The following is a 54,275-nucleotide window of genomic DNA, read 5'->3' on the forward strand; positions in this document are numbered from 1 at the left end:
GGGCAGGGGTGGGCGTGGCAGGGGTCTGCGCTCGGCTGTCTTGCGCCGCAAGACCTCCCGCTGCTGCCGCGATCAGCACGGCAGCAAGAGGCAGACAGGCGGTTCGGCGGATGGAGGGCGCGGCCATTCTCGCCAAACGGCCCGTGCGCGGCGGTGTTCCTATTGCTGGCGCTGCCGCTTGCGTTCAGCCATCTCGCGGTCGCGCTTGAGGGTGACGACGTCAACGATTTTCGCGCGCGGTATCATCCACCACAGACCGGCGATGAGCCACGCGAGAACCCCCGCACAGAAAAGAAAGACACCGAAATAGAAATCGGCGCCTGCCGGTTTCGCTTCGACATGGCGAGCGAACCACACCACCAGCGGTCCAAGAACCGCCAGCCCAACGGCGAACTGCGACCATCCCGCTATGCCCCGCGGCACGATGGTGAAACTGCCCGATCCACGCCGGTACATGACAAAGGGCTTTTCCTTGTCACGCATCTCTTTGTCCTGCGACCATGCCTCTTGATTGACACTACCGTTACAGAATCTTGCGCTGTTAAGCAACAAGGGCAGGGCGCGAGGGCGTGCGCAACTTGCGAAATATAAAAGGTTTTCCTTCGCTACGTAGTTTCCCCAGGGGCGGAGGCCGAGGGCGGGCGCCCACGCCGCGCAGGCTGGGCGCGGGCCACCTTGATCCCGCGCCGTGCCAGCGCCTCGCGCAGCAGCACCTCGATCTCGGCGTTCACGCTGCGCAGCTCGGCATCGGCGAGCCGCTGGACCGCATCGTGAAGCGCCGGATCGAGGCGCAGGGGAAAGGCTTTCTTCTCGGCCATGACCCGGTCAGTAGAGCGACCCTGCATTGACCACCGGCGTGGTGTCGCGTTCGGAGCACAGCACCACCATCAGGTTCGAGACCATCGCCGCCTTGCGCTCGTCATCGAGCTGGACGACATCCTTCTCCGAAAGCTGGGTGAGCGCCAGCTCGACCATCGTCACCGCGCCCTCGACCAGCTTGGCGCGCGCGGCGATCACCGCTTCGGCCTGCTGGCGGCGCAGCATCGCGCCGGCGATCTCGGGAGCATAGGCGAGGTGGGTGAGCCCGCATTCATCGACCGTGATCCCGGCCACCTGGAGCCGCTCGATCAGCGCCATGCGCAGCTCGGCGCCGACTTCCTCGTGATTGCCGCGCAGCGTGATCTCGAGATGCTCGATATCGTCGTAAGGGTAGCGCGAGCCGATCGCGCGGACCGCCGCTTCCATCTGCGCGGTGACGAATTCGCGATAGTCGTCGACATCGAACAGCGCCTGCGCGGTGTCGGTGACGCGCCACACGACCTGAGCGGCCATCTCGATCGGGTTGCCGCGCGCGTCGTTGACCTTGATCTTCTCGCTGATGACATTGTTGGCGCGCACCGCGATCTTCTTGCGCGCGAGCCACGGCAGCACCCAGCGCAGGCCCTCGTTGCGGTCGGTGCCCTTGTAGGCGCCGAACAGCTGGATCGCGGCGGCCTCGTTGGGGTTGATCATGTAGAAGCCGGTCAGGCAGAACAGGCTGAAGAAGCCCGCCACGCCTGCGCCGATCAGGTACATGCCGTGCGGCGGGCCTTCACCGCCCACTGCGGTGAGGAACAACCAAACGGCCACCGCGGCGAGTGCGAGGCTGAGCAGCAGCATCGCATAGCCGCTCTGGGTCGCGGCCGGATATTCGCGGCTGCGGTTCAAGGCGGGGGTATCAGCAGAGGACATGACGAATCTCCATTTCCCGATATAATTGTGATATCACTTTTATATCGTGGATCAGATTCGTCAAGCCGATTTCGTGCGCTCCCTCACCAGCGGGCCTTGCATCGCCGCTTGGCGCGCGGGGCGGTTTGGCTGTAGCACGTGCATCGGGCAGGCCTGGCGCGCGAAAGGGGGGTGCGATGGATAGCGGCGACAACACGGCTCCGGGCACGCACCCGCTGCTGTTCGTCAGCTATTCGCGCAAGGATCTGGAGCGCGCGCGACCGGTGATCGACCTGCTCGAAGGATCCGGGTTCGAGGTGTGGTGGGACGGACGGCTGGAGGGCGGCGAGAACTATCTCCAGACCACCGAAGCCGCGCTCGAGAATGCCGCCTGCGTGGTGGTGCTGTGGTCGGCCACGTCGGTGGCCTCGCACTGGGTGCGCGACGAGGCCCAGCGCGGGCGCGAGCGCGGATGCCTGGTGCCGCTGACCATCGACGGAACAATGGCACCGCTCGGTTTCCGCCAGTTCCAGCTGCTCGACATCAGCGGCTGGGATGGCCGCGCCGAGAGTGCCGAGGCAGCGCGCATACTCGTGGCGGTGCGCGCGCGGCTGGGCGGCGAACCGGGCGCGCCGGCCATCCCAGCCGGACAGCCGCCGGCCCCGCTGCCTCCTGCGGCTCCCACGGCGCCGAGCCCCGCGCTCTCTCGCCGCACGCTGGTGCTGGGCGGGATCGGCCTTGCGGCGGTCGGGGGCGGGATCGGCGCGTGGCAAACCGGCCTGTTCGGCAGCCCCGCCTCGGCGGCGATCTCGATGGTGGTGCTCCCCTTCGCCAACGAAACGGGCGACCCGGACAAGAAGTTCTTCTCCGACGGCCTCGCGCGCGAGCTGCGCACCATCCTGTCGCGCAACCCGCGCCTCAAGGTCGCAGCGCCCACCTCCTCGAGCGCGATCGCGGGGGCGGACGATTTCGAGATCGGGCGCAAGCTCGGGGTCGGCAGCATCCTGCGCGGCAGCGTCCAGCGCGACACGGCGCGGGTGCGCGTGACCGCCGAACTGGTCGCGGTCGAGGGCGGCCTCGTGCGCTGGGCGGAAACCTATGACCGCGCGCTCGAGGATGTCTTCGCGGTGCAATCGGAAATCGCCGAGACGGTCGCCCTGTCGCTAGTCGCCGAGATCGCCACCAACCGCGAGGCGGCGCAGGCCGCTGCCGCACAGAAGGACATTGGCGGCACCCAGTCGGTCGCCGCCTACGAGGCCTTCCTGCGCGGCTTTGCGCTCTATGACCTCGGAGCAGGCGAAGAGACCGACCGCGCGGCGCTTGCACAATTCGACGCCGCGATCGCGCTCGATGCCAGGTATGCCGCCGCCCATGCGATGCGGGCGACGATGCTGTCGGGCATTGCCAATGCGGCGACCGATCAGGCCGAGGTGCGCGCGCTCTATGACCAGGCGACCGGCGCTGCCGAGCAGGCCATCGCGCTCGAGCCCCGGCTGGCGCAGGGGCACATCGCGCTCGGCTTCGTCCTCAGCAACGGGCAGTTGAACCGCCGCGCCGCCTTGCCGCATTACCAGGCCGCCGAGAAGCTGGCCGCGGGCGATGCCGACGGCCTGCGGGCCGTTGCGACCTTCTATTCCTACGGGACCGGGCAGGCGGCCGAGCGCGAGCGGGCCCGGCAGATGATCGGCGAGGTGCTGGAGCGCGACCCGCTCAATGCCCGCGCTTTCCGCTCGGCCGGCAATATCGCGCTGTTCGGGCGCGATTATGCGGCGGTGATCGAGCACATGGAGCGGGCCCTCGCGCTCAATCCGAGCCTTGCGAGCGCGCAGTTCGCCATCGCCATCGCCCGGCTGATGCAAGGCGATGCGGCGGCCGCGCTGCTTGCCGCAAAGGTCGAGCGGGTGCCGATCTTCCAGCTGACGGCGCGCGCGATTGCGCACGCCCGGCTCGGCGATGCGGCGGCGGCCGATGCCGCGTTCGCCCGGCTAGTCGCCGATTACGGCGATGCCGGTCTCTACCAGCAGGCGCAGGTGCAGGCCCAGCGCGCCGCACCGCCGGTTGCGCTCGCGCTGCTCGAGAAGGCCTATGCCGCGCGCGATCCGGGATTGCTGTGGACCGGCAACGATCCCATGCTCGATCCGCTGCGCGCCGAGGCCCGGTTCAAGGATTTGCTTTCGCGGCTCGGGTCGTGATAGCAAATCTTCGCCCGGAACAGGGGGCTTGATGAGGGGAAAAGCGAAATGAAGAAGATCATGACGTTCGCGGTTGCCGCCGGGGCGGCGCTGGCGCTGTCGGCCTGCGGTGGCCAGAAGGAAGAGGCCCCCGCGGCCGAGCCGACCGCCGAGGAAATGATGATGCCTGAAGTCACCGAGACCCCGGCCGCCGAAGCGACCGACGAAGCGGCCGCTGCCGCCGAAGGTCAGGAAGGCACCGGCAACCCGATCGGTCCGGGCAAGTCCGCGCCGGGCGCGACGGCCGAATAACCTAGCGTGAATTGAAGCCCCGTGCGGGCGGGCGGCCTGAGGGCTGCCTTCCCGCGCGGGGCTTTTCCTGTGGCGGTCACCGCGACCGGTTCGCCGCGGCGCCGGCCTTGAAGCCCGGCAGATTGTCCTCCAGCCACTGCTGCACCCGCGGGTGCCCGATGCGGATGTAACGGCTGGGAACTCCGGTCGTACTGCACTTCTCCCCGCTGCTCACCACGCCGATCAGGGTCGGCACGCCGCGCTGGTCCTCGTAGGTGACGAGCGGCCCGCCGCTGTCGCCGGTGCAGGCCTGTTCGCGGTTCGCGCCCATCGCACACAGCACCGAATCCCTGCGCCAGTCGCGATAGGCCGTGCGCGCGGTGCAGGCCGCGGCATCCTCCAGCTGCAGCTTGACCCCCTGGAGGACCTTGGCCGGGGTCGGATCACTGAGCGACTGGCGTCCCCAGCCGAAGGCGAAGACCGGCGCGGCCGGGCGGACCGGCCGCTGCTCCAGCGTGCGCGTATCGACCGCGATGCGCCGCGCGCCGAAGGCGAAATCGCCCTTGGTGCCGCGCTTGGGATCGTATTGGACCAGCGCGACGTCGAACTGATACGTCGCGGGCGAGAAGTCCGGGTGCCGGATCACCCTGACGATCGGATAGGTGTTGCCTTCGTTCGCGGCGGGCTCGATCACGCCGAGGCGGATGCGGTAATCGTGTTCCTCGATCCTGAAGCCCTGATCGAAGGTGCAATGCGCGGCGGTCATGATCCAGCCGGTCGCGACCACCGATCCCCCGCACGCCTCCCGGATGCCGACCTGCTGGCGGCCCAGCACCGCCGGACGCCACAGCAGCGCCTGGAACGGGGCCAGCTCGACCCGGTTGACCGTGAACCCGCCGATCGAGCGCAGAACGGGTCGGCACAGGCGATCCTCATAGGTGATGCCTTCCCAGATCACCGCATTGGAAGAGCATTGCCGCACCGGGGCGGCGCGCGCCGCGCTGGCGCGCTCCTCGGCGGCGAGACGCGCGGCTTCGGCGATCTCCTCGTCGGTCATGTCCGGCGGGGTCATGCCCACGGCGGGCGGGAGCGGGGCCGCGGGATGGTTCTGCCTGACGAGCCATTCGCACGCGGCCTGCCGGTCCGCATCGCACAGGTCGACATAGAGACCGGCGGCGCGGCCCGTGTCCTGCGGGAGGACATAGCCTGTGGCCAACTGGTCGGCGAGCGTCTCGCACGAGGCCGCCTCGCCGGCCTTGCAGCCGCGCGCCAGCAGTCCATCGGCCCGCGCCGCGGCCACGCCGCGATCGGGCTCGCCGCGGCCGTAGAGGAAGACCTCGCCCGCCGGATGGCAGGCACCAGGCGTCCCCGCCTCGCAGGCGGTGGCCAGCAGCGCCGCGCCGCGCGCTTCGTCGCGCAAATCGGTATTGCTGCGCGCAAGAATCAGGCCGAGACCGAGGCACCCGACCTGATCGCCGCTCCCGCAGCGCGCCGCGAGGGCGGGTTCATTACGGACATCCTCGGCGCTTGCGCAGGCGGATGCGTCGCGCCGGCATGCCTTCTCGAACCAGGCGAGGGCGGCGGGGCGTGCCGCAGCCCCTTGGCCGAGTGCCGCATTGCCGAGTCGGGTGCAGTCCTCGGAGCCGCCCGCCTCGCAGCCGAGCGCGGCGTATTCGCGGGCGCGCTGCCCGGCGTCACCCGTGGCTTGCTTCCTCCAATAGGTCTCAGCATTGTTGCACGAGGCAGGATCGCCCGCGCGGCACAGCCGGTCGAGCAGGGCGAGTGCTTCGCTGCGATCACGCGCACTGCGGGTCTCGGCCGTCAGCAGCCCGGCGAGCGCGCGGCAGGCCGGGGTGCCGCCGGTGTCGCATGCGGCGCGGTAGCGGGCCTCGAACGCCGCGGGTTCCGCGGGTGCGGCGCCCTCGCACGCGGCGGCAAGTCCCAGCGTGCAGGCGCGTGCGAACAGCGCCGGCGCTTCGGCCCGGCGGGCGGAATCATTGTGGGTGCCGAGCAAGTCGCCCAGCACCGCGCAGCCCCTCGCATCGGACGCATTGCACGCCTTGCGCAGGATCACCTCGGCGACCGGGCGATTGCGCTCCACCCGCGCCTCGCCCCAGCGATAGGAGACCGCAAGGTCGGTGCACGCGGCGATCACGCCGGTCTTGCACGCAGCCTCGGCGGAGGGCGGATCGTAGTCGGGTTCGGCCAGTGCCGCCCCGTAGCGGCCGACGAACCGGGGGTAATCCGCCCTCCCGTCATCGCCGGGATAGGATTGCCGGAGGTCGGCCGGGGCAGCGTTGACCCCGTCCTGTGCGGCAAGCGGCAGATCTGCCACCATCGCTGCGAGCATGACCGCGAGCCGGACCACCACCTTGCCGCGCATCGTTCCGCTCTCCCCCTCGCGCAACCTCGTGTGATTTATGCGCTTCCCGCTGTCCCGCGTCAAACCGTCAGCGCCCTTGCGCTTCGCGCTTGTAAGCGGACGCGGGGTGCGATTAAGCACGGGAGGACGCCCCGGAGCTTTGCGGCGGGGCGAGGGGGAGCATGTTCGTCTCGATGCCAGCCACCAGCCTGCCTGACCCGGTCCGTGCCAGCTGGCAGCCGCACCTCGCGCTCGGCATAACCGGCCACCGCGCCACCAACCCCGCCTATTCCGCCCACGCCGCCGCGATCGCCACCGCGCTCGAGGCGCTGTTCGACCGGATCGATGCGATCTGCGCCAGCCTTCCGGGAACGCGCGGGCAGGTGCGGCTGCACAGCCTGCTGGTCGACGGCACCGATCAGGTCGCAGGCGAGCTTGCCCTGGCGCGCGGCTGGGACCTTGCGGTGCCGCTGCCTTTCGGGCCTGCGCTCAACGGCGCGATCAATGCCCACCCCGAAACCCTCGCCGATGTCGACGCGCTGCTCGGAGGGCGGCCCGCGGCCGATCCCGCAGTCGAAGCCAAGGCCGCCGCGATCCGCGCGATCACCGCCCGCGCAAGGCTGTTTGCGCTCGCCGACCGCGACGCCGAGATCGAGGCGCTGTGGCGCGCACACCTTGCCGCCCCCGAGGATCGCGCTGCCGCGCGCGCCTTCGAGGCACTGGCATCGGACAATGTCGCGCTGGCCGGGCGGGTGATGATCGAGCACACCGATCTTGTCATCGCCGTGTGGGACGGCAAGGTCCCCAACCTCCCCGGCGGCACCGGCCACACGGTTGCCGAGGCCCTGAAGCTCGGCGCGCCGGTGTTGCTGATCGATCCCGCGCGGCCCGACACCTGGCGCATCCTCAGCCGTCCCGAGGAATTGGGCCTGAGCGCTCCGGCCGATGCCGCGCCGGACCAGGACCGTCTCGAGGCGATCATCCGCGCTGCCGTGGTGGTGGAGGGCTGGAGCCCCGATCTGCTGGCACGCGAACGCTGGCGTCCGCGATCGAGCCGCGCTTTCGGCCTCTACCGCCGGATCGAGCGGGTGTTCGGCGGCGGCGGCGGGTGGTTCGGCTCGCTGAAGGCCACCTATGAAGCGCCCGACGCCATCGCCGCCGGCAGCGGGGCGGGCATGATCGCGGCGGCCCGCGCGATGCCGGGGGCAGATCCCGCCGTCACCCGGCAACTCGCCGAGGACGTGATGCCGATGTTCGCCTGGGCGGACGGTGTCGCCAATCGGCTCGCCGATGCCTATCGCAGCGGCATGTGCGTGAACTTCGTGCTGGCGACGCTCGCGGTTATGGTCGGCATCCTGTTCCTGCCTTCGGGTATGGCCGATTACAAATGGGTGTTCGCCCTTGTCGAACTGCTGCTCTTGGGCGGCATTCTGGCGATGACCGCGGCAGGATCGCGGTTCGGCTGGCACCGGCGCTGGTTCGCGACTCGGCGCGTGGCGGAATATCTGCGCCATGCGCCCGCGCTGCTGCTGCTCGGCGTGGTGCGGCCGACCGGGCGCTGGCCGAGAGGCGGCGGCGCGGCGCGCTGGCCCGAGCATTTCTCCCGCCACGCACTGCGCGCCGTCGGCCTGCCGCAGGTCGCGGTGACGCGCGGCTATCTGCGCAGCGGCCTTGCTGGCGCAGTGCTGCCGCACGTGACCGGGCAGCGGACCTACCACATCGCCAAGGCGCACAAGCTGGAGACCGTCCACCACCGGCTCGACAAGGCGGCCGAGACCTGCTTCGCCCTCGCGGTCGCCTCGGTGCTGGCCTATCTCGTGCTCAAGGGCGCGGGCGTCGCGGGCTGGGTGCCCAAGCACCTTGCAAGCGATCTGTCGCCGTTCTTCACCTTCGCGGGCGTGGCTTTCCCGACCTTGGGCGCGAACCTTTCGGGCATCCGCTATTTCGGCGATTTCGAACGCTTCGGCGCAATCTCCCGGGTGGCGGCGGAAAAGCTCGGCGCGATCGAGGAGCGGATCGGCCTGCTGCTGTCAGGGGCGGACAGCCGCATCACCTATGCGGCGGTCGCCGACCTGATTCATACGCTCGATGAGGCCGTGGTCGAGGAGATCGCGAGCTGGCAGGCGGTGTTCGGCGCCAAGCACCTCGCGCTGCCCGCCTAGGCGCGGCTGGCGCGCATCGCCCTTGCGAACAGCCCGCGGCGGGCCCGGCCGCCGATGGCGATGGCGAAGGAGGCAACCTCGCGTGCGGCGGGCCACAGGATGTCGGCGCCGGGATTGCAACCCGCGCCCACATCGAAGCGGGTCAGGCCTTCGAGCGCGGCAAGCTCGGTCACCCGGCGCACCAGCAGGCGGTGCGGGGCAAAGGCGGCAAGGCGGGCATCATGCGCGCTCGCCAGGCCATAGCCGCGCCGCTCGGCGACCAGCCAGGCGGACATGGCGACGATGGTCTCGCCCGCGCTGAGGCTCACCAGCCGCACGGCCCCGCGGCGGTGGCCTTCGCGGATCGCGGCGCGCAGGAGTTCGGGGGCGGGCCGCACGATCCCGGCCCCGCGTTCGAGCGCGAGAAAGGCCGCAAGCCACGGTTCGCAATCGCCCGCCCGGCTGTGCAGCGCCAGGCGCACCGGCCCGCTATGCTCGGCGAGCCGCGCCTCGAGGCTTGCGAGCCGCTTCTCGAACACGGCCACCGCGCGCGGATCGCCCGGCTGGCCGGCAATCCGCGCGCGGCGGATGATGCTGGTGCCGGGCGCGAGGAAGCGGCCCTGCTCGGCGCATAGGCTGGCGAGCGCGAAGGTCGCGGGATCGTCGAGCGGCAGGTCCTGCAGGATCAGCCCCGCGGCAAGGCCTGGCCGGCGATCGAGCCGGGCGAGCAGCGCCGCCCAGAAGGCCCGCTCGGCGCCGGGCCGCAGCAGCGGGGTGCCGATCCCCGCCGCGGGGTTCTGCCAGCTGCGCAGCACCGGCAAGGCGCCGCGCCGGCCGAGGCCGAGCGGCAGCACGCCGAGCCACGCGCCCGCCGCATCGCAGGCGGTCGCCAGCCGCAGACCCTCGCCGGCGAGCGCCAGCGCGGGGGCCATCAGCCAGTCGGCGGCGAAGATGTTGCCGGGTGCGGCCTTGGCGCTCAGCTCCGCCCAGCATTGATGCTCGGACAAGGTGAGCTGGCCCGCGTGGAGGAGCTCCGCGCACAGCCGGTCGTCCCCCGCCAAGGGGGTGAAATCAGGGTGCCCGCCCGCTGCCACGCGCCCAGCGCGCAGCCCTTCGGGCGGCACCGAGATGGGGTCGATCAGCGACATGATTGCGGCCCTGTGCGAGAAACCCTGCTCGATATTTCAGGGCTTTACAGAGAAGCGGGTGAAAGGCCGGTTAACGCTGGGCCTTAGCCATGCTGGCATGCGGGCGAGGGGTCAATAGCCGCTCGCCTGCCCGTCCTTGCGCATTTCGGTCGCGCCCGTGTAGACGCCCGTCGCCGGATCGCGGGTGATCGCCTGATAGCCGCCGAAGGGGATGCCGGTGTTTTCGACCTCGACCTTGTGACCCATCGCCCGCAGCGCCTCGACCGTGGCGGCGGGGATGCCGGGTTCGACCTGCAACACGCCGAGCATGTCGATGGGCGCGGTATCGGCGAGGCTTCCTGCCAGCGCATCGGTCGGCTGGCGCCCACCGTCGTGGTGGAGCCGCGCTGCGTCGCCCGCTTCCTGCAGGTTCATGCCGTAGTCGATGAGGTTGACCAGCACCTGCACATGCCCCTGCGGCTGCATCCCGCCTCCCATCAGCCCGAAGCTCGCCCAGGGCTTGCCGTCCTTCCTGATGAAGGCCGGGATTATCGTCTGGAACGGGCGCTTGGCCGGGGCATAGGCATTGGGGTGCGCGGGATCGAGGCTGTAGAGCTCGCCGCGGTCCTGGAACATGAAGCCGAGCCCGTCTGGCACCAGCCCCGCACCCATGCCGCGATAGTTGCTCTGGATCAGGCTGACCATCATCCCGTTCCTGTCGGCGACGGTCATGTAGGTGGTGTCGCCTTCGCCCTCCAGCTTGGGAGCGATCAGCGCGCCGGGGGTGAAGGCCGGGGTGGCCTTGGCCGGGTCGATCAGGGCGAAGCGCTGCTTGCCGTATTCATCGGTGAGCAGCTCCGCCGGGGTCTTCGCGAAGGCCGGGTCGGCATAATAGCGCGCCGCATCCTCGAAGGCGAGGCGCTTGGCTTCGGTGATGTAGTGCAGCACCTCGGCGCTCCCGCGCTCCCACTGGGCGAGGTCGACGTTCTTCAGGATGTTGACCATCTGGAGCGCCGCGAACCCTTGCGAATTGGGCGGCAGCTCGCACAGCTCGTAACCCTTGCGATAGGTCACGCAGGCGACATCCACCCATTCGCTGCGATGCGCGGCAAAATCGGCGAGAGTGAAGGCGCTGCCCTGGCGCTGGAGGTAGTCGACCATCACCTTGGCGAGCGCGCCCTCGTAGAATGCATCGCGCCCGCCGGCAGCGATGGCTTCGAGCGTGCGCGCCAGATCGGGGTTGCGGAACATCTCGCCCGCCTTGGGCGCACGGCCATTCTTGAAGTACGTCGCCCGAGCGTTGGCGAGATCGAACGGAACGAGCTTCTGCAACCGCTCGAAGGTATTGAGATTGCGATCGAAATACATCGCGATCACCGGCGCGACGGGGTGGCCCTCGCGGGCATAGCGGATCGCGGGGGCGAGCACCTGCTCCATCGGCAGCCTGCCGTAGCGCGCGTGCATTTCGAACCATGCATCGACCGTGCCGGGGACGGTGACGGGGAGCGGGCCGACCGGCGGAATGCCGGGCGCACCATCCGGGAGCTTGGCCTTGAGTTGTTCCAGCGTCTGACCAGCGGGCGAGCGGCCTGAGCCGTTGAGTCCCACGAAATCGCCGCTCGAGGGATCCCAGATGATCGCGAAGAGATCGCCGCCGATGCCGTTGCCGGTCGGCTCCATCAGTCCGAGGGCCGCGTTGGCGGCGATGGCGGCATCGACCGCGCTGCCGCCTGCCTTGAGAATATCGAGCGCGATCTGGGTTGCCAGCGGATGGGCGGTCGCGGCCATGCCGTGCGGGGCGACCACCGGGCTGCGGCTCCACGCCGCCCCCACCGGCCGCGTGCCGGGACCGATGCCCTTGGTCGCCTCGGGCGTGGTGCCGGTGTGGGCGGGCGCCTGCTGCGCGGCCAGCGGCGCGGCGATGAGGGCAGAGGCGGCGAGGAGCAGTGGGCCAAGTTTGCGCATGGGCACACCCTAGGCGGGTCGTCCCGCCGATCAAGCATCAAGCGAGAACCCACGAAAAAGGCCCCCGGTTTCGCCACCGGAGGCCCCTTTCTGCATCAGCGGTTCAACGCTCAGGCGTGATACTTGGCCCAAGTCACATCGAAGCGGTCCGCGTTCATCACCTTGGTCCAGGCCGAGATGAAGTCGCACACGAACTTGCCCTCGTTCCCGCTCTCGGCATAGACCTCGGCCTGCGCGCGCAGGATCGAGTTCGAGCCGAAGACGAGATCGGTGCGGGTCGCGCGCCACTTTTCCTCGCCGGTCGCGCGGTCGACGCCGACATATTCCTCGTCGCCGCTGTCATCGACCGGCGACCACTTGGTCCCCATGTCGAGCAGGTTGCGGAAGAAGTCGGGCGTGAGCTTGCCGGGGGTTTCTGTCAGCACGCCGATGCGGTGGCCGTGGTGCGCGTGATCGCTCACCGCGCCCAGCGCCCGCATCCCGCCGACCAGCACGGTCATCTCGGGCACCGACAGGCCGAGCAGATGCGCCCGGTCGATCAGCATCTCCTCGGTGCGGACCTGCGCCTTGGTCTTGAGGTAGTTGCGGAAGCCATCGGCGAAGGGCTCGAGCGGTTCGAAGCTCGCCGCGTCGGTGTGCTCTTCGGTCGCATCGCCGCGCCCGCCCATGAAGGGCACGGTCACGTCGAAGCCTGCGTCCTTCGCCGCCTTCTCGACCGCCGCCGAGCCCGCCAGCACGATCGCGTCGGCCATGCTGAGGCTGCCGCGATGCGCTTCGATGGTGTCCAGCACCTTGGCGAGTTCCGCCGGGTCATTGACCGCCCACGAACGCTGCGGCTCGAGCCGGATGCGCGCGCCGTTGGCCCCGCCGCGGTGGTCGGAGTTGCGGTAGGTCGAGGCCGAGGCCCAGGCCGCCTTGACCAGTTCGCGGACCGAAAGGCCGGAGTTCAGGATCGCGTCCTTGAAGCGCGCGACTTCGGCGTCCGAAGGCGTCGTGCCGGCCGGAACCGGGTCCTGCCAGATCAGCGTCTCTTCCGGCACTTCCGGCCCGAGGTAGCGGATCTTGGGCCCCATGTCGCGGTGGCACAGTTTGAACCATGCGCGGGCGAAGGCATCGTCGAGCGCCGCCTGATCGTTCAGGAACCGCTCGGAAATCTTGCGATATTCCGGGTCGTTCTTGAGCGCCATGTCGGCGGTGGTCATCATCGTCGGCACCTTCTTCGACGGGTCGCGCGCGTCGGGGGCCATGTCCTCGGGATCGGGGTTGATCGGCTGCCACTGGTGGGCACCGGCGGGCGACTTCACCAGCTCGAAGTCATACTTGAACAGCAGCCGAAAGTAGTCGTTGCCCCACTGGGTCGGGTTGGGCGTCCAGGCGCCCTCGATCCCCGAGGTGGTGATGTTGCCCGCAGCGATCTCGTCGGCATCGTTGAGCCAGCCGAAGCCCATCAGGTGCAGGTCCTCGCTCTCGGGCGCGCCGCCGAAGGTGTCGGCGGGGTGCGCGCCGTGTGCCTTGCCGAAAGCGTGCCCGCCTGCGGTGAGGGCGACGGTTTCCTCGTCGTTCATCGCCATCCGCGCGAAGGTCTCGCGCATGTCGCGGGCCATGCCCTCGGGGTCATGCGGGTTGCCCTGCGGCCCTTCGGGGTTGACGTAGATGAGACCCATCTGGATCGCGGCGAGCGGGTTTTCGAGCGCGCGGCCTTCCTTGGGGTGGATGCGGGTGGGGACGCCCTCGTTGACCCACTGCTCCTCGGTGCCCCAGTAGACAGACTCGGGCTCGAACACGTCGGCGCGGCCGCCGCCGAAGCCGAACACCGGGCCGCCCATCGATTCGATCGCGACATTGCCGGTGAGGATGAAGAGGTCCGCCCAGCTGATGTTCTTGCCGTATTTCTGCTTGATCGGCCACAACAGGCGGCGGGCCTTGTCGAGATTGCCGTTGTCGGGCCAGGAATTGAGCGGAGCAAAGCGCTGCTGGCCGCTGTTCGCGCCGCCGCGCCCGTCACCGGTGCGGTAGGTGCCCGCCGCGTGCCACGCCATGCGGATGAAGAAGGGGCCGTAGTGGCCATAGTCCGCCGGCCACCAGGGCTGGCTGTCGGTCATCAGCGCGGTCAGATCGGCCTTGAGGGCGTTGTAGTCGAGCGCGTTGAAGGCTTCGGCATAGTCGAAGTCCTCGCCATAGGGATTGGCGCTCTTGCCCTGTTCGGTCAGGATATCGACCTGCAAGGCCTGCGGCCACCAGTCGCGGTTGGTGCGGCCCAGCAGGTTGCGCATCTCCATGCTGCCGTGGAACGGGCAACCCCCGCTCATTTCTCCGGTTTTTGCGTCCATGATAGTCTCTCCTCTGACATGGCGAAATGCAGACTCGCGTTGCTGCCGCGTAGCCTATGGGGAGAGAATGACGCTTTCAGGATATTGCGTCCAATCGATTAATGCGGAGGGTTTGATTGATTGGAGCGATCAGTAGGCGCTCGCGTGACCGGTGCGTCCACGCCCTGCCAGACCGGCGGCTAGTACTGCCGATCGTCCTGGCAGCGCTCGCACAGGCGGTGGTTCTCGCAATCCCGCACCCCATAGGGACAGCGATGCGGTCTCACGATCAGTGCAAACAGATATTCAAGCAGGCGACCCACCATGGATCGACTGCTTGGATCATTGAACTAGCAGCACATTAACCGAAGATATTTTAATGACTAACGCGGGCCGACGCCGCCTAGGCCGCCTGCGCCACCTCCTCGACCGGCTCGTTGCGGATCAGGAAGTCGAATGCGCCGAGGCCCGCCTTCGCGCCCTCGCCCATCGCCACCACGATCTGCTTGTGCGGCACGGTGGTACAGTCGCCCGCGGCGTAGATGCCGGGGATGGAGGTCGCGCCGTGATCGTCGATCACGATCTCGCCGAACTTGCTGAGTTCGAGGCCGGTCTCGCGCAGCCATTCGGTGTTGGGGACGAGGCCGATCTGGACGAACACGCCTTCGAGCGCGATGCGGCGCTCGTCGCCATTGGCGCGGTTCTTGACCACGAGGCCGCTCACCTTGCCGTCTTCCCCGAGAATCTCGGTGGTCTGGCCGTTGGTGATGATCTCGACGTTCGGCATAGAGCGCAGCTTGCGCTGGAGCACCTCGTCGGCGCGCAGCTTCACGTCGAACTCGATCAGGGTGACGTGGCCGACGATCCCGGCAAGGTCGATCGCCGCCTCGACGCCCGAATTGCCGCCGCCGATCACCGCGATGCGCTTGCCCTTGAACAGCGGACCATCGCAGTGCGGGCAATAGGCGACGCCCTTGTTGCGATACTCCGCCTCACCCGGAACGCCGAGGTTGCGCCAGCGCGCGCCGGTGGAGAGGATCAGCGAGCGGGCGCGCAGGGTGGCGCCATTGGCCATTACGACTTCATGATAGCCGCCGACGTCCTTGGCCGCGCGCAGCTCGACCGCGCGGGCGAGGTCCATCAGATCGATCTCGTATTCGCCGACATGCTTCTTCAGGCTGTCGGTCAGCTTGGGGCCTTCGGTGTAGGGCGTGCCGGGGAGGTTCTCGATCCCGAGCGTGTCCATCAGCTGCCCGCCGAAGCGCTCCGCGGCGATGCCCGTCCGAAAACCCTTGCGCGCGGTGTAGACCGCTGCCGCCGCGCCCGCTGGGCCGCCGCCCACCACCAGCACCTCGAACGGCGCCTTGGCAGCGAGCTTTTCTGCCTGCTTCGCGTCGGCGTTCTTGTCGAGCTTGGCGAGGATCTCGGCCAATTCCATCTTGCCGTTGTAGAACGGCTCGCCGTTGAGGAAGGTCGCAGGGACCGCCATGATGTCGCGGCGTTCGACCTCCTCCTGGAAGGTGCCGCCTTCGATCAGGGTCGCGGTGATGCGTGGGTTTTCGAGCGCCATCAGCGTCAGCGCCTGCACCACGTCGGGGCAGTTGTGGCACGAGAGTGAGAAGAACATCTCGAAATTGTAGTCGCCCTCGAGCGCGCGGACCTGTTCGATCAGGTCGGCATCGACCTTCGGGGGATGCCCGCCGGCCCACAGCAGCGCGAGCACCAGCGACGTGAATTCGTGCCCCATCGGCAGGCCCGCAAAGCGGACCCACTTCTCGGCGTCGGAGGCGCGGCGGATGACGAAGCTCGGCTTGCGGGCGTCGGTGCCGTCGAAGCGCGCGGTGACGAGGTCATGCAGCGACGCGATCTGCTCGATCAATGCACGGGTCTGGCGCGACTTCTCGCTGTCATCGAGCGAGGCGATCAGTTCGATGCCTTCGCGAAGATTGCCGAGATAGGTCTTGAGCTGGGCCTGCATGGCGGCGTCGAGCATGATGTCCTCCGGGCGCGGGACGGTCCGCGCGAGAATTGTGTGATCCGTGTGTCAGGGTAACGCGGGACCGGATGCCGCCGCCGCCCGCAAAGGGGGGAGGTGGGGCGGGGGACATCCGGTCCCGGCTACGACCCGAGGGCTCTTTGAATGGCCATCGGGATTTTACGACCGGCGCGGGGCCGAGGGGGGAGGGGAGAAGCCCCGCGCGGCCGGTCTCGTCAGGTCAGATCTTGCCCACGAGGTCGAGCGAGGGAGCCAGCGTATCGCTGCCTTCTTCCCACGCCGCCGGGCAGACCTGACCGGGGTTGGCGCGCACATACTGCGCGGCCTTGATCTTGCGGGTCAGTTCGTTGGCATTGCGGCCCACGCCCTCGCAGGTGATTTCCATGATCTGGATCACGCCGTCCGGATCGACCACAAAGGTCGCGCGGTCGGCAAGGCCGGCGCCTTCACGCAGCACGCCGAAGTTGTTCGACAGCACGTGGTTCTGGTCGCCGAGGAACGGGAAGGTCAGCTTGCCGATCTTGTCCGAGGTGTCGCTCCACGCCTTGTGGCTGAAGTGCGTGTCGGTCGAGACGGCATAGACTTCGACGCCCATCGCCTGAAGCGTGGCGTACTTTTCGCCCATGTCTTCCAGTTCGGTCGGGCACACGAAGGTGAAGTCGGCCGGGTAGAAGAAGAACACCGACCACTTGCCCGCGAGATCCGCGTCGGTGACGGTGAAGAAGTCCTTGCCCTTCTGGAAGGCGGTGGCGGTGAACGGCTTGATGGTCGAACCGATGATACCCATGGGAGTCTGTCCTTATGCGGGGGTTGAGAGGGAAGAAACTGACGGTGCCCAGATAGGAAATTTTGCGCTGCACAAAAGCGGATTGTTGCGATTGCGAAGATCGGTTTTTTCAATGAGTGCGACGGGAACCAATCGGATTTGCCGTTCATTGATGCCCTTGCCCCGGACGCGCGCGATGGTAGGCGTGCGCCATGCGGGTTCTCCTTACCGGATCGTCAGGCTGGCTCGGGCGCTTCCTTGCGCCGATGCTGGCAAGCGCGGGGCACTCGGTGACCGGGCTCGACATCGCGCCGGGGCTGCATACCGATGTGCTGGGAAGCGTCGCCGACGCCGGCCTGATCGAACGGCTGTTCGCCGAACGCGGCTTCGAGGCGGTGGTCCACGCGGGCGCGCTGCACAAACCCGACATCGTCCGCTACCCGGCGCAGGCCTTCGTCGACGTGAATGTCGCAAGCACGCTCCATCTGCTCGAGGCGGCGGTGCGGCACGGGGCGGGCCGTTTCGTCTTCACCTCCACCACCTCGCTGATGATCACCCGCGTGATCCGCAACGAGGCGGGCGATGCGGCGGTGTGGCTCGATGAGGGCTCAGGCCCGCTCGCACCGCGCAACATCTATGGGGTGACCAAGCGCTCGGCCGAGGAACTGTGCCGGCTGTACCACGATCTCCACGGGTTGCCGGTGATCGTGTTGCGCACCGCGCGCTTCTTTCCCGAGGACGACGACACGCTCGCGGTCCCCTCGGGCGAGAACCTCAAGGCCAACGAGTTCCTGAACCGCCGCCTGACCGTGGAGGATTGCGCTGCCGCGCACCTCGCCGCGCTCGACGCCGCGCCGCGGGTGGGTTGGGGCATCTATGTCGTCAGCGCCCCGCCGCCCTTCACCCGCGCCGACACCGCGCGGCTGAAAACGGACGCGGCCGCGCTGATCGCCGAACGCTTCCCCGAGGCGCCCGCGCTCTATGCCGCGCGTGGCTGGGTGCTGCCGCAGAGCATCGGGCGGGTCTACGACCCTTCCGCCATCGAGCGCGACCTCGGCTTCCGCTGCCAGACCGACTTCGCGGCGGTGCTGGCGGCTTTGCGCGAGGGGCGCGCCATGCCCTTCACTCACGATCCCGGCTACGTGCCGCCCAAGGAATTGGAGCGTTAGGCGTCATCTTGGAGGTATGCGCTGGATCGGCCGCGCAGCCGCCGCAAGGCCGACCGGCCGCCCGCAGCGACGCTGGCGAAGCCAGCATGAGCGAGGAATTGGCAGCCCGGAGGGGCTGCCTCAACCAATCTGTCCTCTGTGAAGCAGCTTGTGATCCGCCAGCACCAGCGCCATCATCGCCTCCACCACGGGCGTGCCGCGGATGCCGACGCAGGGGTCGTGGCGGCCCTTGGTGACCACCTCGACCGCCTCGCCCGCAGAATTGATCGATTCCACCGGGGTAAGGATCGATGAGGTCGGTTTGAAGGCCACCCGGCACACCACCGGCTGCCCGGTCGAGATGCCCCCCGCGGTGCCGCCTGCATGATTGGCGAGGAATTCCGGCTTGCCGTCGGCACCGGGGCGCATCCGGTCGGCGTTTTCCTCGCCCGTCAGGCGCGCGGCTTCGAAGCCGTCGCCGATCTCGACGCCCTTGACCGCGTTGATGCTCATCATCGCCGCGGCGAGGTCGCTGTCGAGCTTGGCATAGATCGGCGCGCCCCAGCCTGCCGGAACCCCGGTCGCGACGCATTCGACAATCGCGCCGAGCGATGACCCGGCCTTGCGCGCGGCGTCGACCTTTTCCTCCCAGCGCGCAGCGGCGGCAGGGTCGGGGCAGAAGAAGGGGTTATTGGCGATCTCGGCGTAATCGATGGCCGCGGGGTCGATCCGGTCGCCGCCCAGCTCGCAGACATAGGCGGTGATGGTGACCTCCGGGATCACCAGCCGCGCCACCGCGCCCGCCGCCACCCGCGCCGCCGTCTCGCGCGCGCTCGACCGCCCGCCGCCGCGGTAATCGCGGATGCCGTATTTGGCGTCATAGGCGTAGTCGGCATGGCCCGGGCGATATTGCCGGGCGATCTCGGAATAGTCCTTGCTCCGCTGATCGGTGTTTTCGATCATCAGCGAGATGGGCGTGCCGGTGGTCTTGCCCTCGAACACGCCTGAGAGAATCCGCACCAGATCATCCTCGCGCCGCTGGGTGGTGAAGCGGCTCGTCCCCGGCTTGCGGGCATCGAGGAAGGGCTGGATGAACTCCTCCGAGATCGCGAGCCCCGGCGGGCACCCGTCGACAACCGCGCCCAGCGCAGGCCCGTGGCTCTCTCCCCAGGTGGTGAAGCGCAAGACGCGCCCGAAGGTGTTCCAACTCATGGGAGTGCCATCTGGCGCAAGTGTGGGCATCTGTCCATAAAGGCTGGACGCCGTTTGCGGCTTGGGGCAGGAACAAACCATGATCGCCAAACTCTCAGGCAGACTGGACGCGACCGGCGAGGACTGGGCGATCGTCGATGTTGGCGGGGTGGGCTACCTCGTCCACTGCTCGAGCCGCACGCTCGCCGCGCTGGGCGAGGTAGGCGAGGCCTGCACCGTCCACACCGAATTGCAGGTGAGCGAGAATGACATGCGCCTTCTCGGGTTCGCCGAGCAGGCGGAGCGCGACTGGTTCCGGCTGCTGACGGGCGTGCAGGGCGTGGGCAGCAAGGTCGGCCTCGCAATCCTCTCCGCGCTCTCGACCGGAGAACTGCGCGACGCCTGCGGGCGAGGCGACGCGGCGATGGTCGCCCGCGCGCAGGGCGTGGGGCCGAAGCTGGCGGGCCGGATCGTCAACGAGCTGAAGGACAAGGCGGGCGCGATGCCGGGCGGATCGGGCGGGTTCGCGGTCTCGGCCGCCGCCGCCCCCGCAGGCAGCAAGGGCGCGGACGCGGCGAGCGCCTTGGAGAACCTCGGGTTCAAGCCCGCCGTGGCCGCGCAGGCGGTGGCGCGGGCTTTGGAAGAGCTGGGCGAGGGCGCGAGCGAGGGCGACCTCATCCGCGTGGCGCTGAAGAAGGCGGCGGGGTGATGGTGCGCGACTGGCGACTGGCTTTGCTCGGGGTCTATGTCCTTGCATGCACCACTACGCTGCTTGGCGGCGGATTTGCATACGATCTGGATTCGCTTGCAGCTGGGATGCTTGCTTTGGCTCTATTGACCGCGCCGATTGTCCCGCTTTGCATCTGGCGAGGTCAGGCGATGGTCAAGGGTGTCGCAACCATAGTAATCGGCGGCGTCGGACTGTTTCTTGTCGTTGATACGCTCTATCTCCAGCCTCCTGATGCTCAAGGGGCACTGGTCTTTCTATTCGTGCCGGTATTGCAGATATTGGCTGTGGCTGCCTTTGCGATCGCGCTGACGGTTTTTTCTGCCTTGTCACGAAGGGTGGAGTGACGCTTCGCAATGACTGACCCCCTCCACACCCCCACTCGACAGCCGGGCGACCCGGACGCAGCCCTGCGCCCGCGCAGGCTCGCCGAGTTCGTCGGGCAGGAGGCGGCCAAGGGTAACCTCGCCGTCTTCATCGCCGCCGCGCGCGCGCGGGGGGAGGCGATGGATCATACCTTGTTCTTCGGCCCCCCGGGTCTCGGCAAAACCACGTTGGCGCAGATCATCGCGGGCGAATTGGGCGTGGGCTTCCGCGCCACCTCCGGCCCCGTCATCGCCAAGGCGGGGGACTTGGCCGCGCTGCTGACGAACCTTGAACCGCATGACGTGCTGTTCATCGACGAGATCCACCGCCTCTCGCCTGTCGTGGAGGAAGTGCTCTACCCCGCGATGGAGGACCGCGCGCTCGATCTGATCATCGGGGAGGGGCCGTCGGCGCGCTCGGTGCGGATCGACCTGCCGCCCTTCACCCTGATCGGCGCGACCACGCGGCAGGGCCTGCTGACCACGCCGCTGCGCGACCGCTTCGGCATCCCGGTCAGGCTCAACTTCTACACCCACGAGGAGCTCGAGCGCGTCGTCACCCGCGCGGCGGGGCTGATGGGCCTCGCCATTGCGCCCGACGGGGCGCACGAGATCGCCCGCCGCTCGCGCGGGACGCCGCGTGTGGCGGGGCGGCTGCTCAGGCGGGTGCGCGACTTCGCCGATGTCGCGGGGAGCGCGACCGTCACCCGCGCGGTGGCCGACGAGGCGCTCACCCGGCTCGAGATCGACCGCCTCGGATTGGACCTGATGGACCGCCGCTACCTCACCATGATTGCGACCACCTACAAGGGTGGCCCAGTGGGGATCGAGACGCTGGCGGCGGGCCTTGCCGAGCCGCGCGATACGGTGGAGGAGGTGGTCGAGCCCTATCTCATCCAATTGGGCCTCGTCGCCCGCACCGCGCGCGGGCGGATGCTCAACGATGCCGGATGGGCGCATCTGGAGCTTCAGCCGCCCAGAGAATCACCGCCAAGTCAGGCCGGACTGTTCGAAGACTGAGTCGCGCCCCCCATCCGGGGGCCCGCGTTAACCATTGGCCTAACGCGCCCCCCGTTTTCGGTGCCAGTTCGGGACAGGCCCGCCGAAATCAGGCGTTTCCGGCGCGATTCCGGCGCTTCGAGAGCCCGATGCTTGGTTAACCCGATTGCCCCTTCGGCGCTTCTGCCACCAAAAGAAGGCTGGATTTGGAGGAATTGCGGCAGTCCCGCACCCCTCCCGTGCAAACAGGGTAAACGACCATGTCGCTCAAACTGGCCATCGCGAAACTCTCCGCCGCTGCGGCAGGCGTCGCATTGCTGCAAGGTGGTGCGGTGCGCATGGCCGAGCCGATGAACACCGACACGCCCGACTTCTCGACCAATATCGACGGGAAGCTGATCCAGGTCGATCCGGTCACCGGCGCCCGCTACATCAAGACGCGCCAGCGCGTGATCGAGGTGCCCGAAGAGCGCCGCCGCCGCATCGTCGAGCGCACGGTCGAGTGCCAGCCGGTCGGTCGGGCAGGCAGCGCGGCGAGCATGCCGGCCGGCGCGGTGCAGGCCTATTATGACGCTGCGCAGTGCCCGCCGATCGCTGAGGTCGCCTACATGCCCGCGCCGCTCCCCCCGCTTCCGCCGATTTCGGGCGGCGGCGGCCCGGGCGGCGGCTGGGGTGGTGGTTTCGGCGGCGGCTTCGGCGGCGGCGTCGGCTTCGGGGGCGGCTTCTTCGGCGGCTTCTTCGGCGGCGGCGGTTCTTCTTCGGGCGATGTCTCGGTCTCGACCACCACCTCGACCTCGACCTCGGGCAGCAGCGGCAGCTCGGGTTCGAGCAGCGGCTCTTCGAGCGGTTCGAGCGGCATCGTGATCGATATCGACATCGACAATTCGACCTCGACGACCTCGTCCTCGGGCCAGCTGTCCTCGACCACCACTTCGTCCTCGGGCGTGGTGACCTCGTCTACGGGTCAGGTGTCGAGCAGCACCGGGCAGGTCTCCAGCAGCACCGGCCAAGTCTCGAGCAGCACTGGTGCGGTGTCGAGCACCAGCAGCACCGGCGCGGTCACGAGCAGCACGGGTGCCGTCTCGAGCACCAGCACCTCGGGCAATGTGTCGTCCTCGACCGGTGCGGTGTCGTCCTCGGGCAATGTCTCCTCGTCTACCGGCGCGGTGTCGAGCTCTTCGGGCAATGTCAGCTCTTCGGGCAATGTTTCCAGTTCGTCAGGGAACGTCAGTTCGTCGACCGGCGCGGTGACCAGCTCGGGTTCGTCGTCTTCCTCGTCGTCGTCCTCGTCCTCGTCGAGCTCTTCGTCCTCCTCGTCCTCCTCGTCGTCGGGCGGGGCGACCAGCGGCGGATCTTCGGGCGACATGACCAGCAGCTCCAGCAGCAGCTCGGGCTCGTCGTCCTCGTCCTCCTCCTCTAGCAGCAGCTCGTCGGGTTCATCGGGTTCGTCGGGCAGCAGCGGCTCTTCGGGGTCGAGCTCGTCGTCGTCCTCGTCGAGCAGCAGCAGCAGCTCCTCGTCCTCGTCTTCCTCCTCGTCGGGCAGCACCAGCTCGAGCGGCGGCACGCCGCCCAACGACGTGCCCGCGCCGCCGATGACGATCCTGTTCGGCCTCGCCGCCGCGGCGATCCTCGGACGCCGCAAGTTCCTCGGCTGAGGCCACCGGCACTTCGCAAAGAAAAAGGGCGGCCTCGCGGGGCCGCCCTTTTTCGTTGTGACAGAGGCGCTTACTGCCCTTGGGGCGGTTCGACCGGTTGACCTGCTGCTTCCCAGGCGAGCATCCCGCCTTCGAGATGCTCGGCGGGCTGGCCGGTGACCGCCGCCAGCCTCTCCCCCGCGATCGCCGAGCGGCGGCCCGAGCGGCAGTAGAGCACCACCTCGCGCCCGTCCGAAAGATCGAGCTTGGCGGGATCGAAACGGTCGAGCGCGATGTGCTCGGCGCCCGGGATCATCCCCTCTGCCACTTCTTCATCGGTGCGCACGTCGATCAGGCGGACATTGCCCGCCGCGATCTTCGCTGCCAACTGCTCCGGCGAGAGCGGAACCAGCGCGGCAGGCGCGGGCGCCGCTTCGGCTTCGCCCGCGGTCCCGGCGAAGGCCAACTCGAAGCCCAGCGGGATCGAGGGCGCGTCGCGCTTGCCCTTCGATTCGCCCCCGTCACCGCCGCAGGCAGACAGTGCCAGCAGAAGGGCGGGAGCGATGAAGAGGGCGGCGCGACCGGGTCTCATGCCTCTCCTTATGCCGCAAGCTTGCGCAGAACGTAATGGAGAATCCCGCCGTGGCGGTAATATTCCATTTCGTTTGCGGTATCTATGCGACACAGGGCGGTGAAGCTGAACTGTGCGCCGTCCGCGCGGGTGACCTCGACGGTGACGTCCTGGCCGGGGGTGAGGTCGGCCAGACCGCGGATCGAGAAGGTGTCGGTCGCGGTGAGGCCAAGGGTCTGGCGGGTGTCGCCTTCCTTGAACTGCAGCGGCAGCACGCCCATCCCGACGAGGTTCGAGCGGTGGATACGCTCGAAGCTCTCGACGATCACCATCCGCACGCCGAGCAGGATCGTGCCCTTCGCCGCCCAGTCGCGCGAGGAACCGGTGCCGTATTCCTTGCCGCCGATGACCACCAGCGGGGTGCCGTCTTCCTTGTGCTTCATCGCCGCGTCGTAGATCGGCATGGTCTCGCCCTTGTAGGTCGAGAAGCCGCCCTCGACCCCCGGGACCATCTCGTTCTTGATGCGGATGTTGGCGAAGGTGCCGCGCATCATCACTTCGTGGTGGCCGCGGCGCGAGCCGTAAGAGTTGAAGTCCTTCTTGGTGACCTGATTGCCCATCAGGAACTTGCCCGCCGGACTGTCTTCCTTGATCGAGCCGGCGGGGCTGATGTGGTCGGTCGTCACTGAGTCCCCGAGGATCGCCAGCGGTTTGGCGTCGACGATGTCCATCACCGGCGCCGGGGTCATGGTCATGCCCTCGAAATAGGGCGGGTTGGCGACGTAGGTGCTGCCCGCGCGCCACTGGTAGGTGTCCGAGGGCTCAACAGTGATCGCCTGCCAGTGCTCGTCACCGTCATAGACGTTGGCGTAGCGGCTTTCGAACATCGAGCGGTCGATATTGGCGGCGCGGTGCGCGGCGACTTCGGCGTTGGTCGGCCAGAGGTCGGCGAGCATCACGTCATTGCCGTTCTGGTCCTGCCCGATGGGGGTGGTGGTGATGTCCTCGGTGACGGTGCCCTTCAGCGCATAGGCGACCACCAGCGGCGGCGAGGCGAGGAAGTTGGCGCGCACGTCGGGCGAGACACGGCCTTCGAAGTTGCGGTTGCCCGAAAGGACCGAGGCAGCGACGATGTCGTTGCCGTTGATCGCGGCGCTGATCGGCGCAGCCAGAGGCCCCGAGTTGCCGATGCAGGTGGTGCAGCCATAGCCGACGAGATCGAAGCCGACCGCATCGAGGTGCTCTTGCAGGCCCGACTTCACGAGGTAGTCGGTGACCACCTGCGATCCGGGCGCGAGCGAGGTCTTGACCCACGGCTTGGGCTTGAGGCCACGCTCGTTGGCCTTCTTGGCAACCAGACCCGCGGCGATCAGCACATCGGGGTTCGAGGTGTTGGTGCAGGAGGTGATCGCGGCGATCACCACGTCGCCGTCACCGATGTCGTGGTCCTTGCCTTCGACCGCCACGCGCGTGGGCGCGGCCTTGCCATAGGCCTTGGTGAGGTCGGAATTGAACAGGTCATCGACCTCCTGCAGCACCACCTTGTCCTGCGGGCGCTTGGGGCCGGCGAGGCTGGGGACGACGGCGGCCATGTCGAGCGAGAGGGTCTTGGTGAAGACAGGGACGTTGGCCGGATCGAACCACATGCCCTGCGCCTTGGCATAGGCCTCGACCAGCGCGATGGTCTCCTCGCTGCGCCCGGTGAGGCGCAGGTAATCGAGGGTCTTGTCGTCGATCCCGAAGAAGCCGCAGGTCGCGCCGTATTCGGGCGCCATGTTGGCGATGGTCGCGCGGTCGGCCAGCGTCAGGTTGGCGACGCCCGGGCCGTAGAACTCGACGAAGCGGCCGACGACACCGACATTGCGGAGCATCTGGACGCAGGTCAGCACGAGGTCGGTGGCGGTCACGCCCTCGGCCATCGCGCCTTCGAGGTAGAAGCCGACCACTTCGGGGATCAGCATCGAGACCGGCTGGCCAAGCATCGCGGCCTCGGCCTCGATCCCGCCCACGCCCCAGCCGAGCACGCCCAGACCGTTGATCATGGTGGTGTGGCTGTCGGTGCCGACGCAGGTGTCGGGATAGGCAACCATCACGCCGTCAGGCCCTTCCGAGGACCACACCGCGCGGGCGAGGTGCTCGAGGTTGACCTGGTGGCAGATCCCGGTGCCCGGGGGGACGGCGGTGAAGTTCTGGAAGCTCTTGGAACCCCACTTGAGGAAGTCGTAGCGCTCGGCATTGCGCTCGTATTCCAAGGCCATGTTGGCTTCCATCGCCTTGGGATGGCCGAACTCGTCGACCATCACCGAGTGGTCGATCACGAGGTTGACCGGCACCAGCGGGTTGATCTTGGCAGTGTCGCCGCCGAGCTTCTTGATCGCATCGCGCATCGCGGCGAGGTCGACCACGCAGGGCACGCCGGTGAAGTCCTGAAGCAGCACGCGCGCCGGGCGGTACTGGATTTCCTCGCCAGTGACGGGGTTGTTCTGCCAGTCGACCACCGCCTGGATGTGCTCGCGCGCGACGGTGAAGCCGCCGTCCTCGAACCGCAGCAGGTTTTCCAGCAGCACCTTCATCGAGATCGGCAGCTTGCTGATGTCGCCCAGCTGCTCGGCGGCCTTCGCCAGCGAGTAATAGGCATACTGCTTGCCGTTCACGTCAAGCATCTGGCGGGTGCCGAGCGAATCCTGGCCGATTGCGGTCATGGGAGAGGTCCGTCCTTTCGAGTGGGGCGCCCCCGATCCACCAAGGGCGCGGAAATATGCCGCGTCCCCTGCGCGCCCGCGCGCGCGAGGTCAAGAGGGTGGGCCCAAGCCTTTTGTCTCAGACCGCCGCCGCGGCCTGCACCCTCGGGGTGCGTGCGGCGATCCAGCAGCCGGTGACGATCAGCGCCGTGCCCGCCAGCGTCGGCCAGGTGACCGCCTCGCGGAAGAACACCCAGCCGGTGAACGCCGCCCAGGCGAAGCCCGAATATTCGGTCGGCACCAGCACGCTGGCGGGCGCGCGGGCATAGGCGAAGGCGATCGCAAAAGAGCCGCAGACGGTCAGCACGGCAGAAATCCCCAGCGGCGGGAGCGCTGCCAGCTGCGGGGTTTGCCACAGCAGCGGCGCGAGCAGCAGCAGCACCAGCGCGCTCACCCCGCTGTGGAAGGTAGCGATCTCTAGCGCGCTGGCGACCTGCGCCTGCCGGCGGATGACGATGAAGTTATAGGCATAGAGCAGCGCCGAAACGAACACCGAGGCGATCCCCAGCATCGCACCTTCGTCGAACCCGCCGCTGCCGATCCGCCCGCCGACGATCACCAGCGTGCCGGCAAAGCCGAGCAGGCTCGCCCCGATGGCACGGGTGCTGATGTCCTCTCCCAGCAGGACGCGGGCGAGGTAGAGCGCCAGCAGCGGGGCGATGAAGGACAGCGCAATCGCCTCGGCCAGCGGCAGGAGGGTGAGCGAATGGAAGAAGGTCAGCGCCATGAAGGCCGACACCACCCCGCGTTCCAGATGCAGCTTCAACACCGCGCGCTCCGGCATCCGCCCGCCGCGCAGCCGCCACACGGGGGCGACAAGGCCCGTGCCGATCACCGCGCGCAAGGTCGTCGCGGTATAGGCGCCGATCAGCAGCGCGGCCTCCTTCATGAAGGCGTCCATCAGCGACAGGAAGCCGACCCCGGCGAGCGCCACGGCAAAGGGCAGCAGGGCGTGATGGGGCTTGGGCGCGGCGAAGCTCATGCGCGCGGCCATAGGCGCAAGGCTCGGGCAGGTCACGCCCCCCTCATCCGAAAGGGGCGCCGCGCAGCCACAGGGGTGTGAACATTAATGCAGGTGAAAGCCAAGATGGTTGATAGGGGCACAGCCGAGCGGGTATGACTGCAGGCGAATTGCGAAGCCGCCACCCTCCCGGCGGCTCGGGGCGAGAAGGCAAGACATCAATGATCAGGTTCTCGGGCAGGTTGGCTGGAGGTGTTGCGACGGCGGCGCTGGTGGCAGGCACCGCGCTGGCGCAAGGCGCACCGGCAGAGCGCCTCAAGCCGCTGCCCGGCCAGCCCACCGGCGGCCCGGCGATCGTGCAGATCCCCGCGCCGACTCCGACACCGACCCCGGCGCCATCCCCCAAGACCGGCAGCAGCTTCGACCAGGCCTTCCCCGCCACGGTCTCGCAACCGGTGGTGCAGGCGACCCCGCCGGTCGCCCCGCTGGTGCAGGCGTGGACCGTGGCGCAGGCCCAGCAGCTGGTCGCCGTGATCGAGGGGATCGGCGCCGAAGGGCTTGACCCTGCCGACTACGACCTCGCCCCGCTCAAGGTCGCAATCAAAAGTGGTCCGTCCGAGGAACTCAACCGGATGGCCTCGCAGAGCTTCGTCTGGCTGGTCGAGGACCTGCGCGACGGGCGCACACCGATGGAGGCGCGCCAGCAGTGGTTCGTGGTCGACCCCGACCGCGAAGCGAACCCTTCGGGCAACGTGCTGGCCGAGGCGCTCAAGACCGGTGACATCGCCGGCACGCTCGCCAAGCTCAACCCGACCCACCCCGACTACGCCCGCCTCAAGGCCGAGCTCGCCGCGACCTCGGACGGGCAGACCGCGCGGCGCAAGCTGATCCGCGCCAACATGGACCGCTGGCGCTGGCTGGCGCGCGACCTCGGCCCGCAATACCTCATCACCAACGTCCCCGAATTCCAGCTGCGCCTGACGGTCAAGAACAAGATCGTCAGCACCTACCGCACCATCGTCGGCAAGCCGGGGCGCACCGCGACCCCGCAGCTCGCCGAGGTGGTCGAGGGCGTCGTGTTCAACCCGACCTGGACGGTGCCGCAGTCGATCGTCAAGGGCGAGGGGCTGGGCGCGCGGGTGCTCGCCAACCCCGCCTGGGGCCGCGCCAACGGCTATGTCGCGACCAAGGGCGCGAACGGCTACATCACCGTGGTGCAGCAGCCCGGGCCCGGCAATTCGCTCGGCCGGATGAAGCTCGAAATGCCTAACGAGCATGCGATCTTCTTCCACGACACGCCCTCGCGCCACCTCTTCGCCAACGACTTCCGCGCGCTCAGCCACGGCTGCGTGCGCACCGAGCGGGCACTGGAGCTGGCCATGACGATGGCAATCCTCGGCCGCGGCGCTACCAAGGACGAGGCGGTCGCGATCGCCAATTCGGGCAAGTACACCAAGGTGATGCTCGAAAAGCAGTGGCGCGCCTACATCACCTATTTCACCATGGCGACCGACATCAACGGCCAGATGGCGACCTTCAAGGACATATACGGCCGCGACGCGCCGGTGCTCGCCAGCCTCGACAAGCCGCGCGTGCGCGACCGCGGGACCAAGCCTACGAGCGAGGTGATCGTGATCGAGGACGACCTCACCGACACCTGAGTCGGGCAGGTTCCGGGCGGGGGGCGAAGTTTACAAAGTTGACACTGTAAACTTCGCATTCCTACAGGAATTCGCGAGCGATTTTCGGGGCTTGTGGGCCAAGACCGAAGTTGACACTGTGCAAGCGTTTTGCGCGCCCGAGGGGCGGCGAGGTTCACGAAGTTCACATTGCAAAACGCGCAATCCTACAGGAATTGCGCTGCCTTTCCTGCGGGTTGCGAGCGAAAAGCGAAGTTCACACATGTTCGCGCGCATCATGTCGCCGATGCGTTCTTGCTGCGGGGGGCAGCGGTTTGACGATCCGAAAGAGCCGCGCGCAATTTATCGCAGCGCTGCCGTGTAGGAAAGCGCGCTAGGCGCGGGTCATCCGCCACCACAGCACCACCGCCGCGCCGAGCGCGAAGGGGGTCGTAAGCACGAGCGCTTCAAGGTCGTAAGGCTCGCCCTGACTAAGCAGCCAGATTGCGACAACCATCGCGATCATCGCTCCGGTCAGGCAGACCGTGAAGGCTCGCCACCCGCGCAAACCGAAGTACCCGATCGCATATGCCGTCGGCAGTCCGAACACCAATGTCGCGGGCACCACGACAAACAGGCTCATCCCCGCGACGCCGAATGCGATAGTCGCCAGTATTGCTGACGACTTCTCGGTGCCCGGAAGCAACATCGCAAGAATCCCGACGCACAGCCCTCCGGCAAGGGCACCTCCGGCCATCGCCAAGAGCAGCGCTGTAGCAATGCGCCAACCGTTCGCGCGAACGGTGCGTGGCATCAATAAGCGGCGATCGAGGGGCGCGGGGCGAGGTCGAGCGGTTGGCGCTGGTACATCGCCAGATCAGGCACCGGCTGCACCGAGCCGTCCTCCTCCAGCCCAAGGCTGTCGGCATAGAGCAGCCGCCCGCCCGAGAGGTGCATCAGCGCCTCGCGGAACTGTTCGGTGCCCATCGCGAAGCACCCGTTGGAGCGCCCGAGGCGGCCCCACTTTTCGAGATGCGCGGTCTCGGCATAGTCGGCGTGGTGCATGACGATGTAGCGGCGCAAGGCCGCCTCGTTTGTCTGGTCGAGCCCGCCGAGGCGCACCGAGGTGCCGTAGCGGCCCTTGTACCACTCCCACGTCACGTAAGCGCCGCGGCTGGTGGCGTTCGAGCCTTCGGTGTTCGAGAAATCCTTGAGCCAGCCGTCATGCTGCGGGTCGGACCCCATGCCGTGGCTGACATGGTAGGACTGTACCTCGCCCCGATCGAGATTGACGAAGTGGAAGCGGGGCTTGGCCGAATGCAGCCCGAAATCGGCGATCCCGACGATGTCCTGCCGCCAGATCGCATTGCCCGCGCGCAGCAGCTCGCGCTTGGCGATACCGATGAGGATGCGGTCGCGCGGGGTGCCGGCCATCGGCTGCGCGAAGAGGCGCGCGGGGAGCGCCAAGGCCGCTCCGGCTGCCAGAGTCCCTTTGAGGATGTCGCGACGCTTCATTAATCCGTAACGTAGCCGCCAAGCCGCCGGATCCCAAGCCGCGGTTTAACGTAGATCAGCATTTCGTCGCATGTTTGCGTCAACTCGCAGGCGCGCGCCCCGCTTCGTGGAGCGCCTTGGCCGCCATGCCGAGCCGGATGACGTCGGGCATCGCCGCCGTCACCGCCTGCCGGAAGCCGGAGAGCGCCGCGAGGCGCGGGTCGCCCGCCTCGCTCATCCGCGCCACGGTCGGCCCGGTGGGGTCGAGCCGCGACTTCGCCAGCCACGCGGCGATTTCCGGGGTCTGCATCCAGGTGCCGCGGTTCATGAGGTTCATCATGAAGGCATAGGGGAAGGTCGCGGGCGTATCGGTGAGCTCGGCGGCGCGGGCGAGCTGGTTTCTGGTCTCATCGTCGGGGAAATGCGCTTCGAGCAAGGCGGTGAGCGCGGCGCTGAAGGTCACCAGCGGAACCATCACCGGCTGGAGCACGATGGTATCGCCCCGGAACTGCGGCCCGGCGTTGGCTTGCGAGGCGAAGGGCACGGCGGTGGCGGTGCAATCGATGTGGAGCGCGCCCGCGGGGATCGGGTGGGCCGTCTCGCCGAAATGCAGCGCGCCATCCGCGACGCGGGTGACGCGGCCCTTGCGGATCACGTTCGTAATGCGTCGCAGCATGGCGATCTCGCCCTCGGAGATCACCGCATAGTGATACATCTCGGGCGTCACATCAGGGTCGATGCGCAGCATGTAGCCGCTCTTTTCGAGCGCTGCGAACACCTCCTCGCCGCTCTGCGCAGTGCGGAAGGCTGCGAGGTGGGCCATCTGGCTCTCGGCCGTGGCGGCGAGGAAATCCTCGCCGGGTTGCAGGTATTTGCGGTTGTTGAGCCAGCTGTCGCGCGGGCGCACCCAGTGGATGCGTTGAGGGTCGACGCCCGCCTCGATCAGCCATACCGCAACATCCATCGCGGTCTTGCCGCCGCCGAGGATGACGAAGGCGGGCGGGATCTCGGCGGGGCGCTGCCACAGCGCGGGCAAGTCGCCGGGGATGGCGATACGCACCCCTTCGTCCACTGCGAAGGCGCGGGTGTGGGTCGAGGGGACCGAGGTCTGATAGAAGGTCGCATCGACCAGCTTGCGGCGCACATGGATGCGCGTTTCCTCGCCGGAGAGCACGCCCTTGATCGTGGCGATTCCGTCCGCGTCGCGGCCCTTGAACTCCGATAGGCGGTGATAGGCGACCCGCCCGCTCGGCAGCAGGCGCAGGTTCATGACCTTCTCGAAATAGGCGAGCACCTCGGTGCCGCTGGCGAGCGCGCAGAGCCCGGCATTGGCCCCGTGGGTGTCGATCGCCTCGCTCGCGAAGGCCATCGAATTGACCCCGTAGAAGGCCGAGGGCTGGTGCAGCGCGACGAAGCTGTAGGCGTCGTTCCAGTGCCCGCCGGGCTTGGCGTGCCTGTCAACGAAGGTGATGTGGCAGTCCGGGTCCTCGTCAAGCAGCGAATCGGCAAAGGCGAGGCCGACCGCGCCGGCGCCAACGATGAGGTAATCGGTTTCGTGGATCGTCATGCCTGTTTCCCCCGGGCCTGCGCGTTCTCGTCTGCCATCGCCAGCATCGAGGCCGCATGGCGCGCGGCGACCTTGCGCGGATCGTCGCCATAGCCCCCGCCGAGCGCGCTGGCGATGGGCAGTCCGCGGCGGCGCGCTGCGGCGATGACGAAGCGGTCGCGCATCGCCAGCCCCGCGTCGGTCAGGGCGAGCCGCCCCAGCTTGTCGTCATGGTGCGGATCGACCCCCGCCTGATAGAGCACGAAGTCGGGCCCGAAGTCGGCGAGGACGGGGGGCAGGTGGCGGGTGAGGGCTGCCATGTAGCCATCGTCGTCCAGCCCGTCCGGCAAGGACACATCGAGGCTGGAGCGGGCTTTGCGCACTGGAAAGTTCTTCTCCGCATGGAGCGAGAGGGTGAAGATGTCCTCGCGCCCCGCGGTGAGGCTGGCGGTGCCGTCGCCCTGATGGACGTCGCAGTCGACGATCAGCACGCGGGCCGCATGGCCCTCGGCGATCAGGCGGTTGGCGGTGACGGCAAGGTCGTTGAACACGCAATAGCCCGCGCCCGTGTCGTGCAGCGCATGGTGGCTCCCGGCGGCTGAGTTCGCCGCATAACCGTGCGCGCGCGCGAGCTGCGCGGCGAGCCAGGTGCCGCCGTTGGTGTGCCTGACCCTGTCGCGGATCGCGGGGGTGACGGGAAAGCCGATCCGCCGCTCCTTGTGGCGCGGGACTTCGGCGCGGAAGACCTCGTCGACATAGTCGGGGCAATGGACCGCTTCGAGCCATTCGCGCGGCATGGGCTCGGGGGCGTGCTCGGTGATCGCGGCCCCTGAGGCGCGCAGTTCCTCCATGACGAGGTAGTACTTGTCGAAGCGGAAGCTGCCGCGTTCGGGGCGCGGGGCCATGTAGTCGGCGTGGTGGACGACGTGGAGCACGCCGTTACATCCACCCGGTGTGCTGGCCAAGAATCTTGCACCCCAGCCCGATCAGGATCACGCCCCCGATGCGCTCGGCCCATTCGCCCAGATGCTCGCCCGCGCGGTGGCCCAGCGCCACGCCCGCGCCGCTCATGGCGAAGGTGACGAGCCCGATCAGCGCCACGGCGAGCCACGGCGAAACGCCCAGCGCGGGCAGCGTTATCCCCGCCGCCAGCGCATCGATGCTGGTCGCCAGCCCGGCGATCAGCAGCGCGCGGCCGGTGAGCGCATGGGCCGCCTCTTCGTCCCCCACATGCCCCCCGAGCATCCTGACGCCGAGGAAGGCGAGCAGCCCGAAGGCGATCCAGTGATCGACCGCCGCCACATAGGCCAGCGCCACCGCGCCGATTGCCCATCCCGCGAGCGGCATCAGCGCCTGGAACCCCCCGAAGGTCGCCGCGATGGCAAGCCCGCCCGCCGCCGATGGCCGGAACTTTGCGCCCTGTGTCAGCGCCACCGCAAAGGCGTCCATCGCAAGGGCGAGGGCAAGGAGGAGGGCGGCTATCATGTTGTCCGGTATTGTTCGTTTCAGAGCACCAAACTGCCCACGTCGCGGCGTCCGTGGACGATCCGTTCGATCACGACAAGAGCCTGCGCTTTGCGGTAGCGGTAGATTACGAGATAGCTGTCCTGCAACAGCAACCGCACGCCGGGCCCCGCATCCTCGCGCGCGTGGCCGATCTCAGGAAAGTCGATGAGTCGCGCAATGGCGTTCTCGATACGGTCGATCTGCCGGTCGGCGGCCGACGGATCGTCCGACGCGATATGCAGCCAGATATCGAGGAGATCGGCCCGCGCGGCGTGGGCATAGCGGGTCGTGCGGCTCATTCAGCGGTCGAGGATAGCCGCCTGCGTCCTTCGGCCTTGATCGCGGCGAAATCGAGCGCGCCTTCGGTGTAGCCGCTTGCTTCGGCTTCGGTGAGCAGGCGGCGCAGGTGCGCGGTGGTGATGTGCTGCCGCGCGCGCTGTTCTCGCCATTCGCGCAAGGCTGCCCGCACGACCTCGCTGGTCGAGGCAAAGTCGCCCGATGCAACCGCCTGCTGCACTTCGGCGAGCAATTCGCCGGTCAGCGATACGGAGATTTTCTCGACCTTACTCATGATTTTGCTGGTAGCACTTTTTGCTACCAGTGGCAATCACGCGCCCGCCAGCGCGGCAAGCTCCGCATAGATCGCATCCTCGCTGCGGCTCGCCGCGTCGCGCCAGCTGCGGGCGCTCTCGAGGTTGACCGCGCGGCCATCGGGAGTGAGGACCAGCAGGGCGGGGGTGTTCTTCATGTCTGCAAGGCCGAACCTCGCGGCGATGTCGAGGTTCCGGCCCTCACCCGTCTGCGGCATGCCGACATCGACGAACACCAGCTCGTAGCGCGCGGCCACCAGCGCGGCGAAGCGCGGGGTTTCGAGCCATCCGGCCAGCGCGCGGCTGTCGTGGCACCAGTTCGCGCCGAGCACCAGCAGCACCCGTTTTCCCGAGACCGCGGAGCGGGCGAGGGCCCCCTCGACATCGGCCATGGCATCGGCCTTCTCGGCATAGACCCGCGCTTCGGGGTGGAGCGCGGCGGCGGTCTGCGGCGCGCTCGCGCAAGACACCAGCGTGAGCGCCAGCAACACGGACAGTGCACGCACCATCAATGCAGCGCCTTCAGCCCGATCACGCAGCCGACCAGCCCGGCCAGCAGCGCGCCGCGCGCGAGGCTCAGGCTCTCGAAACCCAGCGCCACCCCGACCGCGATCGTCCCCACAGCGCCGATCCCGACCCACACGGCATAGGCGGTTCCGAGCGGAATGGTCTTCTGCGCTTCCTGCAGGAAGCCGAAGCTCAGCACGATGCAGAGGACGAAAGCGGCATTGGGCAGATCCAGCCGGAAGCCCTGCGTGTAGCGCATGGCGGTGGTGAAGCCGACCTCGAACAGGCCGGCCGCAATCAGGTAAAGCCAGCCCATGACTTACTCGGCGGCAACCGCCTGTTGCGGCGCGGCGTGGGGATCGAAGGCGGTCGCCTCCCCGCGCTCGATCTCGGCGGCCTTTTCCTCGACGAGGCGCACGATGTGGTCGAGCATGTTCTCGTCCTGCACCGTGTGGTCGGTGACGCCGCGCAGATAGACCATGTGCTTGCCCGCGCCGCCGCCGGTGAGGCCGACGTCGGTCTCGCGCGCCTCGCCCGGGCCATTGACGACGCAGCCGAGGATCGAGAGGCTCATCGGGGTCTTGATGTGTTCGAGCCGCTGTTCGAGCGCTTCCACGGTGCGGATCACGTCGAAGCCCTGGCGCGAGCACGAGGGGCACGAGACGATGCGCACGCCGCGGGTGCGCAGGCCGAGGGCCTTGAGCATCTCGAAGCCGACCTTGATCTCCTGTTCGGGCTCCGCCGACAGGCTCACGCGGATCGTGTCGCCGATCCCGGCCCACAGCAGGCTGCCAATGCCGATGCTCGACTTGACGGTCCCGCCGATCAGCCCGCCCGCCTCGGTGATGCCCAAGTGCAGCGGGCAATCGACCGTCTCGGCGAGCCCGTGATAGGCCGCCACGGCGAGGAACACGTCGGAGGCCTTCACCGCCACCTTGTATTCGTGGAAATCGTGATCCTGCAGAAGCTTGATGTGATCCAATGCGCTTTCGATCAGCGCTTCCGGGCAGGGCTCGCCATATTTCTCGAGCAGGTCCTTCTCGAGGCTGCCGGCGTTCACCCCGATGCGGATCGCGCAGCCATTGGCCTTGGCGGCGCGCACCACCTCGGCGACGCGCTGGGCCGAGCCGATATTGCCCGGGTTGATGCGCAGGCACGCCGCGCCAGCGTCCGCGGCTTCGAGCGCGCGCTTGTAGTGGAAGTGGATGTCGGCGACGATCGGGATGCGCGCGGCGCGGGTGATCTTCTTGAAATCGCGCGTCGATTCCTCGGTCGGGCAGGAGACGCGGATGATGTCCGCGCCCACGTCCTCGCAGCGCCGGATCTGGTCGAGCGTGGCGCGCACGTCCTCGGTCGGGGTGTTGGTCATGGTCTGCACGGTGATGGGAGCATCACCGCCAACGGGGACATTCCCCACCATGATCTGGCGCGATTTGCGCCGCTCGATCGTGCGCCACGGACGGATGGAAGACATGAGGGCGCATATAGGCCGCAAAGCGCTTCGGGGCAATGAGAAGCGCGGTCGGCTTGACTCGGGCGCCGGCTCCGGCAGTTTCGGTGCCAAATAAGGGAGAGACCATGCTGACTCATTCCTCGATCGAGCTGCGCTCGCCGTCGCCCAGCCTGCTGATGCGCGGGATCAAGTGGCTGGTCGGCCGCCAGACCCCGGTCTTCCCGCTCGACGAGGCGGGGTTCCATGTGCAGATGGCGGGCCGCAAGCTGCCGCTCGATGCGCCGATGCCCGAGGGGTTCCGCAAGAAGTTCCGGGTCGAGGAGCGCGAGATGCTCGGCCACAAGGTGGTGACGCTGCATCCCAAGGCAGGGCCTGGCGTTTGGCACATGGTCTATTTCCACGGCGGGGGCTTCGTGCGGCCGATGTTCAAGGTCCACTGGCCGCTGGTGGCGGAGATGGTGAAGCGGTGCGGGATGAGCGTCACCGTGCCGCTCTATCCGGTGGTGCCCGAGGCGCCTTACACCGCGCAGGACGATCTCGCCGATGCGGTGTGGGCCGACCTTGCCGCGCGGCACGACCCGGCGCGTATCATCCTCAACGGCGATTCCGCGGGCGGGCACATGGCGCTCGCGCTCGCTTTGCGGCTGGTCGCACGCGGCGGCCCGCAGCCGGGCAAGCTCGCGCTGTTCGCCCCTTGGCTCGACCTCGGCCTTGCCGACCCCGCCATCGCCGCGATCGAGCCGCATGACGTGATGCTCAAGATCGGCACCTTGCGCGCTTGTGGCGGGCTGGTCGCGGCGGGCCGTGCGATGGATGCGCCCGCGGTGAGCCCGCTCTACGCGTCTTCGGAAGCCCTCGCCCAGCTCCCGCCGACGCGGATCTGGACCGGGCGGCACGACCTCTTCATCATCGATTCGCGGACCTTCCTTGCCCGGCTGGTCGAGGCAGGGGTGGACGCCAAGCTCTACGAATACGAGGCCGCGCCGCACGTCTTCATGGCGATCCTCCCCACCCGCGAGGCGAAGGATGCGCTCGGCCTGCTGGCGGAATTCGTCGCGGGCTAGCTAGCTCGGGTAGCGCACCCCGGTCAGTTCCTCGCTCATCGCCCACAGGCGGTCGGCATAGCTGGTGTTGAGCGCGTAGGAGCGCACCCCGCCGGTCGAGCTTTCGTCGTCCACCGCGGCGACGTGGCAGTCCTCGCAATAGACCCCGCCCTTGCCTTCGAGCGCCTCGGCGGTCGCCGCCCAGCAGCTTGTCGCCGCGCCCTGCGGGATGGTCTTCCACTGGAAGCCCGTATCGCGCGAGGTCACCCGCGCCATCAGCGCCTCGACCATCTCGGGGGTCATGTGGCGGCCGAGATTGGTCTGGATCCCGCCCGGATGCACCGCATAGGCGTGGATGCCGAGCACGGCGTAGCGCGCCTCGAGCCCCACCGAGAACAGCACGTTGGCGGTCTTGGAATGGCCGTAGGCGATCCACGGATCATAGGCGCGGCGTTCGAAGAAGGGGTCCTCGAAATCGACGGGCGCGAAATGGTGGCCGCGGCTCGAGAGGTTGACGATGCGCTTCACGTGCCCCTGCTCGATCAGCGGAAACAGCTCGCCGGTCAGCGCGAAGTGGCCGAAATGGTTGGTGCCGATCTGCATCTCGAACCCGTCATGGGTGTGGGTGAAGGGCGTCGCCATCACGCCCGCGTTGTTGATGAGGATGTCGATCTTGTGGAACCGCTGCCGCGCGCGCGAGGTGGCGGCGCGGATGTTTTCGAGGCTGGTCAGATCGACCGTGATCGTCTCGAGCTGTGCCTTGGAGTGGTCGGCCTTGATCGCCGCCACGCTCTCGTCGAGCTTGGCCTGATCGCGCCCGGCGAGGATCACCTCCGCCCCGCGCGCCGCCATCGCCCGCGCGGTCTCCTGCCCGAGGCCCGAATTGGCCCCCGTGATGAACACCGTCCGCCCCGACAGGTCCTTGCCCGCCAGCACCTCGTCGGTGGTGCTGCCCCAGCCGAATTCGCTCATATGCCTCTCCCTTGGTTATAGCTTCAGTTCATACAGGAATTCGGGGTCGAGTTGTTCCCCCACCTTGAAGGTGATGTCGGCGATCTTGGCAAAGCCGTAGCGCTGGTAGAAGCGCTGTGCGCCGAAGTTCTCCGCATAGACGCTGAGCAGAACGGCATCGTGGCCGTGTTCGCGCGCGTGGGCGAGCGCCCAGTCCATCAGCGCCGCGCCGATGCCGTGGCCGGTGTGGGTGGGCAGGGCATAGAGTTGGCCGAGCTCGATGGGGTTGGCTGCCTCGGTGAAGTCGCCGAACTTCGTCGGGTAACGCAGCTTGCAGAAGGCGACGAGCTGGCCGTCATCCTCGACCAGCCGGTGGGTGCATTCCTGGCCCGCGATCTCGCCCGCGACTGCCTCGGGGTTGTGCACTTCGGCAAGGAAATTGGCGAGGTCTTCGGGCGTGTAGAGGTGCCCGAAGGAGGCGATGAAGGTCTCGGCGCCGAGCTTGGCGAGGGCGGGGGCATCGGCGAGCGTGGCGGGGCGGTAGATCATGCCTTGCCCTAGCGCGGGCGGGGCGCACTGTTAAGCTGGCGAAACGAACGGGGGCGCGTTACACCTTGCCGCCATGAAGAAACTCATCGCGATTGTAGCGCTCGCCCTCATGTCCCAGCCCGCCTTTGCCGAAGACGCAGCCCCTGCGCCCCCGCGCTGGTCGCTGGCGATCCACGGCGGGGCGGGGACGCTCGACCCCAAGGCGATGACGCCCGAGAAGCGCGCGGCCTACGAGGCGGATTTGCAGCGGGCGCTGGATGCGGGGGCGAAGATCCTTGCGGACGGCGGCGATGCGATGGACGCGGTCAAGGCCGCGATCGTGATCATGGAGGATTCGCCGCTGTTCAACGCCGGCAAGGGCGCGGTGTTCACGTGGGACGGGACCAACGAGCTCGACGCCTCGATCATGGACGGGCGGGATCGTTCTGCTGGGGCGGTTGCCGGGGTGAAGACGGTCAAGAACCCGATCCTCCTCGCCGATACGGTGAGGACGCAGAGCGAGCACGTGTTCCTCGTCGGCAAGGGGGCGGAGGAGTTCGCGGTCTCGAAGGGATTTGCCGTGATGCCGCCCGAATATTTCGCCACCCCCGCCCGGCGCGAGGCGCTGGAGCGGATGAAGGCGCAGAAGCTCTCGGCCTTGGATGTCGACCACAAGTTCGGCACGGTGGGCGCGGTGGCGCTCGACCAGAAGGGCAACATGGCGGCGGGCACCTCGACCGGCGGGATGACCGGAAAGCGCTGGGGCCGCGTGGGCGATGCGCCGCTGATCGGCGCGGGGACCTATGCGGACAACCGCGCCTGTGCGGTCTCGGCGACGGGGTGGGGGGAGTATTTCATCCGCGTCGGCGTGGCGCACGAGATTTGCGCGCGGCTGCGTTTCTTGGAGGCGGCGAACTGGCTGCTTCCCCCCGGCACCAAAGCGGGAAGAGCGGAGAAGGCGTGGCAATCCGAGGCAGTTGCTCGCGACGTCATGGCCGACGTCGCCAAGCTCGGCGGCGATGGCGGGGTTATCGTGGTCACGCCTGCGGGTGACGCGATCTTCAGCTTCAATACCACCGGCATGTATCGCGGCCGCGCGACCAGCGCCGGCGTCAACGAAGTGGCGATCTTCGGCGGCGAGGAGAAGGCGTCGAATACGCCGGATCATTGAGGGATAACTCGGCGGGCCGCGCCACGATCCCGAAGGATCGTGGCGTGGCCGACCTCTCACTGCACTTCCCTTGTGCACTCCCACGGATCGGTAGCGCGGCACACTGGCGCGGGCGGGTAGAATTCCCCGGGTCCGCGTGGAGCTCCCGAAACCGTCCTCTCGCGCTCCCAGTCTTCGCACCACGCGATGATCTGCTCATCGGTCATGCCGCTGTCGCTGAGATCGAAGGGGCAAACGGGTGCCTGATTTGCACTTGCCGAGGGGGTGATCGCGAACGCGCCGAGCGGCGCCAGACCCAAAATCAAAATCTTGCGAAGCATTTGATTCTCCTCTCTGTTGCTCCAAGGTCAGGTTATGGAGCGGACAGCGAGCAGTCAACGCGGAGTCTCGGTTAACTAACTGAAATTACGCAAGAATTGTAAATTTGAGCGTGGCTGGATCAGTACAGCTTCCCCACCAGCGGCAGGCCGCGCTCGGGCTCGGCGAATTCCTTGATGATGCGGCCGACGCGGGCGAGCGTTTCCTGGCCTGAGGCGAGCATCTCGTCCTCGGTCTGGCGCGCGCGGAAATAACAGGCGAAGGTCAGCGGCGCGCCGGTGGGAGGTTCGGCAAAGCCGATGTCGATGTAGTTGTATTCGGTGCCCCCGATCAGCCCGCTGGTGCCGGTCTTGTCGCCCGCGACCCAGCCCTCGGGCAGCCCGGCGCGCACCCGCTTGAGGCCGGTTTCGGTCTCGACCATCCAGCTCTTGAGCTCGGCGCGCTCCTTCTCGGGCAACACATCGCCATAGACGATCTTCGCCACCGTCCGGGCCATCGCGGCGGGCGTCGTCGTGTCGCGGAACTCGGCCTCGGGGACGACGTTCATCTCGGGCTCGAAGCGGTCGAGGCGGCTCACTTCGTCGCCGAGCGAGCGCCAGAAGGCGGTCAGCCCCGCCGGGCCGCCGAGGTTGCGCAGCAGGATATTGGCCGCCGGATTGTCCGAGGTGGTCTGCGTCGCCCGCGCCAGCTCGCGCAAGGTCGCGCCCGACGCCAGCCGTTCGCGCGTGAAAGGCGCGTGGCTCAGCATGTCCGCCTCGGTCCACGTCACATGGCGGTCGGCATCGATCGTGCCCGCCGCATGGCGCTGGAGCAGCAGCGCGGCGAGGCTGAACTTGAAGGATGACGCGTGGCCGAAGCGGCGGTCCTGATTGATCCCGACGCTCGCCCCGGTGGCGGTGTTGAAGATCTCGACGCCCAGCGTCCCGTTCCCCGCCGCCTCGATGATCCGCAGCTCCGCGGCGAGCCGCCCGAGCGGCGACTGATCGGGCGGAATGCAGGCCGAGGCGCCCAGTGCCAGCGTGCCGCCGATGAAGAAACGCCGATCAACTTTCATGCGAATTTATCCGCCTTGCGCTTGCCGAACCTGAGGTCGCCTTCCAGCTTCGCGCGCAGTTGCGCATAGAAGGCCTCGAGGAAAGCCCTTTCGTCGCCCGCGCCCGGGTCCCAGCCGATCTTGCGGCAGATCGTGGCGTGGACCGCCTGAAGCGCCTCGGGCGGGCTGTCGCGCAGCATCCGCTCGAGGGTCTGGAGCTCCTTCTCGCCATAGATCGAAAGCTCTGCCTCGCCGAAGGCATAGCGCACGCCGGTGACCTCGCTCGACCCGGCGACGGCGGCGGCGCCTTCGGTCGAGAGGATCTTGGCGAGCTTGGCGCGCGGCCGCTCGACCACCCAGGTGCCCGCGACGATGTCGCCCGCGCGCAGCGCGTCGCGATTGAAGAAGGGGAACAGCAGGAACAGCGCGAACCACCCGGTCACCACCCAGCCGAGCACCCCGATGGGCTCGCCCTGCTGGGCCAGCTGGGAGAGCTGGGTGAGGAAGATCAGCGGGTAGAAGATCTCGACATCGCGCAGCAGGTTGCGCGCGATCACCGCTTCGGGGGTGAGCCGCGCTGCGCCGCGCGCGGCGATGCGGATGCCGACGATGCGCTTGCCCAGCGTCGCCCCGCGCGGGCCCAGCTCCTGCACCAGGAAGTAGCCGTACCAGAAGCAGAACACGAACAGCACCGCGCAGATGCCGAGGAATTCGGCCACGCCGCTCGAGATCGCGGCCGGATCGAACCCGGTCGCATCGAAAACGCCCTGCGCGACGAAGTAGAGCGTGAGAATGGCGGCGACGAGGGTGAAGACCACGATCATCACGTCGATGATCAGCGCCCCCGCGCGCGAGGTGCGCGGGGCGATGGAGACGGGCAGCGCCAGCCCCTCGGGCGTGACGAGGGTGCGCGCGCGCTTGTCGTCGCGCGGAAGGGGGGCGATGCCGCGCGCGCTCATGTCGCGGCGCTTTCGCCCGGGCGCGGGGCGGGGCGGTAGAGGAAGAAGTAGCCGAGCCAGAACACCAGCATCGTCCCCCCGATGAGGTAGCGGGTGAAGGTGTCCTCGACCAGCTGGCGCGGATAGGCTTCGAGGATCGCGGCGACCACCATCATGATGACCACCCCCACCATCACCACCGCCGAGCGGCGCCCGGCGGCGGCGGCGGCCTCGAGCACCGGGAGCTTGCCGGGGAAGGCCATCGCCCGCCCGATATGCAGCCCTGCCGCGCCCGAGAGCATGATGCCGAACAGCTCGGTGGTGCCGTGGACCGAAATCCACGCGGCGAGCTCCACCACCAGCCCCTGCCCGTCATAAAGCCACAGCAGCACGCCCAGCAGCGCCATGTTGTGGACCAGCAGCAGGAGCGAGGGGATGCCGAAGGCGAACCCCAGCGCGAAGGCGAGGATGCACACGCCCGAATTGTTGCTGAACAACTGCGCGGCAAACCCGGCGAGCCCGGCGGCGCCTTCGTTGTGCCGGAGCGATTCGATCAGCTGCTCGCGGCTCGCGCCCGGCTGGCGGACGTCCATCATATTGGCCGGGAAGAGGCGGTAGAACCACGCCTCGTCCTGCGCGACCAGCAGCCAGCCGGCCACGGTGCCCGCGACCATCACGAACAGCGCGATCGAGATGTCGAGCCACAATTCGCGCACCGCGCGGCTCCACCCGCCGAACAGGAAGCCGCGCATCCAGCGGACAAATCCCATGCGCGGGCCGTAGACCTGGAACCACGCGCGCTGCACCAGCGCCTCGAGATAGGCGAGGGTCGCGGCGTCGAGCGAGGTCTCGCGCGCCACGGAGAGCGAGGAGGCGGCGGTGCGGTAGAGCGCGGGGAGCGCAATCAGATCGTCGTCGGCAATCCGGCGCAATCCGCCCTTTTCCATGCGCACGAGGATCGCCTCCAGCCGCTTCCACTCGCCCTCGCGCTCCAGCCGGAAGCGGTCGGAGCGCAGCGCCGCGCTTTCGATATCGGGCGGTGCCTCCACCTGCCCACGGCCGAACCATGAGGAGAGGATCGGGGCCTTCATCCAATCGCCTCGCTGCTGCGGATCGCGAGATAGCGGTCGATCAGGCTGGGTCCGATGCTTTCCCACGGGGCTTCGAGCACGTCGATTCCGAGCCTGCGCAGCCGGGTCAGCACCAGCTTACGCTGCTGCGCGAGGCTGTCGGCGGTGACCGAGCGGGCGAGGGTGGCGATGTCGCCCGGGGGTGCGGCGATGAGGTCCTCGACCTCGGCATCGGTCATGGTGACGAACAGCACCAGATGCTTGTTCACCAGCCGCCCGAGGCTTTCGACCATCAGTTCGGCCGCGGTCGGGTCGGTGAAGTCCGAGAACACCACCACCAGCGAACGGCGCTTGAGCTGCGCGGTGAGCGTGGCGAGGGCGAGGGTGAAGTTGGGCTCCACCGGTTCGTAATCGAGCCCCGCGGCGGCCGATTGCAGGCGATGGAAGGCGCGCGCATCGGCGATGAAGGGGGTCATCAGCTGCGGGCGCCGGGCAAAGCCGAACAGCGCGACCTTGTCCCCGCCCTTGAGCGCGACATAGCCGCAGGTGAGTGCCGCGCTGACGGCACGGTCGATGCGCGGCAACCCGTCGACCGGCTCGCACATCGCCTGCCCGCAATCGAAGGCGAAGACGATCTGGTTGTTGCGCTCGCTCTCGTTCTCGCGCGCGAAGAGGCGGGTGTGGCGCGCGCTCGCCTTCCAGTCGATGCGGCGGCGGTCCATGCCGGGCTCGTATTCGGAGAGCGCCTCGAACTGCGTGCCCTCGCCCCGGATGCGGCGGTTGATGAGGCCGATCTGGGCGTTGCGCAAGAAAGTCTGCAAGTCGGGCGAGCGCACCGGGGAGAGGTCGGGCCAGATGCGCACAGGCCTCTCCAGCGGATGGGCAATCTGCCGCGCGCCAAGCCCGAGCGGCCCCTCCCAGCGCATCCATGCGCGCTCGACCAGCGCGGTGCCGCGGCGGTTGGGGGTGAGGGTGGTCTCCCCGCGCCAGCCCTCGCCATGGGGTTCGGGCGTGAGGGTCAGCGTCACGCGGCCCTCATCGGCGAGGCGCGGATCGCAGGCGAGCGCGGCCTCGGCGCGTTTGGGCTGGCGGCCGGCAAAGCGCGCGGTGACGGCAAGGGCGCTCGGCTGGCCGACCTCGATGTCCTCGGCGGTGCGAATCTCCCAGCCCTCGACCTTGCCGATCAGAAGCGCGTCGAGCGCGACAAGCAGCAGCAGCGCGCCCCCCAGCAAGGGTGCGGCGACCCATGCCCCCGGCGCGGTCGCGGCGATCACCACCGCGACGGGCGCGAGCGCGGCGGCGACCCAGGCCGCGCGCTCGGTCGGCGCGATCACCATCAGCGGCCGCAGCGGCAGCAGCAGGATGTTGAGGACAAGGCGGAGGACGCGCAGCACGTCTAGCGCGGCGCTTCCGTGGCTTCGACCAGCTCGGCGACCAGCTTCTCCATGTCGCGCCCCTCGATCTCGGCGGCGGGCGAGAGCGTCAGGCGGTGGCGCAGCACCGGCACCGCGAGCGCCTTGACGTCGTCCGGGATCACGTAGCTGCGACCCTCGAGCGCGGCACGGGCGCGGGCGGCGCCGGCCAGCAGCACGGCCGCGCGCGGGGAAGCGCCGACGGTGAGTTCCGAATGTTCGCGGGTCGCGCGGATCAGGCGCACGACATAGCGGGTGATGTCCTCGGCGACGGTGACTTCGCCCACCGCGGCAGTCGCCTCGGCGATCCCGGCGGTGTTGGTGACGGCGGTCACACCCACATCGGCAGGCCGCTGCGGGCCGGAACGCTTGCCATAGGTGGCAACGATCCGCGCCTCTTCCTCCTCGGCCGGATAGGGCACCAGCAGCTTGAACAGGAAGCGGTCGAGCTGCGCTTCGGGCAGGGGATAGACGCCCTGGTTCTCGATCGGGTTCTGGGTGGCGACCACCATGAAGCGGTCGGGCAGACGGTGGGTCTCGCCATCCAATGTCACGCGCCGTTCCTGCATCGCCTCGAGCAGCGCGGCCTGGGTCTTGGGCGGGGTGCGGTTGATCTCGTCCGCCAGCAGCAGGTCGCAGAAGATCGGGCCGCGGGTGAGGGTGAACTGGCTGGTCTGGAAGTTGAACAGGTTGGAGCCGAGAATGTCGCCCGGCAGCAGGTCAGGCGTGAACTGGATGCGCCCGAAATCCAGCCCCAGCGTCGTCGCAAAGCTCTGCGCGAGGAAGGTCTTGGCGGTCCCCGGCGGGCCTTCGAGCAGCACGTGGCCTTCGCTCAAGAGCGCCACCAGCAGCATGTCGACCATCGCTTCCTGCCCGACGATCGCCTTGGCGATTTCGGCACGGATGGCGCCCGTGAGGGTACGGACGTCTTCGAGTGTCATGGTCATTTCTTCGGCGGTCCCTGTTGCAATTTGGTGGCGAGATCATCGAGGCCTTGCGCGGCGGCGAGAATGTCGGCGGGCTTTTGCGCCGCCTCCAGCCGGGCTGCACGGCGGGTGAAGGGTTCCTCTTCCGGCAGACGGCGGGCGAGGGCGGCGTCGATCGCTTGCGGGTCGGGGCGGGCGAGGCCCAGCCGCTCGGCCAGCCGCCGCGTGGCGAGCGCCGCATAGGGCGCGCCCAGCAGCCGGAAGCGCCGCGCGCGCACGATCAGGCCGGCTCCGTTCATGATCAGCTGGCGCTTGCCGAAAGCGATGTCAGGGCCACCGCGCGCCGCCGCCGGGCCGAAGCGCTGGAAGGCGCGCCAGCCGACGATGAGGAGCGCCACCAGCAGGCAAAGCGTTGCGGCAAGGAAGGGCGGACGGAAGGCGAGGGTCAGCAGGTTCTCCGAAGCGCCGAAGCCGTTCAGCGTCATGTCGAAGACGACGTGGTCGATATCCTCGGCCACCGCCAGATCGTCGACCAGCGCGATCGCGGCGGCGGCGCGCCTGGCGTCGGCAAGGCCGTAATTATTGGCAAGGTCGGGGTCGGCGACAAATATCACCGGATAGAGGCGGGGCGCGAAGGTGGTGTCGCCCTCCTCGACTTCGCTCTCGGCTTCCTCGCGCGCGCCGCGGTTCACCCCGAAGGCGAGCACCCGGCCCGCCGCATCGGTGATCAGCGCTTCCTGCCCCCTCGCAAGTTCGGCGTGGAGCACGACGTCGCGCGGCAGCGAACCTGACAGCCCCATGCCGCTCCAACGGGCCGGAGCAGCGGGCTTGACCGGTTTGGCAGCCGGCGGCTTGACGGGCCCTGCCGCAGGCGCATCGGGCAGCACGGCCAGAGCGCCCGGCAAGGCCGACTTGGGATAGACCGCGTGGCCGAACCGGTAGGGCTCGGGCAGCTCGCCCGGCCATTCGCTCGGGGAGGCGCCCCTGATCGTCACCCAGCCGCGCTTGAACTTTGCCTGCACCTTGGGCGGCAGGTTCGGGCCGGGCGGGGACGCAAACCACTTGGCCAGAATCACCAGCGTCGGACCGATGGTCCGGCGCTGCGCGAGGATCTTCCCGATTTCCTCGGCATCGCCGTAGGGTCCGGGGGTGAGCACCAGCAGATCGCGGGTCTTGAGGTCCTGCGCATTGCGCGAGCGTTCGACGCTGTAGCCCTGCGCTTCCACCAGCCGGACGAGGCCCGCATAGCCGTTCAGGCCGTTGCTCGAGGCATGCGCCTGCCCGCGTCCGCGCTCGCCGCCGAAATCCGCGTCGGCGCTCATCAGCCACAGCATCGCAAGGAACAGCGCAAACCCGCCCGCGACCAGCGCAAAGGCACCGAGGCGCGAGAAGGCGGCGGGGCGGGCTGCGGCGCTCATGCGGCGAGCGCCGTGCGGTCGAACTTCGCGAGCGCGAATTCGGCATAGGCGGCGCGCGCGGCGTCCCAGTCGGCGCGGGCCAGCGGGGTGAGTGCGAAGAGCGAGACCTCGACCCGCGTCGCGATCACTCGGAAGGCCTCGCGCGCCGCAGCGGGGAGCGCGGGGAGCGCGGCAAGCTCGCGCGCGGTGCTCGAAGGCTCGACCCAGTCGGGCCGCGCGGCGCTGATCTGGGCGACGCTGCGCTGGAGCAGCAGGTGGGTCGCCTCGTCGAAGCGGCCTTCTGCCGCGAGCCGGTCGGCATCCTCGAGCAGCGCGAGGCTCGCAGCGGCATCGGGGCGCCAGGCGTCCTCGGGCGCAGCGGCCGCCTTGGCCTTGGCCTTGCGGCCGAAGCGCAGCAGCGAGGGGTCGATCAGACGGATCACGAGCACGATCACGAACAGCGCGACCAGCGCGACCGGCACCCAGCGGGCCCACCACCACGAGTCTGCAAGCATCTCGGCCACCGGAGCGAGCACCTCGGCGAGCCACTTGAAGAACGCGTCGAGCAGCTCGGCCAGCCAGCCCGGCTTGGGCGGGGGCGTTTCGGGGATGGTGACGGGGGCGAACTGGATGCTCTCGTCGGCGCGCAGCTCTTCCCATCCGGCGGGAGGCGATCCGCCTGAATTGTCTTGCGATTCGGAAAGGCTTTGTGCGGCCGCTGCGGTCATCCCGGATCGGGTGGTGGCACGCCCTTGGGCCACGCGCAACGGGAAACAGCGTTACCCGTTCGTCAACCTCTGGCGCGGCCCTGCCGGTAGCTGCCGAGCAGGCGCAATTCCTTGGAATGGAACGCGCATTCCTCCAGCGCGCGGTCCACCGCCGGATCGCCCGGCGCGCCGATGATGTCGGCGTAGAAGGTGGTCGCGGCAAAGCTCGTGCCCTGCTGGTAGCTTTCGAGCTTGGTCATGTTGACGCCGTTGGTCGCGAACCCGCCCAGCGCCTTGTAGAGCGCGGCGGGGATGTTCTTCACCTCGAAGATGAAGGTGGTCATCACCGGCGCGCCTGCGAGCGCCTCGGGCGCGAGCGCGTCTCTCGCGAGGATCACGAAGCGCGTCATGTTGTCGGCGCTGTCCTCGACATTGTTGTCGATGATGGTGAGCCCGTAGAGCTCGGCCGCGAGCGCGGGGGCGATGGCGGCGACGGAAGGATCGCCGCGCTCGGCCACATAGGCCGCCGCGCCCGCGGTGTCGGCGTGGCTCAGGGGGACGATCCCCCGCTCGCGCAGATAGCGGCGCGACTGGCCCAAGGCCTGCGGGTGCGAATAGGCCGCCTCGAAAAGGCGCCCTGGTTCATTGGGTCCGAGCGCCATCAGCGCATGGTGGATCGGCATGAAATATTCGCCGACGATGTGGAGCCCGCTTTCGGGCAGCAGGAAGTGGATATCGGCGACGCGCCCGTGCTGCGAATTCTCGATCGGGATGATCGCGGCGCCCGCGCGCGCGTCCTTCACGGCCTCGAGCGCGTCTTCAAAGCTGAAGCAGGGGAGCGGGGCGAGATCGGGGCGCGCCTCGGTTGCCGCGCGGTGCGAATTGGCCCCCGGCGAGCCCTGGAACGCGATCGCGCGCGCCGGATCGGCGGCCGCAGCGCGCTGCATCCGGTCGACGATTTCAAGCGCGGGGCCGGGGAAGGATCGCATGGTGGCACGCGCCTATATGCCTCGGCGCGCGGGCACAAGCCCTGCGCCGGCCAACTTGCAAAAGGTGCAAGAATATGTGCCACGATCGGTCTTGCGCGCGTCGCGGGGCGACACTATGGAGCGCGCGGGATGACACAGGACAACTCTTCGCAAGACAAAGCCGCAGGCCAGAACGGTGGCGGCGATCTGTTCAACACTGCCGCCGGCTGGGTGCTGTTTGCGGCTGGCCTCGGCCTGGGTCTGTCGATCCTGTCGGGCAAGTATTTCCACGGCACGAAGCCAGAGCGCCCGGAAAAGCTCGGCTACGTGATCGAGGGCGTGGTCGAGGAAGGCGGCGGCGGCGCGGCCGAAATGTCCATGGCCGAAGCGCTCAACATCAAGCCGGCGGCCGAACTGATCGCGGCGGGCGAAAAGGCCTTCGCCAAGTGCCAGAGCTGCCACACCGTCAACGCGGGCGGCGCCAACGGGATCGGCCCCAACCTCCACGGTGTGATGGGCAAGCCGCTGGGCGCCCATGCCGGTTTCGCCTACAGCGCCGAGCTGAAGGGCAAGGGCGGCAACTGGGATTGGGACACGATGAACGAGTGGCTCAAGAACCCCAAGGCCTATGTGCCGGGCACCAAGATGAGCTTCGCCGGCCTCCCCAAGATCGAGGATCGCGCCGCAATCGCGATGTATCTGAACGCGCAAGGGTCGAACCTGCCGGTGCCGACCTTCGTCGCCGATGCTGCGGCGGGCACGCCCGCGGGCGAGGAAACCCCGGCTGCGGACGAAACCCCGGCGGCGGCGGAAACTCCGGCCGAATAAGCGGCTCTGCTATGCGGACACGAAAAAGGGCGGCTCACGGGCCGCCCTTTTTCGTTTCCAGCCCTTGAACCTACCCCTTGAAGCCTTGCGCGATCACATACCACTCCGACGATCCCTTGCGGCTCGCCGGCGGCTTGGCGTGCTTGACGCTCGCAAAGTGCTTCTTGAGCAGGGCGAGCAGATCGGTGTCGGTCCCGCCTGCCAGCACCTTGGCGACGAAGCCGCCGCCCGGCGCGAGGTTCTCGACCGCGAACCATGCGCCCGCCTCGACCAGGCCCATGGTGCGCAGATGATCGGTCTGCTTGTGGCCGACGGTGTTGGCCGCCATGTCCGAGATCACCAGATCGGGCGGGCCGCCCAGCGCCTCGGCGAGCAGCGCGGGGGCCTTGTCGTCCATGAAATCCATCTGGAAGATGGTCACGCCGTCCAATGGCTCGACCGGCAGGAGGTCGATGCCCACCACCTCGGCCCTGGGACGCTTCTGCCGCACCACCTGCGCCCAGCCGCCCGGCGCGATGCCGAGGTCGACCACGCGGGTGGCGCCCTTCAGGAGGCCGAATTTCTCGTCGAGCTCGATCAGCTTGTAGGCCGCGCGGCTGCGGTAGCCGTCGGCCTTGGCCTGTTTCACGTAAGGGTCGTTGAGCTGGCGTTCGAGCCAGCGCACCTGCGATGCGGTGCGGCCCTTGGCGGTCTTGACGCGCTTGCCAGTGTCCTTGGCACCGCGGGTCATTGCCTGCTGCGCCCGTTCCCGCGCTGGCTCTTGAGCGCCTTCAAAGAGCGTTCCGACTGGAGCTCGGCGGCCATGATGCTTCTGAGAATGCCCTCGCGAATGCCGCGATCGGCGACGCCCAGCCGGCGCGCGGGCCACAGGTCGAGGATCGCCTCAAGGATCGCACAGCCCGCCACCACCAGATCCGCCCGGTCCTGCCCGATGCAGGGCAGGCTCGCGCGTTCATAGGGCGTCATTACCGATAGCCGCGCGCTGATCCCGCGCATCTCGCCCGCGGGCACGATCAGGCCGTCGACTGCCTTGCGGTCATAGCTCGGCAGCTCGAGATAGAGGCTGGCGAGCGTCGTCACCGTGCCGCTGGTGCCCAGCAGGCGGATGTCGGGGTGCTGCGCGGCATCCGCGACCCGCGCGGCGAAAGGCGCGAAGCTCTCCGAGACCATTTCACGCATCCGCGCAAAGCGGGCGAGGCGCGCGGTCTCACTGTCCTCGCCGCGGCCGACCGTGTCGGTCAGGCTGACCACGCCCCACGGCACGCTCTGCCAGTCGAGAATGCGCGGCACGCGGGCATTGGGGTCGGACTCGACCAGCACCAGCTCGGTCGAGCCCCCGCCGATATCGAAGATCACCGCCGGTCCGTCCCCCGCCTCGAGCAGGATGTGGCAGCCCAGCACCGCCAGCCGCGCCTCTTCCTCGGCGCTGATGATGTCCAATGCGATGCCCGTCTCGCGCCGCACGCGTTCGATGAATTCGGGGCCGTTGGCGGCACGGCGGCAGGCCTCGGTCGCGACCGAGCGGGCGAGGCGCACGTTGCGGCGCTGGAGCTTGTCGGCGCAGATGTTGAGCGCGCCCAGTGTGCGCTCCATCGCCGCGTCCGACAGGCGCCCGGAGGTCGCCAGCCCCTCGCCCAGCCGGACCACCCGGCTGAAGGCGTCGATCACCGTGAAATCGCGTCCCGAGGGGCGCGCGATCAGCAGCCGGCAATTGTTGGTGCCAAGGTCGAGCGCGGCATAGGCCTCGCCGTGGGCGGACGGCTTGATCGCGCCGATGTCGGCCAGATCGGGCCGCGCGCGGTCCTGCCCCTTGGCGGGGCGCACGGGTCTGCGCGCATCGCGACCGCCGCCGGCGGTGCGCGAATCGGGCTGAGGGGGGCGCTTGTAGCGGAAATCGGCTACCTTGCCGGACTTGCCGCCCCGGTTTTTCCCAGCACTTCTATTCCTGTCCGGCGGGAGTGTTTCCGCCATTTTCGCAATGCTTTCATATCACCGCGCGCAAACCCTCCACGCGCACGGCACTTGGCGCGCAAGTTATCGCAAGGCCGGGTCCCGCGCAAGCAGCCAGCACCACGAGGGCGCTTGACCTCGGGCGAACGCGAAACTAGGGAGCGCGCTCGCCGAGCCCGCCACAGGCCCGCACGGCGCATGGCCGATGCCCCGTCCTCTAATGGTAAGAGAGCGGACTCTGACTCCGTCAATCAAGGTTCGAATCCTTGCGGGGCATCCAGCCTTCCCCTCCCCGGTCGCGCCTTGAGCAGGGTGAAACCCGTTGGGGGACTATAGTCGGCGCGGCGCGCGGGACTAGCCCCAGCCCTGTTCGCGCAAAGCTGCCTGCATCGCCCGGCTGACGGGGACGGTAAGGCCGGTCTGCAGCGTCAGTTCGGCCTTGCCCTCGCGCCGCGCCAGCCGCTCCACCGCGCCGCGCGCCGCCCACCAGCTGCGATGGACGCGCGCGCCCGCCGCCTCGGGCAGCAGCGCGCAGGCATCGGTCATGCGCATCAGCACGAGGTCGCTCCCCGCATCGGTGTGGATGCGCAGATAGTGGTCCTCGGCCTCGATCGCGATCAGCCGCGCCTGCCTGAGGCGCACGGGAAGCTTCTCGGCCATGAGGTCGGGCAGGGCCGGAAGCGGGTCGGGCGCGCCCAGCGGATCGGCGCGCCCGGCAGGTCCGGGATCGCTGGCGGGCACCGGCACGGGCGCTCCGGGTGTCGCCCCATCCGGCACGGCGGCGAGGTGGTTGATCGTGGTCAGCACCAGCGCCACCATCAGCACCGTCAGGCCGAAGAACACCACTACCCCCGGCGTGATCGCGTCGAGCCCGAAGAACAGGGCGGTCGCAACGATCACCATGAAGGTGTGCGGCACCGACACCAAGAGCGCGACCACCGCGATCTCGGTCCAGCGGCGTCCGGCGAGGCCCCCCCACGCGCTCACCGCCGTCTGCACCGCGATGCCGAGCAGCGAGCCGGGCAGGATCACGCTCGCCCAGTAGAGCAGCCGGTAGCCGAAGGGTGCCTGTCCGGTGTTCATCGCCCCGAGCACCGCCAGCACCACCGCCGCGGCCAGCCCGATAGCCAGCCCGCGCAGCGTGCGGGCGCGCAGCGGCCGTGCATTTGGCGAAGCGTGAAGTGCAGCCTGGTTCATCTCGCGTATCCGGCGCCGCAGCTTGCGAAAGTTGGCGCGACGCCGTGCCTTAGCGAGGGCATCGGGGGTCTCGCAAGGCCCGCTTCGCAAGGGCCGGGATCACGGAGACACGCAACATGAACACCCGCCTCATCGCCCCGCTTCTGCTCGCCGCCGCCGCACTGCCGCTGGGCGGATGCGCGATCTCGATCAACGACCCCGGCGCGCCCTCGCCGTCGGTCGCGCGGGCTGCCGCCGCAAGCCTGACGATCCGCTTCGAGGGGATCGAGACCCCCAGGGGCCAGATCATGCTGAGCGTCTTCGACAATGCCGCGACGCACGACCAGAACGGCGCTCCGGTCCGCGTTGCCGCCGTTCCGGTAGAGGGCACGATCGCGCTCGCCAGCTTCGAGGGGCTCGCGCCGGGCGACTATGCGGTGAAGGCCTTCCACGACGTCGACGGGGACGGCAAGATGGGCACCAACCCCTTCGGCATGCCGCTCGAACCCTATGCCTTCTCGAACGACGCCAAGGCGCAAGGCGGCCCGCCGCGCTGGGAGGCGGCGCGTTTCCCCATCGCCGCCGGGGCGAACACCATCCGCATCACCATCAAGTAAGGGGGGCAAGACAGATGCTCGATCGCCGTGAACTGCTCCGCCGCGGGATGCTCGCCGCCGGGGCCGCCGCCATGCCCTCTGTGCTCGCCGCGCAGGTCAAGCCGGCCGCCGACTGGACGCTCGGCGTCACCGATGTGCTGACGGACATCACACGCCGGCCGCTCACCCGGCTCCACGGCAAGGCGCCCGCCCTCACCGGCACGCTCTACCGCAACGGCCCGGCGCGCTTCCGGCGCGGGGCGAGCAGCGTCACCCACTGGTTCGATGGTGACGGGCTGGTGCGCGCCTGGCGGATCGAGGAGGGCAACGCGAGCCTCGCCGCGCGCTTCGTCGACACGCCCAAGCGGCGGCTCGAGGAGCGGCTGGGCGCGATCGTCCAGCCCGGCTTCGGCACGCCCGCGCGCTCCGGCAGCGAACTGGGCGGACCGGACGATGCCAACGCGGCGAACACCCATGTGATCGCCGCAGGCGGCCAGCTGCTGGCGCTGTGGGAGGCGGGATCGCCCTTCGCGCTCGACCCCGAGACGCTGGCGACGCGCGGGCCGGTGACCTTCCGGAGCGACCTTGCGCAGATGCCCTTCCTCGCGCACCCGCGGATCGAGCCCTCGGGCCGGATCTGGAACATCGGATCGGGCGGCGATCATGCCTTCATCTGGCGGCTTTCCGCCGACGGCAAGTTCGAGGCGGGCGAGACCATCCGCCTGCCGATGGCGAGCTACATGCACGATTTCACCGCGACCGCCCGGCATCTCGTGATCCTGTGCCAGCCCTGGGTGCAGACCTCGCACAGCGTGCCCTATCTGCGGAGCCTCGAATGGCAGCCCGAGCGCGGGAGCCGGGTGCTGGTGATCGACAAGGACGACCTCACCAAGCGCCGCGAATACGAGCTGCCGCCGCTGATGTTCTTCCACTTGGGCGATGCGTGGGAGGAGGCCGACGGCACGATCCGCTTCGACGGGTGCTTCCACAAGGACCCGGCCTTCCCGGTGTTAGGCGCCGCAGCGCTCGTCGAGGGGCGGCGCGAACACAGCGAGATGCCTGCGCTCACCCTCGTCACCCTGCGCCCCGATGGCCGCGCCGACCTTTCTGCGGCCGGGATCACCGCCGAATTCCCCCGCGCCGCGCCCGAGATCGCGGGCCTGCCGCGCAGCAAGACGGTGTTCGTCGGCGACTACAGCAACGACAGGCCCTTCGCCCGCGCGGTCGGGATCTGGGACTGGGACAAGGGCAGCGCCGACCGCTTCGATTTCGGCCCTGCACAGCTGGTCGAGGAATTCGTGCCCGCAGGCGACCACCTGATCGGCACGACGCTCAACCTTGCCGCAGGTGCAAGCGAGCTCCACGTCTTCGAC

The 54,275-nt window shown here is 68.5% G+C and carries 53 protein-coding genes and 1 tRNA gene (1 of these 54 running past the window's edge); 14 read left to right on the top strand and 40 right to left on the bottom strand.

Annotation, left to right across the window (positions count from 1 at the left end):
• Positions 1-159: 159 nt before the first annotated feature.
• The 3 genes from AX708_RS07410 to AX708_RS07420 all read right to left on the bottom strand — a co-directional run bounded on the left by AX708_RS07410 (position 160) and on the right by AX708_RS07420 (position 1,659).
• On the bottom strand, positions 160-483 hold the full coding sequence (locus AX708_RS07410) for a hypothetical protein (RefSeq protein WP_066531404.1): 324 nt from the start codon (positions 481-483) through the stop codon (positions 160-162).
• A gap of 122 nt (positions 484-605) precedes the next feature.
• Complete coding sequence (locus AX708_RS07415) at positions 606-818, bottom strand: Arc family DNA-binding protein (protein WP_066531406.1); 213 nt, start codon at positions 816-818, stop codon at positions 606-608.
• A gap of 7 nt (positions 819-825) precedes the next feature.
• A complete protein-coding gene (locus AX708_RS07420) occupies positions 826-1,659 on the bottom strand; it encodes an SPFH domain-containing protein (protein ID WP_197426194.1) in 834 nt (277 codons plus the stop codon).
• 248 nt (positions 1,660-1,907) lie between these two features.
• Between AX708_RS07420 and AX708_RS07425 the strand changes: the two genes are divergently transcribed.
• Entirely contained in the window at positions 1,908-3,902 is a 1,995-nt protein-coding gene (locus AX708_RS07425) for a TIR domain-containing protein (RefSeq protein WP_066531409.1), read from the top strand.
• 48 nt (positions 3,903-3,950) lie between these two features.
• Positions 3,951-4,193: a hypothetical protein gene (locus AX708_RS07430; protein ID WP_066531410.1), complete on the top strand. Its 243-nt coding sequence runs from the start codon at positions 3,951-3,953 to the stop codon at positions 4,191-4,193.
• Between the two features lie 76 nt (positions 4,194-4,269).
• Here the strand turns inward: AX708_RS07430 and AX708_RS07435 are convergent, their stop codons facing one another.
• Positions 4,270-6,555, bottom strand: a complete 2,286-nt coding sequence (locus tag AX708_RS07435; protein ID WP_066531414.1) for a trypsin-like serine protease — start codon at positions 6,553-6,555, stop codon at positions 4,270-4,272.
• A 161-nt stretch (positions 6,556-6,716) separates the two neighbouring features.
• Between AX708_RS07435 and AX708_RS07440 the strand changes: the two genes are divergently transcribed.
• Complete coding sequence (locus AX708_RS07440; protein WP_066531416.1) at positions 6,717-8,696, top strand: DUF4231 domain-containing protein; 1,980 nt, start codon at positions 6,717-6,719, stop codon at positions 8,694-8,696.
• Here the strand turns inward: AX708_RS07440 and AX708_RS07445 are convergent.
• The 5 genes from AX708_RS07445 to ahpC form a co-directional block, all read right to left on the bottom strand.
• Positions 8,693-9,823: a GNAT family N-acetyltransferase gene (locus AX708_RS07445; protein ID WP_066531418.1), complete on the bottom strand. Its 1,131-nt coding sequence runs from the start codon at positions 9,821-9,823 to the stop codon at positions 8,693-8,695. The two genes, AX708_RS07440 and AX708_RS07445, sit on opposite strands and share 4 nt — an antisense overlap.
• Before the next feature lie 111 nt (positions 9,824-9,934).
• A complete protein-coding gene (ggt, locus tag AX708_RS07450; protein WP_066531420.1) occupies positions 9,935-11,767 on the bottom strand; it encodes a gamma-glutamyltransferase in 1,833 nt (610 codons plus the stop codon).
• 110 nt (positions 11,768-11,877) lie between these two features.
• Positions 11,878-14,097, bottom strand: coding sequence for a catalase/peroxidase HPI (gene katG / locus AX708_RS07455; protein WP_066531422.1), 2,220 nt, complete (start codon positions 14,095-14,097; stop codon positions 11,878-11,880).
• Between the two features lie 382 nt (positions 14,098-14,479).
• The gene (gene ahpF, locus AX708_RS07460) at positions 14,480-16,069 is read right to left on the bottom strand and encodes an alkyl hydroperoxide reductase subunit F (RefSeq protein ID WP_066531423.1); all 1,590 of its coding nucleotides are present in this window, start codon (positions 16,067-16,069) and stop codon (positions 14,480-14,482) included.
• A 223-nt stretch (positions 16,070-16,292) separates the two neighbouring features.
• On the bottom strand, positions 16,293-16,859 hold the full coding sequence (gene ahpC, locus AX708_RS07465) for an alkyl hydroperoxide reductase subunit C (protein WP_066531424.1): 567 nt from the start codon (positions 16,857-16,859) through the stop codon (positions 16,293-16,295).
• Positions 16,860-17,050: 191 nt separating this feature from the next.
• Between ahpC and AX708_RS07470 the strand changes: the two genes are divergently transcribed.
• Positions 17,051-18,007 (top strand): NAD(P)-dependent oxidoreductase, encoded by a 957-nt coding sequence (locus AX708_RS07470; RefSeq protein ID WP_066531425.1) that lies wholly within the window; start codon positions 17,051-17,053, stop codon positions 18,005-18,007.
• A 120-nt stretch (positions 18,008-18,127) separates the two neighbouring features.
• Here the strand turns inward: AX708_RS07470 and aroC are convergent, their stop codons facing one another.
• Positions 18,128-19,198, bottom strand: a complete 1,071-nt coding sequence (gene aroC / locus AX708_RS07475) for a chorismate synthase (RefSeq protein WP_066531427.1) — start codon at positions 19,196-19,198, stop codon at positions 18,128-18,130.
• 79 nt (positions 19,199-19,277) lie between these two features.
• On the opposite strand from aroC, the gene ruvA reads away from it, so the two are divergent.
• The 3 genes from ruvA to ruvB are packed head-to-tail and all read left to right on the top strand — an operon-like array spanning position 19,278 to position 21,289.
• On the top strand, positions 19,278-19,886 hold the full coding sequence (gene ruvA, locus AX708_RS07480; protein ID WP_066531430.1) for a Holliday junction branch migration protein RuvA: 609 nt from the start codon (positions 19,278-19,280) through the stop codon (positions 19,884-19,886).
• Positions 19,886-20,251, top strand: coding sequence for a hypothetical protein (locus AX708_RS07485; protein ID WP_067489877.1), 366 nt, complete (start codon positions 19,886-19,888; stop codon positions 20,249-20,251). Before ruvA ends, AX708_RS07485 begins: the two co-directional genes overlap by 1 nt.
• 9 nt (positions 20,252-20,260) lie before the next feature.
• Positions 20,261-21,289: a Holliday junction branch migration DNA helicase RuvB gene (gene ruvB, locus AX708_RS07490; RefSeq protein WP_066531434.1), complete on the top strand. Its 1,029-nt coding sequence runs from the start codon at positions 20,261-20,263 to the stop codon at positions 21,287-21,289.
• A gap of 136 nt (positions 21,290-21,425) precedes the next feature.
• Here ruvB and AX708_RS20370 read toward each other — a convergent pair whose 3' ends face one another.
• From AX708_RS20370 to AX708_RS07515, 6 genes are all read right to left on the bottom strand, one after another.
• Positions 21,426-21,686 (bottom strand): hypothetical protein, encoded by a 261-nt coding sequence (locus AX708_RS20370; protein WP_156443461.1) that lies wholly within the window; start codon positions 21,684-21,686, stop codon positions 21,426-21,428.
• Positions 21,687-21,872: 186 nt separating this feature from the next.
• Positions 21,873-22,196, bottom strand: coding sequence for a hypothetical protein (locus AX708_RS20810; RefSeq protein ID WP_197426197.1), 324 nt, complete (start codon positions 22,194-22,196; stop codon positions 21,873-21,875).
• A gap of 36 nt (positions 22,197-22,232) precedes the next feature.
• Complete coding sequence (locus tag AX708_RS07500) at positions 22,233-22,910, bottom strand: hypothetical protein (RefSeq protein WP_066531436.1); 678 nt, start codon at positions 22,908-22,910, stop codon at positions 22,233-22,235.
• 83 nt (positions 22,911-22,993) lie between these two features.
• Positions 22,994-23,494, bottom strand: coding sequence for a rhodanese-like domain-containing protein (locus AX708_RS07505; protein ID WP_066531438.1), 501 nt, complete (start codon positions 23,492-23,494; stop codon positions 22,994-22,996).
• Between the two features lie 8 nt (positions 23,495-23,502).
• Positions 23,503-26,175, bottom strand: coding sequence for an aconitate hydratase AcnA (acnA, locus tag AX708_RS07510; RefSeq protein WP_066531439.1), 2,673 nt, complete (start codon positions 26,173-26,175; stop codon positions 23,503-23,505).
• 118 nt (positions 26,176-26,293) lie between these two features.
• Positions 26,294-27,196 (bottom strand): DMT family transporter, encoded by a 903-nt coding sequence (locus AX708_RS07515; protein ID WP_066531503.1) that lies wholly within the window; start codon positions 27,194-27,196, stop codon positions 26,294-26,296.
• Between the two features lie 200 nt (positions 27,197-27,396).
• Between AX708_RS07515 and AX708_RS07520 the strand changes: the two genes are divergently transcribed.
• The gene (locus AX708_RS07520) at positions 27,397-28,836 is read left to right on the top strand and encodes a L,D-transpeptidase family protein (RefSeq protein ID WP_066531440.1); all 1,440 of its coding nucleotides are present in this window, start codon (positions 27,397-27,399) and stop codon (positions 28,834-28,836) included.
• A 352-nt stretch (positions 28,837-29,188) separates the two neighbouring features.
• Here the strand turns inward: AX708_RS07520 and AX708_RS07525 are convergent, their stop codons facing one another.
• The 10 genes from AX708_RS07525 to ispG all read right to left on the bottom strand — a co-directional run bounded on the left by AX708_RS07525 (position 29,189) and on the right by ispG (position 35,911).
• Positions 29,189-29,551, bottom strand: coding sequence for a hypothetical protein (locus AX708_RS07525; protein WP_066531441.1), 363 nt, complete (start codon positions 29,549-29,551; stop codon positions 29,189-29,191).
• Between the two features lie 56 nt (positions 29,552-29,607).
• Positions 29,608-30,309 carry a murein L,D-transpeptidase catalytic domain-containing protein gene (locus AX708_RS07530; protein WP_066531442.1) on the bottom strand — a complete coding sequence of 234 codons (702 nt, stop codon included), beginning with the start codon at positions 30,307-30,309 and terminating at the stop codon, positions 29,608-29,610.
• A 79-nt stretch (positions 30,310-30,388) separates the two neighbouring features.
• On the bottom strand, positions 30,389-31,855 hold the full coding sequence (locus tag AX708_RS07535) for an NAD(P)-binding protein (protein WP_066531443.1): 1,467 nt from the start codon (positions 31,853-31,855) through the stop codon (positions 30,389-30,391).
• Complete coding sequence (locus AX708_RS07540) at positions 31,852-32,739, bottom strand: histone deacetylase (protein ID WP_082745655.1); 888 nt, start codon at positions 32,737-32,739, stop codon at positions 31,852-31,854. The genes AX708_RS07535 and AX708_RS07540 overlap by 4 nt, the downstream gene beginning before the upstream one ends.
• Positions 32,740-32,773: 34 nt before the next feature.
• The gene (locus AX708_RS07545) at positions 32,774-33,319 is read right to left on the bottom strand and encodes a manganese efflux pump MntP family protein (RefSeq protein ID WP_066531448.1); all 546 of its coding nucleotides are present in this window, start codon (positions 33,317-33,319) and stop codon (positions 32,774-32,776) included.
• A gap of 20 nt (positions 33,320-33,339) precedes the next feature.
• Positions 33,340-33,639, bottom strand: coding sequence for a type II toxin-antitoxin system RelE/ParE family toxin (locus AX708_RS07550; RefSeq protein ID WP_066531451.1), 300 nt, complete (start codon positions 33,637-33,639; stop codon positions 33,340-33,342).
• Positions 33,636-33,911, bottom strand: a complete 276-nt coding sequence (locus AX708_RS07555; protein ID WP_066531452.1) for a type II toxin-antitoxin system ParD family antitoxin — start codon at positions 33,909-33,911, stop codon at positions 33,636-33,638. The genes AX708_RS07550 and AX708_RS07555 overlap by 4 nt, the downstream gene beginning before the upstream one ends.
• 36 nt (positions 33,912-33,947) lie before the next feature.
• Positions 33,948-34,439, bottom strand: a complete 492-nt coding sequence (locus AX708_RS07560) for a thioredoxin family protein (RefSeq protein ID WP_066531453.1) — start codon at positions 34,437-34,439, stop codon at positions 33,948-33,950.
• Positions 34,439-34,753, bottom strand: coding sequence for a multidrug efflux SMR transporter (locus AX708_RS07565; RefSeq protein ID WP_066531458.1), 315 nt, complete (start codon positions 34,751-34,753; stop codon positions 34,439-34,441). Before AX708_RS07565 ends, AX708_RS07560 begins: the two co-directional genes overlap by 1 nt.
• A 3-nt stretch (positions 34,754-34,756) precedes the next feature.
• Entirely contained in the window at positions 34,757-35,911 is a 1,155-nt protein-coding gene (ispG, locus tag AX708_RS07570; RefSeq protein WP_066531460.1) for a flavodoxin-dependent (E)-4-hydroxy-3-methylbut-2-enyl-diphosphate synthase, read from the bottom strand.
• A 104-nt stretch (positions 35,912-36,015) separates the two neighbouring features.
• Here ispG and AX708_RS07575 point away from each other — a divergent pair, with 104 nt between their 5' ends.
• Positions 36,016-36,954, top strand: coding sequence for an alpha/beta hydrolase (locus AX708_RS07575; RefSeq protein ID WP_066531462.1), 939 nt, complete (start codon positions 36,016-36,018; stop codon positions 36,952-36,954).
• Here the strand turns inward: AX708_RS07575 and AX708_RS07580 are convergent, their stop codons facing one another.
• Positions 36,955-37,905: an SDR family NAD(P)-dependent oxidoreductase gene (locus AX708_RS07580; RefSeq protein ID WP_066531463.1), complete on the bottom strand. Its 951-nt coding sequence runs from the start codon at positions 37,903-37,905 to the stop codon at positions 36,955-36,957. It lies immediately after the preceding gene.
• Positions 37,906-37,920: 15 nt separating this feature from the next.
• Positions 37,921-38,433: a GNAT family N-acetyltransferase gene (locus tag AX708_RS07585; RefSeq protein ID WP_066531465.1), complete on the bottom strand. Its 513-nt coding sequence runs from the start codon at positions 38,431-38,433 to the stop codon at positions 37,921-37,923.
• 73 nt (positions 38,434-38,506) lie between these two features.
• Between AX708_RS07585 and AX708_RS07590 the strand changes: the two genes are divergently transcribed.
• Positions 38,507-39,583, top strand: coding sequence for an isoaspartyl peptidase/L-asparaginase family protein (locus AX708_RS07590; protein ID WP_082745654.1), 1,077 nt, complete (start codon positions 38,507-38,509; stop codon positions 39,581-39,583).
• Positions 39,584-39,639: 56 nt separating this feature from the next.
• Here AX708_RS07590 and AX708_RS07595 read toward each other — a convergent pair whose 3' ends face one another.
• The 9 genes from AX708_RS07595 to AX708_RS07635 form a co-directional block, all read right to left on the bottom strand.
• On the bottom strand, positions 39,640-39,903 hold the full coding sequence (locus AX708_RS07595) for a hypothetical protein (RefSeq protein ID WP_066531467.1): 264 nt from the start codon (positions 39,901-39,903) through the stop codon (positions 39,640-39,642).
• A 119-nt stretch (positions 39,904-40,022) separates the two neighbouring features.
• Complete coding sequence (gene bla / locus AX708_RS07600; protein ID WP_066531469.1) at positions 40,023-40,955, bottom strand: class A beta-lactamase; 933 nt, start codon at positions 40,953-40,955, stop codon at positions 40,023-40,025.
• A complete protein-coding gene (locus tag AX708_RS07605) occupies positions 40,952-41,893 on the bottom strand; it encodes an RDD family protein (protein WP_066531476.1) in 942 nt (313 codons plus the stop codon). The genes bla and AX708_RS07605 overlap by 4 nt, the downstream gene beginning before the upstream one ends.
• On the bottom strand, positions 41,890-42,963 hold the full coding sequence (locus AX708_RS07610) for a stage II sporulation protein M (RefSeq protein WP_066531478.1): 1,074 nt from the start codon (positions 42,961-42,963) through the stop codon (positions 41,890-41,892). Before AX708_RS07610 ends, AX708_RS07605 begins: the two co-directional genes overlap by 4 nt.
• On the bottom strand, positions 42,960-44,336 hold the full coding sequence (locus tag AX708_RS07615; RefSeq protein WP_197426193.1) for a DUF58 domain-containing protein: 1,377 nt from the start codon (positions 44,334-44,336) through the stop codon (positions 42,960-42,962). Before AX708_RS07615 ends, AX708_RS07610 begins: the two co-directional genes overlap by 4 nt.
• A 2-nt stretch (positions 44,337-44,338) precedes the next feature.
• Positions 44,339-45,301, bottom strand: a complete 963-nt coding sequence (locus AX708_RS07620) for a MoxR family ATPase (protein ID WP_197426361.1) — start codon at positions 45,299-45,301, stop codon at positions 44,339-44,341.
• The gene (locus tag AX708_RS07625) at positions 45,298-46,698 is read right to left on the bottom strand and encodes a DUF4350 domain-containing protein (RefSeq protein WP_066531480.1); all 1,401 of its coding nucleotides are present in this window, start codon (positions 46,696-46,698) and stop codon (positions 45,298-45,300) included. Before AX708_RS07625 ends, AX708_RS07620 begins: the two co-directional genes overlap by 4 nt.
• Complete coding sequence (locus AX708_RS07630; RefSeq protein WP_066531482.1) at positions 46,695-47,405, bottom strand: hypothetical protein; 711 nt, start codon at positions 47,403-47,405, stop codon at positions 46,695-46,697. The genes AX708_RS07625 and AX708_RS07630 overlap by 4 nt, the downstream gene beginning before the upstream one ends.
• A gap of 62 nt (positions 47,406-47,467) precedes the next feature.
• Positions 47,468-48,373 (bottom strand): prephenate dehydratase, encoded by a 906-nt coding sequence (locus tag AX708_RS07635; RefSeq protein ID WP_066531486.1) that lies wholly within the window; start codon positions 48,371-48,373, stop codon positions 47,468-47,470.
• 129 nt (positions 48,374-48,502) lie between these two features.
• Here AX708_RS07635 and AX708_RS07640 point away from each other — a divergent pair, with 129 nt between their 5' ends.
• On the top strand, positions 48,503-49,180 hold the full coding sequence (locus AX708_RS07640; RefSeq protein WP_066531487.1) for a cytochrome c family protein: 678 nt from the start codon (positions 48,503-48,505) through the stop codon (positions 49,178-49,180).
• A gap of 70 nt (positions 49,181-49,250) precedes the next feature.
• On the opposite strand, the gene AX708_RS07645 is transcribed toward AX708_RS07640, so the two are convergent.
• Together AX708_RS07645 and AX708_RS07650 are read right to left on the bottom strand one after the other, a co-directional pair.
• Positions 49,251-49,910 (bottom strand): RlmE family RNA methyltransferase, encoded by a 660-nt coding sequence (locus tag AX708_RS07645; protein ID WP_066531489.1) that lies wholly within the window; start codon positions 49,908-49,910, stop codon positions 49,251-49,253.
• The gene (locus tag AX708_RS07650) at positions 49,907-51,151 is read right to left on the bottom strand and encodes a Ppx/GppA phosphatase family protein (protein ID WP_066531491.1); all 1,245 of its coding nucleotides are present in this window, start codon (positions 51,149-51,151) and stop codon (positions 49,907-49,909) included. Before AX708_RS07650 ends, AX708_RS07645 begins: the two co-directional genes overlap by 4 nt.
• A gap of 185 nt (positions 51,152-51,336) precedes the next feature.
• Here AX708_RS07650 and AX708_RS07655 point away from each other — a divergent pair.
• Positions 51,337-51,410: transfer RNA gene (locus AX708_RS07655), tRNA-Gln, on the top strand.
• Positions 51,411-51,484: 74 nt separating this feature from the next.
• Here the strand turns inward: AX708_RS07655 and AX708_RS07660 are convergent.
• Positions 51,485-52,327: a LytTR family DNA-binding domain-containing protein gene (locus AX708_RS07660; RefSeq protein WP_066531492.1), complete on the bottom strand. Its 843-nt coding sequence runs from the start codon at positions 52,325-52,327 to the stop codon at positions 51,485-51,487.
• Positions 52,328-52,443: 116 nt separating this feature from the next.
• Between AX708_RS07660 and AX708_RS07665 the strand changes: the two genes are divergently transcribed.
• Positions 52,444-52,923 (top strand): DUF2141 domain-containing protein, encoded by a 480-nt coding sequence (locus AX708_RS07665; RefSeq protein ID WP_066531496.1) that lies wholly within the window; start codon positions 52,444-52,446, stop codon positions 52,921-52,923.
• A gap of 14 nt (positions 52,924-52,937) precedes the next feature.
• Positions 52,938-54,275, top strand: partial view of a carotenoid oxygenase family protein gene (locus tag AX708_RS07670; RefSeq protein ID WP_066531498.1) — the 5' portion only. Its footprint extends 99 nt past the window's final position; 1,338 of the gene's 1,437 nt are visible here — the first part of the coding sequence; the start codon lies at positions 52,938-52,940; its stop codon lies off the right edge, out of view.

Source organism: Erythrobacter sp. CCH5-A1 (assembly GCF_001557115.1).
In the GTDB taxonomy this organism is placed as follows: Bacteria; Pseudomonadota; Alphaproteobacteria; order Sphingomonadales; family Sphingomonadaceae; genus Erythrobacter.

What these genes read in the sequence shown, in the direction of transcription:
- katG (WP_066531422.1), bottom strand. Translation starts at nt 14,097, where the DNA reads ATGGACGCAAAAACCGGAGAAATGAGCGGGGGTTGCCCGTTCCACGGC.
- AX708_RS07565 (WP_066531458.1), bottom strand. Translation starts at nt 34,753, where the DNA reads ATGGGCTGGCTTTACCTGATTGCGGCCGGCCTGTTCGAGGTCGGCTTC.
- ggt (WP_066531420.1), bottom strand. Translation starts at nt 11,767, where the DNA reads ATGCGCAAACTTGGCCCACTGCTCCTCGCCGCCTCTGCCCTCATCGCC.
- ruvA (WP_066531430.1), top strand. Translation starts at nt 19,278, where the DNA reads ATGATCGCCAAACTCTCAGGCAGACTGGACGCGACCGGCGAGGACTGG.
- AX708_RS07645 (WP_066531489.1), bottom strand. Translation starts at nt 49,910, where the DNA reads ATGACCCGCGGTGCCAAGGACACTGGCAAGCGCGTCAAGACCGCCAAG.
- AX708_RS07665 (WP_066531496.1), top strand. Translation starts at nt 52,444, where the DNA reads ATGAACACCCGCCTCATCGCCCCGCTTCTGCTCGCCGCCGCCGCACTG.
- AX708_RS07435 (WP_066531414.1), bottom strand. Translation starts at nt 6,555, where the DNA reads ATGCGCGGCAAGGTGGTGGTCCGGCTCGCGGTCATGCTCGCAGCGATG.
- AX708_RS07530 (WP_066531442.1), bottom strand. Translation starts at nt 30,309, where the DNA reads ATGAAGCGTCGCGACATCCTCAAAGGGACTCTGGCAGCCGGAGCGGCC.
- AX708_RS07440 (WP_066531416.1), top strand. Translation starts at nt 6,717, where the DNA reads ATGTTCGTCTCGATGCCAGCCACCAGCCTGCCTGACCCGGTCCGTGCC.
- ahpC (WP_066531424.1), bottom strand. Translation starts at nt 16,859, where the DNA reads ATGGGTATCATCGGTTCGACCATCAAGCCGTTCACCGCCACCGCCTTC.
- AX708_RS07590 (WP_082745654.1), top strand. Translation starts at nt 38,507, where the DNA reads ATGAAGAAACTCATCGCGATTGTAGCGCTCGCCCTCATGTCCCAGCCC.
- AX708_RS07580 (WP_066531463.1), bottom strand. Translation starts at nt 37,905, where the DNA reads ATGAGCGAATTCGGCTGGGGCAGCACCACCGACGAGGTGCTGGCGGGC.
- ruvB (WP_066531434.1), top strand. Translation starts at nt 20,261, where the DNA reads ATGACTGACCCCCTCCACACCCCCACTCGACAGCCGGGCGACCCGGAC.
- AX708_RS07445 (WP_066531418.1), bottom strand. Translation starts at nt 9,823, where the DNA reads ATGTCGCTGATCGACCCCATCTCGGTGCCGCCCGAAGGGCTGCGCGCT.
- AX708_RS07585 (WP_066531465.1), bottom strand. Translation starts at nt 38,433, where the DNA reads ATGATCTACCGCCCCGCCACGCTCGCCGATGCCCCCGCCCTCGCCAAG.
- AX708_RS07470 (WP_066531425.1), top strand. Translation starts at nt 17,051, where the DNA reads ATGCGGGTTCTCCTTACCGGATCGTCAGGCTGGCTCGGGCGCTTCCTT.
- AX708_RS07485 (WP_067489877.1), top strand. Translation starts at nt 19,886, where the DNA reads ATGGTGCGCGACTGGCGACTGGCTTTGCTCGGGGTCTATGTCCTTGCA.
- AX708_RS07410 (WP_066531404.1), bottom strand. Translation starts at nt 483, where the DNA reads ATGCGTGACAAGGAAAAGCCCTTTGTCATGTACCGGCGTGGATCGGGC.
- AX708_RS07430 (WP_066531410.1), top strand. Translation starts at nt 3,951, where the DNA reads ATGAAGAAGATCATGACGTTCGCGGTTGCCGCCGGGGCGGCGCTGGCG.
- AX708_RS07545 (WP_066531448.1), bottom strand. Translation starts at nt 33,319, where the DNA reads ATGATAGCCGCCCTCCTCCTTGCCCTCGCCCTTGCGATGGACGCCTTT.
- AX708_RS07555 (WP_066531452.1), bottom strand. Translation starts at nt 33,911, where the DNA reads ATGAGTAAGGTCGAGAAAATCTCCGTATCGCTGACCGGCGAATTGCTC.
- AX708_RS07640 (WP_066531487.1), top strand. Translation starts at nt 48,503, where the DNA reads ATGACACAGGACAACTCTTCGCAAGACAAAGCCGCAGGCCAGAACGGT.
- AX708_RS07605 (WP_066531476.1), bottom strand. Translation starts at nt 41,893, where the DNA reads ATGAGCGCGCGCGGCATCGCCCCCCTTCCGCGCGACGACAAGCGCGCG.
- ahpF (WP_066531423.1), bottom strand. Translation starts at nt 16,069, where the DNA reads ATGCTCGACGCCGCCATGCAGGCCCAGCTCAAGACCTATCTCGGCAAT.
- AX708_RS07610 (WP_066531478.1), bottom strand. Translation starts at nt 42,963, where the DNA reads ATGAAGGCCCCGATCCTCTCCTCATGGTTCGGCCGTGGGCAGGTGGAG.
- AX708_RS07620 (WP_197426361.1), bottom strand. Translation starts at nt 45,301, where the DNA reads ATGACCATGACACTCGAAGACGTCCGTACCCTCACGGGCGCCATCCGT.
- AX708_RS07520 (WP_066531440.1), top strand. Translation starts at nt 27,397, where the DNA reads ATGATCAGGTTCTCGGGCAGGTTGGCTGGAGGTGTTGCGACGGCGGCG.
- AX708_RS07660 (WP_066531492.1), bottom strand. Translation starts at nt 52,327, where the DNA reads ATGAACCAGGCTGCACTTCACGCTTCGCCAAATGCACGGCCGCTGCGC.
- AX708_RS07505 (WP_066531438.1), bottom strand. Translation starts at nt 23,494, where the DNA reads ATGAGACCCGGTCGCGCCGCCCTCTTCATCGCTCCCGCCCTTCTGCTG.
- AX708_RS07425 (WP_066531409.1), top strand. Translation starts at nt 1,908, where the DNA reads ATGGATAGCGGCGACAACACGGCTCCGGGCACGCACCCGCTGCTGTTC.
- AX708_RS07625 (WP_066531480.1), bottom strand. Translation starts at nt 46,698, where the DNA reads ATGAGCGCCGCAGCCCGCCCCGCCGCCTTCTCGCGCCTCGGTGCCTTT.
- AX708_RS07550 (WP_066531451.1), bottom strand. Translation starts at nt 33,639, where the DNA reads ATGAGCCGCACGACCCGCTATGCCCACGCCGCGCGGGCCGATCTCCTC.
- AX708_RS07540 (WP_082745655.1), bottom strand. Translation starts at nt 32,739, where the DNA reads ATGGCCCCGCGCCCCGAACGCGGCAGCTTCCGCTTCGACAAGTACTAC.
- AX708_RS07420 (WP_197426194.1), bottom strand. Translation starts at nt 1,659, where the DNA reads ATGCTGCTGCTCAGCCTCGCACTCGCCGCGGTGGCCGTTTGGTTGTTC.
- acnA (WP_066531439.1), bottom strand. Translation starts at nt 26,175, where the DNA reads ATGACCGCAATCGGCCAGGATTCGCTCGGCACCCGCCAGATGCTTGAC.
- aroC (WP_066531427.1), bottom strand. Translation starts at nt 19,198, where the DNA reads ATGAGTTGGAACACCTTCGGGCGCGTCTTGCGCTTCACCACCTGGGGA.
- AX708_RS07535 (WP_066531443.1), bottom strand. Translation starts at nt 31,855, where the DNA reads ATGACGATCCACGAAACCGATTACCTCATCGTTGGCGCCGGCGCGGTC.
- AX708_RS07650 (WP_066531491.1), bottom strand. Translation starts at nt 51,151, where the DNA reads ATGGCGGAAACACTCCCGCCGGACAGGAATAGAAGTGCTGGGAAAAAC.
- AX708_RS07525 (WP_066531441.1), bottom strand. Translation starts at nt 29,551, where the DNA reads ATGGCCGGAGGTGCCCTTGCCGGAGGGCTGTGCGTCGGGATTCTTGCG.
- AX708_RS07630 (WP_066531482.1), bottom strand. Translation starts at nt 47,405, where the DNA reads ATGACCGCAGCGGCCGCACAAAGCCTTTCCGAATCGCAAGACAATTCA.
- AX708_RS07575 (WP_066531462.1), top strand. Translation starts at nt 36,016, where the DNA reads ATGCTGACTCATTCCTCGATCGAGCTGCGCTCGCCGTCGCCCAGCCTG.
- AX708_RS07415 (WP_066531406.1), bottom strand. Translation starts at nt 818, where the DNA reads ATGGCCGAGAAGAAAGCCTTTCCCCTGCGCCTCGATCCGGCGCTTCAC.
- ispG (WP_066531460.1), bottom strand. Translation starts at nt 35,911, where the DNA reads ATGTCTTCCATCCGTCCGTGGCGCACGATCGAGCGGCGCAAATCGCGC.
- AX708_RS07635 (WP_066531486.1), bottom strand. Translation starts at nt 48,373, where the DNA reads ATGCGATCCTTCCCCGGCCCCGCGCTTGAAATCGTCGACCGGATGCAG.
- bla (WP_066531469.1), bottom strand. Translation starts at nt 40,955, where the DNA reads ATGAAAGTTGATCGGCGTTTCTTCATCGGCGGCACGCTGGCACTGGGC.
- AX708_RS07595 (WP_066531467.1), bottom strand. Translation starts at nt 39,903, where the DNA reads ATGCTTCGCAAGATTTTGATTTTGGGTCTGGCGCCGCTCGGCGCGTTC.
- AX708_RS07560 (WP_066531453.1), bottom strand. Translation starts at nt 34,439, where the DNA reads ATGGTGCGTGCACTGTCCGTGTTGCTGGCGCTCACGCTGGTGTCTTGC.
- AX708_RS07515 (WP_066531503.1), bottom strand. Translation starts at nt 27,196, where the DNA reads ATGAGCTTCGCCGCGCCCAAGCCCCATCACGCCCTGCTGCCCTTTGCC.